Annotated in this window: 54 protein-coding genes and 1 tRNA gene (1 of these 55 running past the window's edge); 37 read left to right on the forward strand and 18 right to left on the reverse strand. The window is 71.4% G+C overall.

Annotated features, from left to right (window positions below; all coding sequences use genetic code 11):
* Window positions 1–546: 546 nt before the first annotated feature.
* On the reverse strand, window positions 547–1,458 hold the full coding sequence (locus ACFYPG_RS13235; protein ID WP_355005939.1) for an A/G-specific adenine glycosylase: 912 nt from the start codon (window positions 1,456–1,458) through the stop codon (window positions 547–549).
* A gap of 96 nt (window positions 1,459–1,554) precedes the next feature.
* On the opposite strand from ACFYPG_RS13235, the gene ACFYPG_RS13240 reads away from it, so the two are divergent.
* From ACFYPG_RS13240 to ACFYPG_RS13250, 3 genes are all read left to right on the forward strand, one after another.
* Window positions 1,555–2,067, forward strand: a complete 513-nt coding sequence (locus tag ACFYPG_RS13240) for an ACT domain-containing protein (protein WP_355005938.1) — start codon at window positions 1,555–1,557, stop codon at window positions 2,065–2,067.
* Window positions 2,064–2,636 (forward strand): peptide deformylase, encoded by a 573-nt coding sequence (locus ACFYPG_RS13245; protein WP_350857154.1) that lies wholly within the window; start codon window positions 2,064–2,066, stop codon window positions 2,634–2,636. The genes ACFYPG_RS13240 and ACFYPG_RS13245 overlap by 4 nt, the downstream gene beginning before the upstream one ends.
* Window positions 2,637–2,742: 106 nt before the next feature.
* Entirely contained in the window at window positions 2,743–3,459 is a 717-nt protein-coding gene (locus tag ACFYPG_RS13250; RefSeq protein ID WP_355005936.1) for a hypothetical protein, read from the forward strand.
* Window positions 3,460–3,465: 6 nt separating this feature from the next.
* Here ACFYPG_RS13250 and disA read toward each other — a convergent pair whose 3' ends face one another.
* From disA to ACFYPG_RS13270, 4 genes are all read right to left on the reverse strand, one after another.
* Window positions 3,466–4,650: a DNA integrity scanning diadenylate cyclase DisA gene (gene disA, locus ACFYPG_RS13255; RefSeq protein ID WP_030327921.1), complete on the reverse strand. Its 1,185-nt coding sequence runs from the start codon at window positions 4,648–4,650 to the stop codon at window positions 3,466–3,468.
* Window positions 4,651–4,781: 131 nt separating this feature from the next.
* Window positions 4,782–6,239, reverse strand: coding sequence for a DNA repair protein RadA (radA, locus tag ACFYPG_RS13260; protein WP_355005935.1), 1,458 nt, complete (start codon window positions 6,237–6,239; stop codon window positions 4,782–4,784).
* Window positions 6,240–6,323: 84 nt separating this feature from the next.
* The gene (locus ACFYPG_RS13265; protein WP_355005934.1) at window positions 6,324–7,103 is read right to left on the reverse strand and encodes a hypothetical protein; all 780 of its coding nucleotides are present in this window, start codon (window positions 7,101–7,103) and stop codon (window positions 6,324–6,326) included.
* A gap of 140 nt (window positions 7,104–7,243) precedes the next feature.
* On the reverse strand, window positions 7,244–8,083 hold the full coding sequence (locus ACFYPG_RS13270; protein ID WP_355005933.1) for a UbiA family prenyltransferase: 840 nt from the start codon (window positions 8,081–8,083) through the stop codon (window positions 7,244–7,246).
* Between the two features lie 46 nt (window positions 8,084–8,129).
* Between ACFYPG_RS13270 and ACFYPG_RS13275 the strand changes: the two genes are divergently transcribed.
* The 4 genes from ACFYPG_RS13275 (at window position 8,130) to ACFYPG_RS13290 (ending at window position 11,933) form a co-directional block, all read left to right on the forward strand.
* Window positions 8,130–8,903: a class I SAM-dependent methyltransferase gene (locus ACFYPG_RS13275; RefSeq protein ID WP_387352016.1), complete on the forward strand. Its 774-nt coding sequence runs from the start codon at window positions 8,130–8,132 to the stop codon at window positions 8,901–8,903.
* A gap of 40 nt (window positions 8,904–8,943) precedes the next feature.
* Window positions 8,944–10,110 carry an acyl-CoA dehydrogenase family protein gene (locus ACFYPG_RS13280; RefSeq protein ID WP_355005931.1) on the forward strand — a complete coding sequence of 389 codons (1,167 nt, stop codon included), beginning with the start codon at window positions 8,944–8,946 and terminating at the stop codon, window positions 10,108–10,110.
* A gap of 94 nt (window positions 10,111–10,204) precedes the next feature.
* Entirely contained in the window at window positions 10,205–11,254 is a 1,050-nt protein-coding gene (locus ACFYPG_RS13285; RefSeq protein WP_355005930.1) for a type III polyketide synthase, read from the forward strand.
* Between the two features lie 31 nt (window positions 11,255–11,285).
* Window positions 11,286–11,933, forward strand: coding sequence for a hypothetical protein (locus tag ACFYPG_RS13290; RefSeq protein WP_387352019.1), 648 nt, complete (start codon window positions 11,286–11,288; stop codon window positions 11,931–11,933).
* Between the two features lie 10 nt (window positions 11,934–11,943).
* Here the strand turns inward: ACFYPG_RS13290 and ACFYPG_RS13295 are convergent, their stop codons facing one another.
* Window positions 11,944–12,636 (reverse strand): hypothetical protein, encoded by a 693-nt coding sequence (locus ACFYPG_RS13295; RefSeq protein ID WP_355005928.1) that lies wholly within the window; start codon window positions 12,634–12,636, stop codon window positions 11,944–11,946.
* 328 nt (window positions 12,637–12,964) lie between these two features.
* Between ACFYPG_RS13295 and ACFYPG_RS13300 the strand changes: the two genes are divergently transcribed.
* Genes ACFYPG_RS13300 through ACFYPG_RS13315 form a run of 4 tightly spaced genes read left to right on the forward strand, consistent with a single transcriptional unit; the run spans window position 12,965 to window position 15,740 of the window.
* Window positions 12,965–13,450: a CarD family transcriptional regulator gene (locus ACFYPG_RS13300; RefSeq protein ID WP_203148040.1), complete on the forward strand. Its 486-nt coding sequence runs from the start codon at window positions 12,965–12,967 to the stop codon at window positions 13,448–13,450.
* Window positions 13,451–13,506: 56 nt separating this feature from the next.
* Window positions 13,507–14,202, forward strand: a complete 696-nt coding sequence (ispD, locus tag ACFYPG_RS13305) for a 2-C-methyl-D-erythritol 4-phosphate cytidylyltransferase (RefSeq protein WP_387352020.1) — start codon at window positions 13,507–13,509, stop codon at window positions 14,200–14,202.
* 13 nt (window positions 14,203–14,215) lie between these two features.
* Window positions 14,216–14,701 carry a 2-C-methyl-D-erythritol 2,4-cyclodiphosphate synthase gene (gene ispF, locus ACFYPG_RS13310; protein ID WP_387352690.1) on the forward strand — a complete coding sequence of 162 codons (486 nt, stop codon included), beginning with the start codon at window positions 14,216–14,218 and terminating at the stop codon, window positions 14,699–14,701.
* A gap of 10 nt (window positions 14,702–14,711) precedes the next feature.
* Window positions 14,712–15,740 carry a tetratricopeptide repeat protein gene (locus ACFYPG_RS13315; RefSeq protein WP_387352022.1) on the forward strand — a complete coding sequence of 343 codons (1,029 nt, stop codon included), beginning with the start codon at window positions 14,712–14,714 and terminating at the stop codon, window positions 15,738–15,740.
* A gap of 148 nt (window positions 15,741–15,888) precedes the next feature.
* Here the strand turns inward: ACFYPG_RS13315 and ACFYPG_RS13320 are convergent, their stop codons facing one another.
* Window positions 15,889–17,055 (reverse strand): cupin domain-containing protein, encoded by a 1,167-nt coding sequence (locus ACFYPG_RS13320; protein ID WP_355005925.1) that lies wholly within the window; start codon window positions 17,053–17,055, stop codon window positions 15,889–15,891.
* 94 nt (window positions 17,056–17,149) lie between these two features.
* Here ACFYPG_RS13320 and ACFYPG_RS13325 point away from each other — a divergent pair, with 94 nt between their 5' ends.
* The 6 genes from ACFYPG_RS13325 to ACFYPG_RS13350 all read left to right on the forward strand — a co-directional run bounded on the left by ACFYPG_RS13325 (window position 17,150) and on the right by ACFYPG_RS13350 (window position 22,098).
* Window positions 17,150–18,019 carry a hypothetical protein gene (locus ACFYPG_RS13325; RefSeq protein WP_387352024.1) on the forward strand — a complete coding sequence of 290 codons (870 nt, stop codon included), beginning with the start codon at window positions 17,150–17,152 and terminating at the stop codon, window positions 18,017–18,019.
* Window positions 18,016–19,212: a fumarylacetoacetase gene (gene fahA, locus ACFYPG_RS13330; protein WP_387352026.1), complete on the forward strand. Its 1,197-nt coding sequence runs from the start codon at window positions 18,016–18,018 to the stop codon at window positions 19,210–19,212. The genes ACFYPG_RS13325 and fahA overlap by 4 nt, the downstream gene beginning before the upstream one ends.
* Window positions 19,213–19,459: 247 nt before the next feature.
* On the forward strand, window positions 19,460–19,669 hold the full coding sequence (locus ACFYPG_RS13335; protein WP_130405275.1) for a DUF397 domain-containing protein: 210 nt from the start codon (window positions 19,460–19,462) through the stop codon (window positions 19,667–19,669).
* 144 nt (window positions 19,670–19,813) lie between these two features.
* On the forward strand, window positions 19,814–20,296 hold the full coding sequence (locus ACFYPG_RS13340; RefSeq protein WP_355005922.1) for an SRPBCC family protein: 483 nt from the start codon (window positions 19,814–19,816) through the stop codon (window positions 20,294–20,296).
* An 81-nt stretch (window positions 20,297–20,377) separates the two neighbouring features.
* Window positions 20,378–21,634, forward strand: a complete 1,257-nt coding sequence (locus ACFYPG_RS13345; protein WP_355005921.1) for a PQQ-binding-like beta-propeller repeat protein — start codon at window positions 20,378–20,380, stop codon at window positions 21,632–21,634.
* Window positions 21,635–21,735: 101 nt separating this feature from the next.
* A complete protein-coding gene (locus ACFYPG_RS13350) occupies window positions 21,736–22,098 on the forward strand; it encodes an LPXTG cell wall anchor domain-containing protein (protein WP_357231898.1) in 363 nt (120 codons plus the stop codon).
* A gap of 41 nt (window positions 22,099–22,139) precedes the next feature.
* Here ACFYPG_RS13350 and ACFYPG_RS13355 read toward each other — a convergent pair whose 3' ends face one another.
* The 5 genes from ACFYPG_RS13355 to hppD all read right to left on the reverse strand — a co-directional run bounded on the left by ACFYPG_RS13355 (window position 22,140) and on the right by hppD (window position 27,391).
* The gene (locus ACFYPG_RS13355) at window positions 22,140–23,075 is read right to left on the reverse strand and encodes a hypothetical protein (RefSeq protein WP_387352028.1); all 936 of its coding nucleotides are present in this window, start codon (window positions 23,073–23,075) and stop codon (window positions 22,140–22,142) included.
* Window positions 23,076–23,205: 130 nt separating this feature from the next.
* Window positions 23,206–23,760, reverse strand: coding sequence for a hypothetical protein (locus ACFYPG_RS13360; protein WP_355005918.1), 555 nt, complete (start codon window positions 23,758–23,760; stop codon window positions 23,206–23,208).
* 140 nt (window positions 23,761–23,900) lie between these two features.
* Window positions 23,901–25,004, reverse strand: coding sequence for a histidinol-phosphate transaminase (gene hisC, locus ACFYPG_RS13365; protein ID WP_355005917.1), 1,104 nt, complete (start codon window positions 25,002–25,004; stop codon window positions 23,901–23,903).
* Window positions 25,001–25,993 (reverse strand): RDD family protein, encoded by a 993-nt coding sequence (locus tag ACFYPG_RS13370; protein WP_387352030.1) that lies wholly within the window; start codon window positions 25,991–25,993, stop codon window positions 25,001–25,003. The genes hisC and ACFYPG_RS13370 overlap by 4 nt, the downstream gene beginning before the upstream one ends.
* Window positions 25,994–26,185: 192 nt before the next feature.
* Complete coding sequence (gene hppD, locus ACFYPG_RS13375; RefSeq protein ID WP_387352031.1) at window positions 26,186–27,391, reverse strand: 4-hydroxyphenylpyruvate dioxygenase; 1,206 nt, start codon at window positions 27,389–27,391, stop codon at window positions 26,186–26,188.
* 139 nt (window positions 27,392–27,530) lie between these two features.
* On the opposite strand from hppD, the gene ACFYPG_RS13380 reads away from it, so the two are divergent.
* The 5 genes from ACFYPG_RS13380 to ACFYPG_RS13400 all read left to right on the forward strand — a co-directional run bounded on the left by ACFYPG_RS13380 (window position 27,531) and on the right by ACFYPG_RS13400 (window position 36,031).
* The gene (locus ACFYPG_RS13380) at window positions 27,531–28,034 is read left to right on the forward strand and encodes an Lrp/AsnC family transcriptional regulator (protein WP_355005914.1); all 504 of its coding nucleotides are present in this window, start codon (window positions 27,531–27,533) and stop codon (window positions 28,032–28,034) included.
* A 72-nt stretch (window positions 28,035–28,106) separates the two neighbouring features.
* Window positions 28,107–29,552 carry a PQQ-binding-like beta-propeller repeat protein gene (locus tag ACFYPG_RS13385; RefSeq protein ID WP_387352033.1) on the forward strand — a complete coding sequence of 482 codons (1,446 nt, stop codon included), beginning with the start codon at window positions 28,107–28,109 and terminating at the stop codon, window positions 29,550–29,552.
* Window positions 29,553–29,677: 125 nt separating this feature from the next.
* Entirely contained in the window at window positions 29,678–31,345 is a 1,668-nt protein-coding gene (locus ACFYPG_RS13390; RefSeq protein WP_387352035.1) for a fumarate hydratase, read from the forward strand.
* A 259-nt stretch (window positions 31,346–31,604) separates the two neighbouring features.
* Window positions 31,605–34,586 carry a BTAD domain-containing putative transcriptional regulator gene (locus tag ACFYPG_RS13395; protein ID WP_387352037.1) on the forward strand — a complete coding sequence of 994 codons (2,982 nt, stop codon included), beginning with the start codon at window positions 31,605–31,607 and terminating at the stop codon, window positions 34,584–34,586.
* Window positions 34,587–34,621: 35 nt separating this feature from the next.
* Entirely contained in the window at window positions 34,622–36,031 is a 1,410-nt protein-coding gene (locus ACFYPG_RS13400; protein WP_357226466.1) for a class II fumarate hydratase, read from the forward strand.
* Window positions 36,032–36,046: 15 nt separating this feature from the next.
* Here the strand turns inward: ACFYPG_RS13400 and ACFYPG_RS13405 are convergent, their stop codons facing one another.
* Window positions 36,047–36,337 carry a hypothetical protein gene (locus tag ACFYPG_RS13405; protein ID WP_387352039.1) on the reverse strand — a complete coding sequence of 97 codons (291 nt, stop codon included), beginning with the start codon at window positions 36,335–36,337 and terminating at the stop codon, window positions 36,047–36,049.
* Between the two features lie 455 nt (window positions 36,338–36,792).
* Here ACFYPG_RS13405 and ACFYPG_RS13410 point away from each other — a divergent pair, with 455 nt between their 5' ends.
* The 3 genes from ACFYPG_RS13410 (at window position 36,793) to ACFYPG_RS13420 (ending at window position 38,475) form a co-directional block, all read left to right on the forward strand.
* Window positions 36,793–37,605: a Scr1 family TA system antitoxin-like transcriptional regulator gene (locus tag ACFYPG_RS13410; protein WP_387352040.1), complete on the forward strand. Its 813-nt coding sequence runs from the start codon at window positions 36,793–36,795 to the stop codon at window positions 37,603–37,605.
* Window positions 37,596–37,778, forward strand: coding sequence for a DUF397 domain-containing protein (locus tag ACFYPG_RS13415; protein ID WP_354940258.1), 183 nt, complete (start codon window positions 37,596–37,598; stop codon window positions 37,776–37,778). The genes ACFYPG_RS13410 and ACFYPG_RS13415 overlap by 10 nt, the downstream gene beginning before the upstream one ends.
* Before the next feature lie 97 nt (window positions 37,779–37,875).
* Window positions 37,876–38,475, forward strand: coding sequence for a GNAT family N-acetyltransferase (locus ACFYPG_RS13420; protein ID WP_387352041.1), 600 nt, complete (start codon window positions 37,876–37,878; stop codon window positions 38,473–38,475).
* Here ACFYPG_RS13420 and ACFYPG_RS13425 read toward each other — a convergent pair.
* Complete coding sequence (locus ACFYPG_RS13425) at window positions 38,442–38,987, reverse strand: CGNR zinc finger domain-containing protein (RefSeq protein ID WP_355005906.1); 546 nt, start codon at window positions 38,985–38,987, stop codon at window positions 38,442–38,444. The two genes, ACFYPG_RS13420 and ACFYPG_RS13425, sit on opposite strands and share 34 nt — an antisense overlap.
* An 86-nt stretch (window positions 38,988–39,073) precedes the next feature.
* Here ACFYPG_RS13425 and ACFYPG_RS13430 point away from each other — a divergent pair, with 86 nt between their 5' ends.
* The 3 genes from ACFYPG_RS13430 to ACFYPG_RS13440 all read left to right on the forward strand — a co-directional run bounded on the left by ACFYPG_RS13430 (window position 39,074) and on the right by ACFYPG_RS13440 (window position 42,721).
* On the forward strand, window positions 39,074–40,039 hold the full coding sequence (locus ACFYPG_RS13430; protein WP_387352043.1) for a DMT family transporter: 966 nt from the start codon (window positions 39,074–39,076) through the stop codon (window positions 40,037–40,039).
* Window positions 40,040–40,141: 102 nt separating this feature from the next.
* Window positions 40,142–40,837, forward strand: a complete 696-nt coding sequence (locus ACFYPG_RS13435; RefSeq protein WP_387352691.1) for an HAD family hydrolase — start codon at window positions 40,142–40,144, stop codon at window positions 40,835–40,837.
* Between the two features lie 189 nt (window positions 40,838–41,026).
* Window positions 41,027–42,721 carry a S8 family serine peptidase gene (locus tag ACFYPG_RS13440; RefSeq protein WP_355005903.1) on the forward strand — a complete coding sequence of 565 codons (1,695 nt, stop codon included), beginning with the start codon at window positions 41,027–41,029 and terminating at the stop codon, window positions 42,719–42,721.
* A gap of 200 nt (window positions 42,722–42,921) precedes the next feature.
* Here ACFYPG_RS13440 and ACFYPG_RS13445 read toward each other — a convergent pair whose 3' ends face one another.
* Window positions 42,922–43,527 (reverse strand): endonuclease domain-containing protein, encoded by a 606-nt coding sequence (locus ACFYPG_RS13445; protein WP_387352045.1) that lies wholly within the window; start codon window positions 43,525–43,527, stop codon window positions 42,922–42,924.
* Between the two features lie 942 nt (window positions 43,528–44,469).
* Window positions 44,470–45,213, reverse strand: coding sequence for an IclR family transcriptional regulator (locus ACFYPG_RS13450; protein ID WP_387352047.1), 744 nt, complete (start codon window positions 45,211–45,213; stop codon window positions 44,470–44,472).
* Window positions 45,214–45,276: 63 nt separating this feature from the next.
* On the opposite strand from ACFYPG_RS13450, the gene cysS reads away from it, so the two are divergent.
* Both cysS and rlmB read left to right on the forward strand, forming a co-directional pair.
* Window positions 45,277–46,692, forward strand: coding sequence for a cysteine--tRNA ligase (gene cysS, locus ACFYPG_RS13455; RefSeq protein WP_387352049.1), 1,416 nt, complete (start codon window positions 45,277–45,279; stop codon window positions 46,690–46,692).
* On the forward strand, window positions 46,692–47,825 hold the full coding sequence (gene rlmB / locus ACFYPG_RS13460) for a 23S rRNA (guanosine(2251)-2'-O)-methyltransferase RlmB (protein WP_387352051.1): 1,134 nt from the start codon (window positions 46,692–46,694) through the stop codon (window positions 47,823–47,825). Before cysS ends, rlmB begins: the two co-directional genes overlap by 1 nt.
* A 146-nt stretch (window positions 47,826–47,971) precedes the next feature.
* Here the strand turns inward: rlmB and ACFYPG_RS13465 are convergent, their stop codons facing one another.
* Window positions 47,972–49,063: an ABC transporter ATP-binding protein gene (locus ACFYPG_RS13465; RefSeq protein WP_387352053.1), complete on the reverse strand. Its 1,092-nt coding sequence runs from the start codon at window positions 49,061–49,063 to the stop codon at window positions 47,972–47,974.
* 336 nt (window positions 49,064–49,399) lie between these two features.
* Here ACFYPG_RS13465 and ACFYPG_RS13470 point away from each other — a divergent pair.
* The 4 genes from ACFYPG_RS13470 (at window position 49,400) to ACFYPG_RS13485 (ending at window position 51,424) form a co-directional block, all read left to right on the forward strand.
* A tRNA-Thr gene (locus tag ACFYPG_RS13470) sits at window positions 49,400–49,476 on the forward strand.
* Between the two features lie 360 nt (window positions 49,477–49,836).
* On the forward strand, window positions 49,837–50,238 hold the full coding sequence (locus tag ACFYPG_RS13475) for an AraC family transcriptional regulator (protein ID WP_355005898.1): 402 nt from the start codon (window positions 49,837–49,839) through the stop codon (window positions 50,236–50,238).
* 35 nt (window positions 50,239–50,273) lie between these two features.
* Window positions 50,274–50,693: a VOC family protein gene (locus ACFYPG_RS13480; RefSeq protein ID WP_088952055.1), complete on the forward strand. Its 420-nt coding sequence runs from the start codon at window positions 50,274–50,276 to the stop codon at window positions 50,691–50,693.
* A gap of 86 nt (window positions 50,694–50,779) precedes the next feature.
* Window positions 50,780–51,424 carry a histidine phosphatase family protein gene (locus ACFYPG_RS13485; RefSeq protein WP_355005897.1) on the forward strand — a complete coding sequence of 215 codons (645 nt, stop codon included), beginning with the start codon at window positions 50,780–50,782 and terminating at the stop codon, window positions 51,422–51,424.
* Here ACFYPG_RS13485 and ACFYPG_RS13490 read toward each other — a convergent pair.
* Window positions 51,421–51,960: a hypothetical protein gene (locus ACFYPG_RS13490; protein WP_387352056.1), complete on the reverse strand. Its 540-nt coding sequence runs from the start codon at window positions 51,958–51,960 to the stop codon at window positions 51,421–51,423. The two genes, ACFYPG_RS13485 and ACFYPG_RS13490, sit on opposite strands and share 4 nt — an antisense overlap.
* Window positions 51,961–52,127: 167 nt before the next feature.
* Between ACFYPG_RS13490 and ACFYPG_RS13495 the strand changes: the two genes are divergently transcribed.
* From ACFYPG_RS13495 to ACFYPG_RS13505, 3 genes are all read left to right on the forward strand, one after another.
* Window positions 52,128–54,515: a M4 family metallopeptidase gene (locus tag ACFYPG_RS13495; RefSeq protein WP_355005895.1), complete on the forward strand. Its 2,388-nt coding sequence runs from the start codon at window positions 52,128–52,130 to the stop codon at window positions 54,513–54,515.
* A gap of 140 nt (window positions 54,516–54,655) precedes the next feature.
* A complete protein-coding gene (locus tag ACFYPG_RS13500) occupies window positions 54,656–55,423 on the forward strand; it encodes an enoyl-CoA hydratase/isomerase family protein (RefSeq protein WP_387352058.1) in 768 nt (255 codons plus the stop codon).
* 129 nt (window positions 55,424–55,552) lie between these two features.
* On the forward strand, window positions 55,553–55,907 hold the 5' portion of the coding sequence (locus ACFYPG_RS13505; RefSeq protein WP_387352060.1) for a hypothetical protein. The gene runs 161 nt beyond the window's last position; only the first 355 of its 516 coding nucleotides appear in the window; it begins with the start codon at window positions 55,553–55,555; the stop codon falls past the right edge of the window.

Here is a 55,907-nt window from a genome sequence, read left to right on the forward strand (position 1 = left end):
TGCCCCCGCACACCGCCCCGCCGCCGTCCCGCTCGTGCCCTCCCGGCCCGCCTCCGCGTCGCACCTGCCCTGCCGGCCAGCCGCCGTGCCCGCCGTGCCGCCGTGCCGTGCCGCCGTGCCCGACACACCCTGCTGCCCGCATGCGGGCCTCTCAGGCTGCCGCGCCCGGCAAGATCCTCACAACATCAGGGAAGGTGCTGCCTCGCGGCGTTCGGAGGCAGCACCTTCCCTGATGTTGTGGTGCGTAATGGTGCGCTCGCCGGCGGCCTCGCTTCCAGTGAAGGCGTCGGCTCCCAAGATCGCGCAGCAACCTGGATGTAGTGGCATCCGGCACGCCCGACACCACTACATCCAGGATCGAGCACGATCTTGAGGTGAAGGCGCGGATCGTGGCCTTTGCCTGCCGCGTAGGGCGAGCTGGCGTGCGGGCCGAGTGGGCGTGCGGGTCGAGTGGGCGTGCGGGTCGAGTGGGCGTGCGGGTCGAGCGGGCGTGCGGCCGGCCGCGCGGCCCATGGGTTGGCGCGCAGGATGCGCCGGGTGGGCGGGTCAGGTGGTCAGGTCTGCTGTTGGCAGGGTCGGGCCGTCACCGGCCAGGCGGAAGGAGTCGCTGCCAACGGGTTCGACCAGCCCGTCCTGCACCAGCCCGGCGAGGGCGCGGGCGCGTTGCACGTCGTCGGTCCAGACCTGGTCCAACCGCTGGTGTGGGACCGGTCCGGTGCTGTCCCGGAGCACTCCGAGCAACAGACCGCGGACCTGTCGGTCGGTGCCCGCGTACCGCTGGGGTCGACGGGTCGGCCCGGCCGGCGCCTCCTGGCCGGACGCCCGCCAGGCGCAGACCGACTCGACGGGGCAGGCGGTGCAGCGCGGTGACCGGGCCGTGCAGATCACCGCGCCCAGTTCCATGAACGCGGCGCTGGCCAGTGCCGCTGCGGCCGGTTCGGTCGGAAGCAGTTCTTCGGTGGCGACCAGGTCCGCTGGCCGGGTGACGGGCCCGGCGTCGGGTTCGCCGGCCACCGCCCGGCACACCACCCGTCGTACGTTGGTGTCGACGACCGGGTGCCGCTGCCCGTATGCGAAGGCGGCCACCGCCCGCGCGGTGTACGTGCCGACGCCGGGCAGGGCGAGCAGTTGCTCCAGCCGGTCCGGCACCTGGCCGCCGTGCCGGTCGACGATCGCGACCGCGCATTCGCGTAGCCGCACCGCCCGACGGGGGTAGCCGAGGCGCCCCCACATCCGGATCGCCTCGGCCGGGGTGTCCGCCGCCAACGCGGCCGGGTCGGGCCAGCGGGCCAGCCAGGCCTGCCAGGCCGGCACCACCCGGACCACCGGAGTCTGCTGGAGCATGACCTCGCTGACCAGGATGGCCCACGGGGTGACGCCGGGCTCGCGCCACGGCAGGTCACGGGCGTGCTGCTGGAACCACCGGCTGACCAGTGTGGCGAAGTCGGGTTGAGTCATGGCGTCGTCGATGATGTCACGCCCGGCGTTCCCGTTGGGTGGGCGGCTCGGGCGGGGTGCCACGTCCTCGTTCGGCGGGCGGGGGAGAATGCGCGGATGAACGAGCTCGCGATCACCGTCATCGGTCGGGACCGGCCGGGCATCGTGGCCGACGTCGCGGAGGTGCTGGCCCGACTGGGGGCGAACCTCACCGACAGCACGATGACGCGGCTGCGGGGGCATTTCGCGATGACCCTCATCTGCACCGGCCCGGCCGCCGCCGAGGTCGAGGCCGCACTGGCGTCGCTGGCCGCCGAGGGCCAGCTGCTGGCGACGGTACGCGCGGTAACCCCGGACGGTGATGTTCCTCCGGTGGGTGAGCCGTACGTGATGGCGGTGCACGGTTCGGACCGGATGGGGATCGTCGCGGCGATGACGCGGGTGCTGGTGGACGCCGGGGGGAATGTCACCGACCTGAGTACCCGGTTGACCGGTGCGCTCTACGTGGTCCTGGCGGAGGTCGAGTTGCCGGCCGGTGTGGCGGAGACTCTGCTCGACCGGCTGCACCGGACGGCTGCCGAGCTGGGCGTGGAGGTCACCCTCCGCCCGGCGGACCCGGACCTGTTGTGACCGGCGAGGAGCGTGGGCCGGAGGTCGGCCTGGGGGACTGGACTCCGGAGTCACTGGACGTGCCGGGCGAGGTGCGGGCGGTGGTGTCCGCCCCGCATCCGGTGCTGAGTCGGGCCGCTGACGAGGTCGACCCCACGGCAAAGGAGACTGTCCAACTCGCGGCCGACCTGATCGCCACGATGAAGGTCTCGCCGGGTTGCGTGGGGCTGGCCGCGCCGCAGGTCGGGGTGGGCGCTCGGGTCTTTGCCGTTGACGTGACCGGGCACCCCAAGGCGGTGACGGTGCACGGCACCTTCGTGTTGTGCAACGCGCGCGTGGTCGAGGCGACGCGGTGGAAGCCGGGCCGGGAGGGCTGCATGTCGGTGCCGGACCTGACGGGCGATGTGAAGCGGGCCAGCCGGCTGGTGGTGGAGGGTGATCTGCCGGGCAGCGGCGAGCCGGTCCGGCTGGTGACCGACGGCTTCGAGGCTCGGGCGTTGCAGCACGAGATCGACCACTGTGCGGGGCTGCTCTTCCTGGACCGGGTGGCCGGTGCGCACGCGGTCTATCAGCGCAAGGTCTACCTGTGACCGGGTGGCGGACCGTCCTCAGTGGAGGGCTGCGCGGGCGCCTCGGAGTGGCTCCGGCGCGTCGCGCCGCACTGCCGGGTACGGCGCGGCTACGGTGGAGGGCATCATGCGTCTGACGGTCGGCCCCCTGGCACCCGCCGTGTACTGGCGGCGTCGCGCCGTCGTACTCGGAGCGGGGTTCCTGTTCCTGATTGTCCTGCTCTACTCCTGTACCGGTTCGGGTCGTTCCGGCGACAAGGATCCGAAGGCGGGAGGTTCGCCGTCGGCGACGTCCGCCGCGACGTCAGGCCCCGCCGGGCCGGTGCTGACACCGCAGACCGGCGCTCCGGCGTCGTCCGCGTCCGCTGATTCGGGTGCGACGAGTCCGAGCCCGGGGATCACCAGCAACACACCGCCGCTGGGCGCGGCGGCCGGTTCGGAGGACGACGGCACCTGCACCGACGGCGAGATCAGCGTGGTCTCGTCGGCGAGCCCGACCTCGGTGCAGCGGGGCGCGGTGGTCGAGCTGCAACTGAGGATCAAGAACACGTCGGACCGGACGTGCAGTCGCAACGTCGGCGCCGACCTTCAGGAGATCTTCATCAAGTCCGGGGCCGAAAAGGTCTGGTCGTCGGACACCTGCGGCAAGGTCGAGGGCTCGGACGTGCAGACCTTCACACCGAATTTCGAGCGCTCCTACCAGGTGCCCTGGAACGGGCGGGACACCAGCCGTTGTGACGGCGCGCTGGCCGGAGGACCGTTCGCGCCGGTCGGGTCGTACCAGGTGTTCGCCCGGGTCGGCACGAAGCTCAGCGACCCGGTGAAGCTCACCGTCACCGGCTGAGCCGGATCAGACGTAACGTTCCAGGATGGATGCCTCGGCGAGCCGGGACAGCCCCTCACGGACGCCGCGGGCCCGGGCGTCGCCGACCCCCTCGACGGCTTGCAGGTCTTCCACCGTCGCGCCGAGCAGACGCTGGAGGCTGCCGAAGTGCAGCACCAGGCGATCGACCACTGCCACCGGCAGCCGGGGCACCTTGGCCAGCAGTCGGAAGCCGCGCGGGCTGACCGCGGCGTCGAGCGCGTCGGACGCGGCCGGGTAGCCGATGGCCTTGGCCACCGAGACCAGGTCGATCAGCTCGGTGGCACCGAGCAGGTCCAGCTCGACGAGAGCTTCGTCCAGGGTGCGCGACTTGCGGCCGACGGGGAGGTAGTCCCGGATGACCAGCGTCCGGTCGGCGTCAACGCCGGCCATCAGCTCGTCGAGTTGAAGGGCGAGCAGGCGGCCATCGGTGCCCAGCTCCACCACGTAGCCGGCGATCTCGTCGGCGATCCGGCGAACCATCTCCAGCCGCTGCACCACCGCCACCGCGTCGCGCACGGTGACCAGATCCTCGATCTCCAGGGCGGAGAGCGTGCCGGAGACCTCGTCCAGCCGGAGCTTGTAGCGCTCCAGGGTGGCGAGCGCCTGGTTGGCGCGGGAGAGGATTGCCGCCGAGTCGTCGAGCACGTGCCGTTGGCCGTTGACGTAGAGGCTGATGATCCGCATGGACTGGCTGACCGAGATGACCGGGTAGCCGGTCTGGCGGGCCACCCGCTCGGCGGTGCGGTGCCGGGTGCCGGACTCTTCGGTCGGGATGGACGGGTCAGGCATCAGGTGCACTGCCGCCCGGACGATCCTCGTGCCGTCGCTGGAGAGCACGACAGCGCCGTCCATCTTGCACAGCTCGCGCACGCGGGTCGCGGAGAACTCCACGTCCAGCGGGAAGCCGCCGGTGCAGAGGCCCTCGACCACCTTGTCGTAGCCCAGCACGATGAGCGCGCCCGTGCGACCCCGCAGGATGCGCTCCAAACCGTCACGCAGCGCGGTGCCCGGGGCCATCAGGGCGAGATTGGCCCGTAGCGGATCTCCGGCGCTCCCGGCGGCCCCCGCAGTCACGCTCACGCTGATCGGGCGGGCGGGCGAGCCCACGGCGCCGGTGCGGGCCTGGGGCGGCGCGCCAGCTGGCTTGGTGGTATCGCGGTCGATCGGCACGGGCACAGTCTACGGACTGCCGTGCGGTGGGTGCTGTCGTGGTTACTGTGATGTGTCACGATGCCGCCCTTTCCAACGTTTCCCGCTTGCGACGTGCTGTCCGGTTTCGCCGCCCTCGTCGGCACGGTGGGTCACTCGGCGGACGCGCGAGCCGCATGGTGCAGCGCCGAACGGACGTCGGTGACCTCGGTCACCCGCATCTGCTCGGGGCCGGCGCCGGTGCTGGCCGGGCCGCAGCCGGGCGGCACCAGAGCCACCTTGAACCCCAGCCGGGCGGCCTCGGCCAGCCGGCGCGGCACCGCCCCGACCCGGCGCACCTCGCCGGTCAGCCCCACCTCACCGATCGCCACCAGGTGCGGCGCGATCGCCAGGTTGAGCCCGCCGGAGGCGACCGCCAGAGCCACCGCCAGGTCGGCGGCGGGCTCCACCACCCGGATCCCGCCCACAGTGGCGGCGAAGACCTCCCGGTCGTGCAGGGTCAGCCGCTCGGTGCGCCGTTGCAGCACCGCGAGCACCATCGCCAGTCGCGCCGAGTCGAGACCGGAGACGGTGCGCCGGGGAGAGCCCGCCACGGTCGCGCCGATCAACGCCTGCACCTCGGTGACCAGGGCCCGCCGCCCCTCCATGGCCACCGTCACGCAGGTGCCCGGGACCGGTTCGGCGTAGCGGGTCAGGAACAGCCCGGACGGGTCGGCCAGGCTGCTGATGCCGCCCTCGTGCATCTCGAAGCAGCCGACCTCGTCGGCCGCGCCGAACCTGTTCTTCACGCCGCGCACCAGGCGCAGCGACGAGTGCTTGTCGCCCTCGAAGTGCAGCACCACATCGACCAGGTGCTCCAGCACCCGCGGCCCGGCCACCTGGCCGTCCTTGGTGACGTGCCCGACCAGCACGGTGGCGATGCCCCGCTCCTTGGCGACCGAGACCAGCGCGGCGGTGACCGCGCGGACCTGGGTCACCCCACCGGGCACACCCTCGGTGCCGGTGGTCGAGATGGTCTGCACCGAGTCGAGCACCAACAGGCCCGGCTTGACCGCGTCGAGGTGACCGAGCACCGAGCCGAGGTCGCTCTCCGCGGCGAGGTAGAGCCGCTCGTGCAGGGTGCCCATCCGCTCGGCGCGCAGGCGCACCTGACTGACCGACTCTTCGCCGCTGACCACCAGCGAGGGGCTGCCGGCGCCGACCGCCCACTGCTGCGCCACATCGAGAAGGAGGGTCGACTTGCCCACGCCGGGCTCGCCGGCGAGCAGCACCACGGCACCCGGGACCAGGCCGCCGCCGAGCACCCGGTCGAGCTCGCTAACCCCGGTGGGCACCGCGCGGGCCGGAGCGGCGCTGATGGTGGCGATCGGTCGGGCCGGCTCGGACGGCATCCGGGAGCTGACCACCCGACCGGAGACCGTCGGGCCCGTCACCGTGTGCTCGACCACGGCCCCCCACTCGCCGCACTCCGGGCAGCGCCCCACCCACTTGGGCGGCTGGTGCCCGCAGGCGTCGCACTGGTAGGCCGGGCGCGGCTCGCGGGCGGCGGACCGACCACGGGGGGCACCGGCCGTGCCGCCACGCGGAGTTGTCGATCGGGAGGTGGTCACATCAGGACGCTAGCCCTCGCGTACGACGAAAACACCCCGGCGTGGTGGTCACCACGCCGGGGCGTTCGTCGATGTGCGGGTCGGTCACTCGTGGGTCGTGCCGCCCTCGTTGCCCTCGTAGCCACCCTCGCGCTCGATGATCGGCGACGGAGGGGCCGCCGGGGTGAGCGGCACCGCGACCGGCGCCTGCCCGGTGACCGTGTTGCCGTTGCCGAAGTCGAAGGTCACGACGACGTTCTGGCCGGAGCGCAGCGCCTCGGTCAGGCCGATCAGCCGGAGCTGCGTGGTGGCCTCGGAGTTGAACTGGATGTAGCTCAACGGCGCCAGCTCGATCCGGGCCGGCTGACCCGGGGCGGCGGGGCTGGCCGAACCGGACGCCCGCGCCGACTCCGGGGCGGACGGGGTGGCCGAGGACGATCCGGTCTCGGAGGGCGTCGCCGACGGGCTCGGCGAACCGGACGTCGAGTTCGACGGGCTGGCCGAACCGGACGGCGACGGGCTCATGGAGGCGGACTCCGCGGCGGACGGCGACGGGCTCGCCGAGCCGCCGCTGATCACCAACTCGCGGGCGCTCTCCGTGGTGACGGTGACCGTCACGGTTTCCTTGGAGTCGTTGTAGATCACGGCGCCGAGCCCCGCGTCCTGCCCGGCCTTGTAACCCTCGGTGCCCGGGTAGTCCACGAGCAGGCCCCGCACGGAGAAGGAACCGTTGTTTGTCGTGAGGTTGACGCCCTGGACCGACGGCTCCTTCAACGCGGTCTCGGCGATCTGACCGGTGCCGCATCCCGAAGCCAGCAGGCTGGCCGCCGCAATCCCGGACAGCAACAGGGCCGCCCGCCGGGATCCCCTGATCGAGCGCGTCACGTCGGTCCTCCTCGTCACAATCCCCACCCGGGCCGTACGCCGGGCACGGTGGCCATACCCGCGCAGACCGCGCTCCAGGGTAGTTGGGACTGATCGAGGCCCGCACGCGGACCCGGCAATGCCACCTGCCCGGGTGGCGTTCACACCACCCGACCGCTCGCCACCAGCAGAACCACGTCGATGAGGGCCACCAGCATCACCGCCCGGAAGGCCGCCACCGGCCGTCGGCCGGCCCGGATCGCCGAGCGTCCGGCGTACCAGCTCAGTGGCGGCACCACGGCGGCCGTGCCGACCGCCGCCCAGCCGATCGCCGACGGCGGCCCGGGTGGTCCGAGGACCAGTGTCGCGGTCGCCGCGAGGAGGAGACCCGCCGCGGCCACCCGGCTGCCGGCGGCACCGAGCCGGTGGGGCAGGCCGCGCACGCCGGTGAGGGCGTCGTCGGCAAGGTCGGGCAGCACGTTGGCGAAGTGGGCGCCTGCGCCCAGGCAGGCCGCCGCCGTCACCAGCCAGACCGGCGGGGACGGCTGGCCGGGCAGCGCCAGCACCACGAAGGCGGGCAGCGCGCCGAACGACACGGCGTAGGGCAGCACCGAGAACGCGGTCGCCTTGAGCGGCCAGTCGTAGAGCAGGGCGGAGACCAGGGCGAGCGTCAGCCAGAAGGCCGCCACCGGGTTCGTGGTCAGCGCCAGCAGTGGGCAGGCCACCGCGGCCACCGCGGCGGCCCAGGCCGTGACGCGCCGACCGACCGCGCCACTGGCGACCGGTTTGTCGGTACGCCCCACAGTGGCGTCCCGCTCGGCGTCCAGCGCGTCGTTGGTCCAGCCGACGGCGAGCTGGCTGGCCAGCACGGCGAGCACCACCGAGACGATTCCGGTCGGCCGGTGGCCCACTCCCCAGGCCAGCAGACCGGCCACCGTGGTCACCGCTGCGGCCGGTTCCGGATGGCTCGCTCTGACCAGCCCTAACACCCTCGACGACATAAGGGAAGTCTGGTCGTTACCGAGCAGTCGTGCCACGCTCGGTTCCATGCGAGACGTGGCTGCGGCCGGGGCGTCCACCGGTCCGAGGGTGCTGCCGCGAAACGATCCGCGTCAGTACGACGATCTGGCCGGTGAGTGGTGGCGGCCGGATGGTGCGTTCGCGATGCTGCACTGGCTGGCTGAGGCCCGTGCCGCGCTGGTGCCGCCGGCCACCCGTCCGGACGCGTTGCTCATCGACCTGGGTTGCGGCGCCGGCCTGCTCGCGCCGCACCTGGCGGGCAAGGGCTACCGCCACGTCGGGGTGGATCTGACCCGCTCGGCGCTCGTCCAGGCGTCCGAGCACGGGGTGCGGGTGGTCCAGGGTGACGCCACGGCGGTGCCGCTGCCTGACGGCTGCGCCGACGTGGTCTCGGCCGGTGAGTTGCTGGAGCACGTGCCGGCCTGGCCGCGCGCGGTGGCCGAGGCGTGTCGGCTGCTGCGCCCTGGCGGAGTGCTGGTGCTGGACACCCTCAACGACACGGCGCTGGCCCGGCTCGTCGCGGTCCGGATCGCCGAGCGCCTGCCGACGGTGCCCCGTGGCATCCACGATCCACAGTTGTTCGTGGACGCTCGGGCGCTGGTGGCCGAGTGCGCCCGACACGGTGTCGACCTCAGTCTGCGGGGCATCCGTCCGCAGGTCGGCGGCATGCTCGCCTGGCTGCTACGCCGCGCTCGCGCGAGCCGAACGGCCGGTGCCGTGCCCGTCGGCCGCGCGCCGCGCATCGTGCCGACCCGCTCCACCGCCGTGCTGTACCAGGGCCGGGGGGTCCGCAAAGGATAGTCAGGCCGTGGCGGGGTATGGAACGCCGAGGAGGATCGAGATGACGGTGCACGCGCTTGAGGCAGCACGCCGGTTGGCGCCGCGGTTCGCCGCGCGGGCGGCCGAGCACGACCGGGACGGTTCCTTCCCCGTGGACGACTTCGCCGACCTGCGCGAGGCCGGCCTGTTCGGGCTGATGGTGCCCCGGGCGCTCGGCGGTCTGGGTGCCACCTTCGCCGAGTACGCAGCGGTGGCCACCGAGCTTGCCCGGGGCAACGGTGCGACGGCCCTGGTGTTCAACATGCACGCTTCGGTGACCGGCGCGCTGGGCGCTGTCACCGAGGAGTTGGCCGAGGCGCTGGGCGTACCCGACGAGGCGCTGGCCGCCCGCGACCGGCTGCTCAGCGCGGCGGCGCAGGGCTCCTGGTACGCGGTCGCGATGAGCGAGCGGGGCGCGGGTGCCCGGCTGTCCCAGCTCACCACTGCGTACGAGCCGACCGACGGGGGCTGGCACCTCAAGGGCAGCAAGACCTTCTGCTCCGGGTCCGGGCACGCGGACGGCTACCTGGTGGCGGCGCGCAGTGCGGCCGACCAGTCGGTGGTGTCGCAGTTCCTGGTGCCGGCCGGCGACGGGCTGACCGTGGAGCCGACCTGGGATTCACTCGGCATGCGCGCCACCTCCTCCCACGACCTGCACCTGGACGTCACGGTGCCCGCCGACCGGCTGCTCGGCGGGGTGGAGGGGCTTGCGCTGGTGGTCGCGCAGCTGATGCCGCACTGGTTGGTGGCCAGCTACGCGGCCGTCTACGTCGGGGTCGCCCGCGCGGCGATCGACGCGGCGGCCGAGCACCTGAACGCCCGCAACCTGGCCGGTCTGCCGGCGGTGCGGGCCAGGCTGGGTCGGGCGGACGCGGCGACGGCCGCCGCGCAACTGGTGGTTGCCGAGGCGGCCCGCCGTGTGGACGAGGCGCCCGGTGACGAGGAGACCAACCGTTGGGTGTGGCGGGCGAAGCTGCTCGCCGGCACCACGGCCGCCGAGGTGGCGGCGTCGGTGCTGGAGGCGGCGGGCACCTCGGCCACCCGCCGTGGTCATCCCCTGGAGCGGCTCTACCGCGACGCCCGTTGTGGCTCGCTGCACCCGGCCACGTCTGATGTCTGCGCCGACTGGCTCGGCATCGCCGCGCTGGGCGGCGACCCGGATCGTGACGGATCGGCACCACGTTGGTGAGCCCGCGCCACCGGGCTCGCACGAAGGAACGACCAGCCGACGTGGCTGGTGGGACGGCCAGGGGGAGGACAGCATCTGACGAGAGGTGGGGATCGTGTCCGTACCAGTGATCGCGGGGCTCGGGACAGCGCAGCCGCCGTCCGCTTCGCAGGACGAGTTGTGGGAGGGCTTCTTCTCCCGGCACTTCACCGGCACCACCAGGTCGTTGGCCCAGCGGATCTTCGCCAACTCGGGGGTGACCCGGCGTCAGGCCGCGGTCAACCCGCTGCTGGAGGACGTTTCCGACTGGCCGACCGAGCGCCGGATGCGCCGCTACCAGGTGGAGGCGCTGCCGTTGGGCAAGGAGGCGGTGGGTCGGGCGTTGACCGCTGCCGGGCTGAGCGCCGGCGACATCGGGCTGTTCATCGTCTGCTCCTGCACCGGGTACGCCACCCCGGGGCTGGACATCCTGCTCGCCCGGGACCTGGGCATGGCCGCGGAAACCCAGCGGATGGTCATCGGCCACATGGGCTGTTACGCGGCGTTGCCGGGGCTGGGCGCGGCGAGTGACTTCGTCACCGCTCGGGGGCGACCGGCGCTGCTGCTGTGCGCGGAGCTGACCAGCCTGCACATCCAGCCGTCCAGCGCCCGGGTGGACACCCAGCAGATCGTCTCCCACGCGCTCTTCTCGGATGCGGCGGTCGCTGCCGTGGTCACGCCGGGCGGCCCGGGGTACGCGTTGCGCGAGGTCACCGCCGTCACCGACACCTCGACGGCTGACCACATGACCTGGGACGTCACCGACGCTGGCTTCCGGATGGGGTTGTCGCCGAAGGTGCCGCAGGTGCTGTCGAGGCACGTCCGGGGGCTGGTCGACGATCTGCTGGCCCGGCACGGCCTCACCAGCTCCGAGGTGGACGGTTGGGCCGTGCACCCGGGCGGGCCGAGGATCCTCAACGTCGTGGAACGGGAGTTGGCGCTGCCACCGCAGGGGTTGGCGGCGTCCCGCGCGACGCTCGACGAGCACGGCAACTGCTCGTCGCCGACCGTCCTGCTGATCCTGGACCGGTTGGGTCGGGCGACACCGGCGGCTCGGCGCATCGTCATGTTGGCCTTCGGCCCCGGCCTCACCCTGTACGCCGCCCTGCTCGATCGACAGGGCTGAACCTCGTCGGGCCGGCCGGTACGCTCGGTGGGTGAATGTGACGGCGGACGACCGGCTGCGCTCGGTGGTGCTGTTCGGTGCTGCGGCGGCCGCCCTGGTCGTGGGCGGCTGGTGGTGGCACTCGGCCGCGCCCTCGTCGACGCCCGGTGCGGCTGTTCCTCCCACCGTGGCGCCGAGCGCCGAGCGGAGCGTCAGCACCCCACTGGAACGTCTCATCGCGGCTGAGGAGCCCGAAGCGCGGATCACGGCTCGGATGGACCCCGACACCGGCGAGGTCATCCGGGTGGAGAGCAGTCCGCGGGCGGTGATCGACCTGGACACGGGCTCGATCGTCGACATCGAGGGCGACCCCGCGCTGCTCTTTCCCTCGGGTGACCTGCCCTCGTTCAACGAGACCATCTGGCGGGAGGAGCGGGAGCTCGCTCCCGGTCAGGGGCTGACCCGGCAGGCCAGCGACAGCGGCGCCCGCTATCTGCTGCAGTACCGGTGCACCCGGCCCGGCGCGCTGGTGTTGACGAGCACCGGGGCCGACGTTGTCGGCCAGTTGCGCATCGACTGCGACGGCGCGATCGCCAACGCCGAGGTGCTGCCCGGAAGTGGGCCGTTCCGGTTGTCGCTGTCGGCCGGCGACCGGCCCATCGACATCCAGGCGCAACTCGTCGCCCTGCCCTCTCGTTAGCAGGGCTGGCTCAGGCGGCCAGGGCGCTCAGGTCGCTCCGGTAGGAGTCGCTGGTGCCCACCTCGGGCAGCACCCGGGTAACGATGCCGGCCCGGTCGACGAGCAGGGCGGTCGCGGCGCCGGAGCGGGCCGGCTGACCAAGGAACGAGCGCAGGCCCCCGGCGGGGTCGGCCAGGGCGCGAGCCTGCCGCCCGATGGTGGGCCCGGCTGGCACCGTCCGCCCTCCGCTGACGGTAATTACGGAGACGCCGGCGGGCGCGGCCGCCAGGGCGTCGGTGACCCGGTCCGGGCAGGGGCAGCCGTCCAGCAGGATGATCATGGCGGGTAGCAGGCCGCGCAGTGGCACGGGCTTGTCGTCCGCACCGACCAGGTCCAGTGCGGGCAGCGCCCGGCCGGCGAGGGTCGCGGGTGGCGAGTAGGGGGCCGGAGTCGGCCGGTCGGCTTCGCGGTTGGTGCGTGGCCAGGTGACCGCCAGTAGGCCAGCCAGCGTGGTGAGGACCGCCACCAACAGGACCGCCAGCGGTAGGCCCAGGGCCCGGTGACCGCCCGGGAGGCCGTCGGCCCGGCGCAGCTCACGGCGGATCTGTGCGGCCTCGGCGGCCAGCGCGGAGGCGTCGTCGGGAACCACCACGCGGCCCCATTCGGGCGGTAGGCCGGGCAGGCCGTCGGCTGGCCCGTGACCCTCTGCGTCCGGCTTGCCCATCGGACCCCCTGGAAGCGTCTCGAGAGCTGAGTGCGGCTCGGTCTCCAGGGTCCCGCACCAGGGGCTCCTCGCGCTACATCTGGGCGCGGTCCTGCTGGCCGGGCTACCATGGGAGGAGCGCATAGCCCTTGATCTCGACGTTCTGTTCACCCGCACCGGGCAGTCATTTGCTCGTTACGGAGCGTGTTCGAACCATCGGTTTGACCGCCTGTCAAGCTGAAGCAAGACCTCTCACAGGGCCCCTGAGCTGCGCCAATGGTCAGGACATCGGAGAGACATCAGTGCCTGACCGTGTTACCCTAGACACAGCGAAAGGGGTTTCGAACCTATGGTTTTCAGTGTCGGCGAGACCGTTGTTTACCCCCACCACGGGGCCGCACTCATCGAGGCAATCGAGACTCGGGTCATCAAGGGCGAACCTAAGAAATACCTCGTCCTGAGGGTCGCGCAGGGTGACCTGACGGTCCGGGTGCCGGCCGAGAACGCCGAGATCGTGGGTGTGCGCGAGGTGGTCGGCGAAGAAGGCCTGGGTAAGGTCTTCGACGTTCTGCGGGCTCCGCACACCGAGGAGCCGACCAACTGGTCGCGGCGTTACAAGGCCAATCTGGAAAAGCTGGCTTCCGGCAACCCGCTGAAGGTCGCCGAGGTCGTGCGTGACCTGTGGCGCCGGGAGCGGGAGCGGGGCCTCTCTGCGGGCGAGAAGCGGATGCTCGCCAAGGCCCGTGACATTCTCGTCGGCGAGGTCGCGCTGGCCGAGAAGAGCACCAAGGACGAGGCGGAGACGCTGCTCGACAAGGTCCTCACCGAGGCCTAGTCCGCACAGCATCGTCGTACCCACTTCGTAGTGAAGAAACCACCGAGGACCGCGACGTGACCGCGCAGCTCAATCCGCGCGGTGACGTCGCGGTCCTCGTGCCTGCGGCGGGTGCCGGCGTACGGCTCGGCCCCGGCCGACCCAAGGCGCTGCGCCTGCTCGCCGGTGAACCGCTGCTGGTGCACGCCGTGCGTCGACTGGCCGCCGCGCCGTCGGTGCACACCATCGTGGTGGCCGCGCCGGCCGCCGAGGTGCAGGCCGTCCGCGAGCTGTTGGCCCCGGTCGCCCCGGTGACCGTGGTGCCCGGTGGTGCCGAACGGCAGGCGTCGGTGGCCGCCGCGCTGGCCGCGGTGCCCCCCGGTCCGACGATCGTCCTGGTGCACGATGCCGCCCGGGCGCTCACCCCGCCTGAGCTGGTCGAATCCGTCGCGGCGGCGGTACGAGGCGGGCGCGACGCGGTGATCCCGGTCCTGCCGGTCGTCGACACGATCAAGGAAGTCGGTGCCGACGAGGTGGTGCTCGGCACCGTCGACCGTTCCGCACTGCGCGCGGTGCAGACCCCGCAGGGTTTCCGTCGGGTCGTGCTCAGCGCCGCCCACGCCGCTGCCGGTGACTCCCTCACCGACGACGCCGGGCTGGTCGAGAAGCAGGGCGTCGCGGTGAGCTGCGTGCCCGGCTCGGAGTACGCACTGAAAATCACCCGGCCGTTCGATCTGGCTCTGGCCGAGCATCTGCTTGCCGCGGCCGGTTGACGCGTACCCTCTGATCATGATCGTTCCCCGGGTGGCCATCGGCACCGACGTGCACGCGTTCGAGCCGGGCCGACCGTGCTGGGTGGCCGGGCTGTTCTGGCCCGATCAGGACGGCCTCGCCGGGCACTCCGACGCCGACGTGGCAGCGCACGCCGCCTGCAACGCCCTGCTCTCCGCCGCCGGTCTCGGTGATCTCGGTTCCGCCTTCGGGGTGGGCCAGCCGGAGTGGGCCGGCGCGTCCGGGGTGGCTCTGCTGACCGAGACGGCCCGTCGGGTGCGTGCCGCCGGCCTGGAGATCGGCAACGTGTCCGTGCAGGTCATCGGCAACCGTCCCAAGATCGGCCGGCGTCGCGAGGAGGCCCAGGAGGTGCTCTCCGCCGCGGTCGGCGCCCCGGTCACCATCTCGGCGGCGACCACCGACGGGCTCGGCTTCGCCGGCCGTGAGGAAGGGTTGGCCGGGGTCGCGGTGGCCCTGGTGTACGACGCGCCGGCCACCTAAGCTCGCCGCGATGTCCAGCGACCCTGCCCCCGACCAGTCCGCCGCCGACGGCTACGTCCAGCGGGCCCAACTCCTCGCCGAACTCGGCCGCTACGACGAGGCGGCCGGGGAGCTGGCCTACGGGTTGGCCCTCCAGCCGGATGACGTCGACGCGCTCACCATGCTGGCCCGGGTGCACCTGGCCGCCGGCCGCCCGACCGAGGCGCTCACCGCCGCCGACACGGCCGTGGCAGCCGCACCGGAGGCCCTGCCACCGCTGGTCGCCAGGGGCATGGCCCTGTCCGACCTGGAGCGCTACAGCGAGTCGGCGGCCACCGCCGACCGGATCCTCACCCTCGGCCCGGCCGACGCGTACGCCCAGCGGAGTGCGGCGGCGATCCTGGCCGGCGCCCGCAACGGTCAGCCGGCGCTGAACGCGGCCTGGCGCGGTGTCGAGTTGGCTCCGCAGGAGCCGCAGGCGCACCTGGTGCTCAGCCTGGTCGCCGCCCGCCTGGACCTGTTCGACCTGGCCGAGCGGGCCTACCGGGAGGCGCTGCGGCTCGACCCGCGGATCGGCGAGGCCGGCCACGACGTGGGTGTCATGCGGCTGGAGCAGCGCCGCTGGTCGGAGGCGTTGGAGCACGTCGCCGAGGCGGTGACGGTCAGCCCGAGGCGGATCGACTCGCCACGAACCCTCGCGTACGGGCTGCACCGCCTGGTCCTCTACGGCGCGGGCTGGTCGCTGGTGGCGGCGGTGCTGGTCGCGTTCGCGGCGTCGGCGAACGACGGCTTCTCCCGCGTCCTGGCGGTGCTCGCCGCGCTCACCGGCGGGATCATCGTGTGGCAGCTCGCGGCCCGGCTGCCCGGGCTGACCCGGAGCGTCCTGCCCGCCCTGCTGCACTCGGACCGGGCGATGGCCCTGGCCGTCTACGCCGTGGCCGCCGCGCCGCTGCTGCTGCTGGTGTACGCCATGGTCGGCTCCCCGTGGCCCCTGGTGCTGGCGATCGCCACCACAGCGGTAGCCGAGTTCGCCGTGTTCACCCGAACCGCCATCCGGTAACCCGGCCAACCCGCGCTCGGCGTGACCCGCACAGATCACCAGCGTCGCGTAGCTCGACCAGGTCAGGGTTTCGCCGGAGCCCGACCCGCGTCGGGATCAAGCCTGACCGCCCAGAGCGGGTCGGGCTCCGGCGAAACCCCAAGGGCGACTACACAGAACGCGCCCAGGTCCAGGCGTACCCCTCGTCTTCGCAGGAGCTGGCGGCGTCGCAGAGATCCAGCGGGCGGAAGGTGTCGACCATGACGGCCAGCTCGTCGAAGTAGTCCGCGCCGATGGAGCGCTCGGCGGCACCCGGCTGGGGGCCGTGGGTGAAGCCGGACGGGTGCAACGAGATCGAGCCCTGCTCGATGCCGGAGCCGCGCCGCGCCTCGTAGTTGCCCCCGGTGTAGAAGAGCATCTCGTCGGAGTCGACGTTGTGGTGGTTGTACGGCACCGGGATCGACTGCGGGTGATAGTCGACCTTGCGGGGCACGAACGAGCAGATGACGAAGTTGGGCCCCTGGAAGGTCTGGTGCACCGGCGGGGGCTGGTGGATGCGGCCGGTGATCGGCTCGAAGTCGTGGATGGAGAACGCCCACGGGTAGAGATGCCCGTCCCAGCCGACCACGTCGAACGGGTGGTTGGCGTAGACGTAACGGGTCCAGCCGCGCCGGTGTCGGACCAGCACCTCGACCTCCTCGCCGTCGACGAGCAGCGGGGCGTCGGGGCCGCGAACGTCTCGCTCGCAGTACGGCGAGTGCTCCAGGAACTGGCCGCGTACGGAGAGGTAGCGCTTGGGCGGGCCGATGTGCCCGGACGCTTCGACGGCGAGCAGCCGGACGGGTTGGTCGCCGGTGGGCACCAGCCGGTGGATGGTCGAGGTGGGGATGACGACGTAGTCGCCGGCGACCGCGTCCAGCACGCCGAACGGGGACTCGACCCGCAGGGTGCCCGACTCGACGTAGAGGCAGTGGTCGCCGGTGGCGTCGCGGAACAGCGGTGAGGGTCGGTCGGCGAGGACGTAACCGATCCGTACGTCGTCGTTGGCCAGCAGGTACTGCCGGCCGAGGATGGGGTCGGAACCGCCGGTGTCCAGTTTGTGGGTGCGCAGGTGGCGGGGCTTGAGCGGCAGGTTCGGCGCCCGGGTGAAGGTGGGCGCTGTGAACTCGTCGGCGGCCAGGATCGCGGTGGGCGCGTACCGGTGGTAGAGCAGGGACGAGTCGGAGGAGAAGCCCTCCTGGCCCATCAGCTCCTCGGCGTAGAGGCTGCCGTCGGGCTGCCGGAACTGGGTGTGGCGCTTGCGCGGCACCTCGCCGACGCTGCGGTAGTACGGCATCTCGCCTCCCGATATTTCCCGTTCACCGGCCGAAGGCGTCCGATAATCGGACGCTGTTGTCCGTTCCTCGTAGCGTCCCGTACATTCTTGTTCCGTGTCAACGCAGGTGCCAGCACTCCTCCACGGCCTGGTGGACGACGCCGCCGTCTTCCCACCGGGCAGCGCCGCGCTGCACGACGCCCTGGTCGCCCACCGCCAACACCGCGCCGCCTGGTACGCCGACCTGGTCGGCCCACTGCTGATCCCCGCCTCGGACGTGGCCGCCGGTGAGCTGACCGGGCTCGTCGACCCGGGCGAGGGCCTGGTGGTCGGCGTGATCGGCGACACCGGGATCGGGAACCTGCCGTTCGCGCTGTCGTTCCTCGCCCCCGACGGCGTCACGGCGCGCCAGGTCGAGGTGGCGGTTGCCAAGCGCGGCGAGGACCCACTGCCCGGCATCGCCGAGTTGCTGCGGCTGACCGACGCGCTGCCGGGCGTGGAAACCGTCTACGCCGAACTGCCGCTGACCTTCGGACTGATGGGCGCCCTGGACGCGCTCGTCGCCGCGCGGGCCGACGGGGTGCCGGTCGCGGCCAAGTTCCGCACCGGCGGCCTGGCCGCCGAACTCTTCCCCACCCCCACCGAACTGGCCACCGTGATCTGCGCCTGCCGGGACCGGGGCCTGCCGTTCAAGCTCACCGCCGGGCTGCACCAGGCGATCCGACACCTCGACCCGGAGACCGGGTTCACCCACCACGGCTACGCCAACGTGCTGGCCGCGACCCTGGCCGCCGCCGAGGGTGACGGTGTGCGTACGGTCGCCGAGCTGCTCACCGTTGTCGACCCGCGCCCCCTGGTGGAGCGCACGACGGCACGGCTGGACGGGCCTCGCCCCCTGTGGGTGGGCTTCGGCTCGTGCAGCATCCTGGAACCACTGACCGATCTGATCCGGCTTGGGCTGGTGAACGGGGGCTACGACGCATGACCTGGGTGACCGGCGCCGACGGTTCGCCGTACGGGGTGACGAACCTGCCGTACGGGGTGTTCCGGCAGGACGGGGGTCCTTCGCGGATCGGCGTACGGATCGGGTCGTGGGTCCTCGACCTGGCGGCGGCGGAGGCCGCCGAGCTGGTGCTGGCCGCCGGCACGCTGTGCCGGCCCGTGCTCAACGACTTCATGGCCCTGGGTCGTCCGCAGTGGACGGCGGTACGGCAGCGGATCACCGAGCTGCTGACCGACCCGGCGCACCGGGACGCGGTGGAGCCGCTGCTGGTGCCCCTCGACGACGTGGAGCTGCTGCTCCCCATCGAGGTGGCCGACTACGTCGACTTCTACTCCTCGGAACACCACGCGTCGAACGTCGGGCAGATCTTCCGCCCCGGCCAGCCGCCGCTGCTGCCCAACTGGAAACACTTGCCGATCGGCTACCACGGGCGGGCCGGCACTGTGGTCGTCTCCGGCACGCCGGTGACCCGGCCGACCGGGCAGCGGGCCTCCGCCGAGGGCCCGGTCACCGGCCCATCGGTACGCCTCGACATCGAAGCCGAGGTGGGATTCGTGGTGGGCGTACCGAGCGCGTTGGGCGATCGGGTTTCCGTCGACGACTTCGCCGAGCACGTCTTCGGTGTGGTGCTGGTCAACGACTGGTCGGCCCGGGACATCCAGGCCTGGGAGTATCAGCCGCTCGGCCCGTTCCTCGGCAAGTCGTTCGCCACCTCGATCTCGGCCTGGGTGACGCCGCTGGACGCCCTCGGCAACGCCAACGTGGCGGCCCCCGACCAGGACCCGCCGGTGGTGGACTACCTGCGGGACGTGCCGCACCTGGGCCTGGACCTGCGCCTGTCGGTCGAGTGGAACGGCGACCAGGTCAGCGAGCCTCCGTTCGCCACCATGTACTGGACCCCCGCCCAGCAGTTGGCGCACCTCACCGTCAACGGGGCTTCGCTGCGCACCGGTGACCTGTACGCCTCCGGGACCGTCTCCGGCCCGGAACGGGGACAGATCGGGTCCTTCCTGGAACTGACCTGGGGCGGGGCCGAGCCGGTCACCGTGGGCGGCGAGAGCCGTACCTTCCTCGACGACGGCGACACGGTGACCATCACCGCCACGGCGCCCGGCCCGGACGGCACCACAATCGCCCTCGGCGAGGTGTCCGGCACGGTTCGTCCGGCCCGTTGAAGCCGCCGCCGCGGTACAGCCCAGCAGCGGCTTTCCTCTGCTGAGTCGGATTACTGCGACCCCTCCGGAGCGCTCTGACCATCTGGTCTTCGAGTCGTCTCGTTCACGGGACTCTTGATCGCACAGCGGGTGCGATCAAGAGCCCTCGTTGCGCCGTTGGTCACGCGGATCAAGTGGTCCCACACGGGCCGGGCCCAATGCCCGTCCACAGCGGTGGGGCAATCCGACGCACACGGAGGTAACGACGATGCACGATCTTGCGGGCGCGGTCTGGCGTACCAGTAGCCGTTCCAACGACCAGGGGCTCTGCGTGGAAGTGGCGGACAACCTGGTCGACGTCCATGGTCTGGTCGGGGTCCGCGACTCCAAGGACCAGACCGGTCCCACACTCGCGGTCAGCCCGCCGGGGTGGACAGCGTTCATCGGCGCGATTCGGGCCGGTCGCTTCGAGCGCTGACCGGCGCTTCGGCGCCGGTCGACGACGACCGGTGCCGAAGCGACCGCCCAATCGGACAGCGTGGCCCCCGGACGGTGGAAATTCCGCTCCGGGGGCCCCGTCCGGCCCTCACTCCGCGTACCGTCGGGGACACGGGAGGGTGGCATGTCGACGGTGGCGATTACCGGGATCATCGAGGCGCACGCCGTCGACGTCTGGCGTCTGCTGACCGACCTGCCCGGCCGCGCGGCCCGGTTGACCGCAGCCGGCCCGATCGAGGTGCTCACCCCGGGTTCGTTCGGGCCGGGCACCTCCTGGCGCGAGGAACGGGTCCAGCCGGGCGGCGCCACGCTGACCGAGGAGTTCCTGGTGGTCGAGGCGCTCGCACCGCAGCGACTGGTCCTCTGCTCCTCCGGCACCGGCGCCGACTACCGCATCACCTGGAGCCTGCGGCCGGTCCGCCGCCGCCGTCGGGGTTGCACAGCGGTCACAGTGACCCACGAGGCGGTGCCGACCGCTCCGTACGGTCGGGTGGTGGCGCTGCTGCTCGGCGGGCTGGCCGCGCGGGCGGTCGAGGCGGCGCTCTGGCGTGATCTCGCCGACCTCGCCGTCGCGGCCGGTGCCGCCGGCTCCGTCGAAGCCGCCTGAGCGCCAGGCGGTCGGCCCTCGCCGTGACCTGTTCGGAGTCCGGCCCGCTCCGCTGGGTAGGGTGCCGGGCGGAGGTGCGGCATGAGGTTCCCGAGAGGCCGGCGACGGCTCGCGATCGCGGTCGCGGCGCTGCTCGCGACGGCAGCCGTCGCGGTCATCGTCCACCGGGTCCTCGCACCGGCAGAGGTGAGCACTGTGGCGCGGGCCGACTATCCGGCCCCGGCCCGACCGGCCGCCGGAGTGATCGGTCGGTTGCCGGTCGCCCCGTTGATCGTCGACGGGAGACTGCGGGTGTACGCCGCGCACCGTCAGGTCTACGCCGACCGGCCGGTCGACGGCCGGTACCGGACCAGCCCGTACTGGTCGTACCGGCGCTGGCCGGCGGAGCTGACCGGGGTGGTTGCCAGCGGTCGTACCGTGGTCAGCCGTTGGTCCGACGGGCAGCTCGTCGCACTCGACGCCCGGACCGGCGGGGTGCTCTGGCGAGCCGACGGCCCGGAGCCTGTCGAGAGCACGGCGCCGGTACGTCGTACCTGGGCGGCGACCGTCTGGGATGCGCCCGGGCTCCAGCTCACCGACCTTCCCGACGGGCGGATCGTGCTGGTGGTGACCGGGGATGCCCAGGCGCGTGGGGTCGAGCTGAGCGGCGGTCGGGAGCTGTGGCGGGTCGAGTTGCCCGGCAGGTGCCGCAGCGATGTCGGCACCAGCGCCACCGGGCTGCTGATCGGTCTGGACACCTGCGCCGGGGCGGCCACTGTCGAGTTCCGTGACGCTGCCACGGGCGAGGTACGGGAGCGTTGGCGACCGCCGGGCGGCCCGGACGGGTTTGTGGTGACGCCACTCGGCTGTCGTACCGGGGGCTCGGACTGTCTGGGGTTGCGGACCGCCGGGCCGGGTGACGAGGGCGGCCAGGGCTGGTTGTTGACTGCCGGGTCGCCGGTAGCCGCTCCCGCGCTGGATCCGGCTGGCGTCGCGCTGGTGGGTGAGCAGTCCGTCGCCGTGCTCGACGGGGTCGTTGTGGGTCGATCGGCGCGTACGGGCACCGAGCTGTGGCGCTCCGCGGGCCTGGACGGGGCTCGGGTGCTGGCGGGGCAGCCTGGCCGGGTGCACCTGCTGACCGAGGCGAACGATCTGGTGACGCTGGATCCGGTGACCGGTAGGCAGTTGTCCCGATTCGCGCTCAATGTTGGGTCGGACGGGACCGGCTGGGCACCCGGGGCGGTGACTGCCGAGGACGGCTTCGTCGCGATCGAGCGGCTCCGAAGGCCGGTCGACCCCACCGGCGATGATCGGCGCTACTTCTACACCGGCGAGACGGTGATCCTGGCCGCCACCTGATCGTGGCGTCTTCCGGCTCGGAACACCGAACCATTCCATTCCCTTTGTCGTGAAAGGGTACGTTTTTCACGGTTCAGGTTTCCGGTGGAAGGGGTCGGCGCATGGCCAGGACAGCAGCCAACTACCTCGTGGGCGGGGCGCTCGCCGCCACCGCGAGCCTGGCGTTGGCGGTGTCGCCGGTGCTGGCCGCCGGCCCCGCCTCGGCGCAGGGGTTCGGCGTCGTCCGGGCCGAGCCGTCGGCGGACACGGGCGTCACCTTCGAGATCCTGCCGGCGTCGCCGACACCGCCTCCGACTCAGCCGCCGCCCACGTCCACACCGACGGCACCGCCCCAGCCCACACCGAGTCACGGCGGTGAGTTGCCGGTCACCGGGTCGGGTGGGTCGGCGCTGCTCCTCGCCGTCCTGGGCGCGGCCCTGATCGTCGCCGGTTGGTTCGCCGCCCGCCGCAACAGGCTGAGCTGACCGGTCGGCCGGAGGCGGTGGTCGGGCTGGCCCGTTCGCGATCACCGACCAACCGGTGTGCGCGCCCTCGGGCGGCTGGTGGGAGGCCAAGGCCGACCCGACTGGCGGGACCGGCGGGACCGGCGGGCCAGCATGGCGAGGCCGACGACCAGCAGCAGCCCCACTGTTGTCGCCACCACGGTCCACCCGGAAAACATCCGGGAGACGACACCGCCCCGTTTCCCGACCTGACCAGCGTCGGGGAACGTGACCTGCGCGGCGATGCTCCGCTTCACCAGGCCGCTCTCCAGGTTCACCTCCGCCTTCCAGGGGCCGTTCGGCAACGTGTTCGGGAGTCGGGCGATAACGTGCCCGGAGGCGCCCGGCGCCAGCGTGACGCCCTGCCCGACCGGAAACGGGCCGGCCCGACTGCCGGCCGGACCGTCGCTAAGGATGACCGCGCCGGTCAGGTCGATGGCACGGCCTCCGGTGTTGCTGACCTGGACGGTCACCGACGGTTCGCCCTCGGGGCTGCGGGCCGGGCGTACCTCGCCGATCGAGAAGTCGGAGGCGGGTTCGCCACCGGGCCCGATGTCGAGGTACATCCGGACTCCGACCCGGTGGACCTGCGTGATCTCGCCGCCGGCCCGGGGGGTTGAGGCGGTGGATGCCCAGACCACCGCGTACCGCTCGCCCTGGGAGGCGGTCGGTGGCACGGTGATTGTCGCTCGGACCCGGGTCTCTTCCCACGGTTCCAGCTCGACTGAGCGCTCGTCGAGGGTGACCCAGGAGGTCAGCTCGTTCTCGGCGCGACCCTCGCCGAAACGGAACGCCGCATCCTTCAGGGTCGCGGCCGCCGGATACACGTCGACCCGACGGGTCTGGTCGGTGCGATTGACGATCAGCAGTTGCCGCTTGATTGTGGTGCCCGGCGGTAGGTGGTCGACGATGTAGCGCAGCGCCCGGGGGTCGCCGCGGCGTTCGGTCGGGGCTTCCAACAACCGGATCCCGATGGTGCCGTCGTCGGATCCCGCTTCCGGTTCGACCGCGCCGGCCCGGGTCGACAGACCCGGACCGGCGAGGCAGAACAGGGCGAGGGCGACAGCGATGGTCGACCGCCCCCGGCGGCTATGCCACCGAATGTGTCACCGTGCCGGTGTAGACGCCCGCGATGCTGTCCAGCGGGACGTTGACGTCCAGGGTCGGGTTCCAGCTGGCGGTGTTGCCCCCGGTACCGCCACTGTGGGTGAACGCGGTGAGCGGGGTGACGCTGGACAGCGGCTGGGCGTCGCCGGCGGTGGCCTGCCCCGGCGTGAAGGTGCCCGTGCCGGTGGTGGCCGTTGCCGGGCCGGACCAGTAGTCGATCTCCTCAGGGAGGACCGTCTCGGGCGGTGAGCCGCCGCCGGTCTGGAAGACGCTCGCGGTCACCGAGGCGACCCAGGAGGCATCGGCGGCACCTCGCGAGTCGGTGACCGTCACGACGCCGAGCTGGCCGGTGATGACGCCACCGGGGGCACCGTTGCCGAGGTCGGCGGTGGCCGGCGCGACGATGTCGAGGGTGCCGGCGAGCACCTCGAAGGTGGTGTCGGTGGTGTCGGTGGGCGCGGCGGCAGCCGGCGCGGCGAGGAAGCCCACCATCGCCGCTGCGGCCGCCCCGGCCAGACAGATCTTGGCAGTACGCACTGTTCGTTACCCCGTTTTCTCGAAGTGAGCCGGCGTGACTCCTCGGCACGGCCGGCTACTTCGGAAGATAGGGGCAAGTGACGCATTAAGCGGACAAATCACCCACCTGTCACCAGTTGGTCACAGGAGATCGTCGGTGGTCAGGCCAGCGCGGCCTCGGCCGCAGCCAGGAACGCGTCGTTCTCGGCCGGGGTGCCGATGGTGACCCGGACCCCGTCCCCGGCGAACGGCCGCACGATCACCCCGCGCGCCTCGCACGCCTTGCCGAACGCCACGGCCCGCTCGCCCAGCGGCAGCCAGACGAAGTTGGCCTGGCTCGTCGGCACCTCGGGCACGAACTTGCGCAGCGCCTCGGTGACCCGGTCCCGATCGGCGACGACCAGGGCGCAGCGGCGCTCCATCTCCGCCACCTGGGTCAGCGCGGCGAGCGCCCCGGCCTGAGCTGCCGTGCTGCTGGAGAACGGGGTCGCCACCTTGCGGATGGCGGCGGCCACCACCGGCTGGGCAACGAGCCACCCCATCCGCAGCCCGGCGAGCCCCCACGCCTTCGACAGCGTGCGCAGCACCGCCACGTTCGGCCGGTCCAGGTAGTCGAGACCGTCCGGCACCTCCGCGTCGGTGACGAACTCCCGGTACGCCTCGTCGATGACCACCAGCACGTCGTCCGGCACCGCGTCGAGGAACCGGTCCAGTTCGGCGCGGCGTACCGCCGTACCGGTGGGGTTGTTCGGGTTGCAGACGAAGATCACCCGGGTCCGGTCGGTCACCGCCGCCGCCATCGCCGCCAGGTCGTGCCCGTGCCCGGCGTCGTTGGGCACCCGCACGCTGGTCGCGCCGCTGGTCGCCACGATGATCGGGTACGCCTCGAAGGACCGCCACGAGTAGAGCACCTCGTCGCCGGGCAGGCAGGTGGCACGCACCAGGTGCTCGGCCAGCGCCACCGAACCGCAGCCGGTGGCGATCCGGTCGGCGTCCACCCCGTACCGCTGGGCCAGCGCGTCGCGCAGCGCGACCACGCCCATGTCCGGGTAGCGGTGCGAGGTGGTGATGGCCTCGGTGACCGCCTCCACGACGCCGGGCAGCGGGCCGTACGGCACCTCGTTGCTGGCCAGTTTGATGGCCTCCGGCAGGCCCAACTCGCGGGCCAGGTCGGCGGGGCTGCGCCCCGGCACGTAGCTGGGCAGCGCGTCCAGGTCGACGCGGGTCAGCCGCAGCGCCGGCTGGTGACGTCCGGAGTCGGTCATGGGGTGTCTCCCGAGGGCTGGTTGCGGTCGTTCGAGGGGGCGGTGTCGGTGTGTTGGGGGACTTCGACGACCACCGTCTGTGCGCGCTTGTCGTGCAGCGCCTGGCGCAGGGGGTGGTCGAAGAGGGGGGAGAGGGCGTCGACCAGTTGCAGCACCAGGCCGAGCCCGGCGCAGTACCAGAGCAGTGTCGGCAGGCCCATCGTGCTCCAGCGGCTCAGCGCCCGGCGGACGCCCAGCGGCTGGTCGGCGGCCATCGGCACCGCCCGGATCCGCATCACCCGCTTGCCGACTGTCTGCCCGCCGGAGGCCATCGTCGGCACCTCGTACGCCAGCCAGAGCGCGGTGGCGATCAGCAGGATCGCCACCAGCAGAGAATTCGCCTGCTCACTGGGGAGCGGCAGGCCGTCGGCGGAGGTGTCTCCGCGCGACGCGCGCCGGAAAACCTCCTGCCAGTACGGCGCCCACTCCTGCGCCCAGCGCCAGACGAACCAGCCGTTGACAACCACGTTCAGTGCGAGGACGAGACCGAAGTCGATCAGCCGGGCGACCAACCTACGGCCGTAGCCGGCCAACCTGAAGCCGTGCGGTCGCGGCTCCGGCGGACGTCCGGGCCAGCCGGGGTGACCGGCCGGGGGCGCCCAGCCGGGAGGGGCACCCGGTGGTGCCCAGCCCGACGGACCGCCCTGCGGGCCCCAGCCGGGAGGGCCGGCCTGTGGTCCCCAGCCCGGGCCGTGCCCCGGTTGCGGGCCGTACTCAGGGGGTGGGCCCTGCTGGGGCGACCAGCCCGGAGCGCCGGTCGCCGACTCGGGGGTCGTCGACGCCGCTGGCGCGGCCGGGGTGACCGGCGCTGGCGGCGGCTCGGCGGGCGGCGGACCGTCCGGCGGAGTCGCGTCGACGGGAATGGGCGCACCGAGCCAACCCTCGCCGTCCCAGTAACGCCGGGTCTCGGTGTCGGCGGGGTCGACGTACCAGCCGGGTTGCACACTCACGCCGTCGCTCCGCTTCGCTCGCTCACTGGGACACCTTAACGACGGCTGTTCCCTCGAACTCGGCATGGCGGTACTGCGGGGCGTACCCCTGGGGGTTTGGTCCGGGCTGCGGCGCGAAGCCGCCGGCGGTGGGTCGGGGCCCACCGGCCGGCGGCGTCGGGTACGACGGAGGTTGCGTCACGCTCGCAAGTGTTACAGGTTGCCGCGGGCTTCCTGCTCCCGCTCGATCGCCTGGAAGAGCGCCTTGAAGTTGCCCTTGCCGAAGCCCAGCGAGCCGTGCCGCTCGATCAGCTCGAAGAAGACAGTGGGACGGTCCTGCACCGGCTTGGTGAAGATCTGGAGCAGGTAGCCGTCCTCGTCCCGGTCGACCAGGATCTTGCGGGCCTTCAGCTCCTCGATCGGCACCCGCACGTTGCCGATCCGCTCACGCAGCTCGGGGTCGTCGTAGTACGAGTCCGGGGTGTCCAGGAACTCCAGGCCGGCAGCGCGCATCGCGTCGACGCTGGCAAGGATGTCGTTGGTGGCGACGGCGATGTGCTGCGCGCCCGGGCCCTGGTAGAACTCCAGGTACTCGTCGATCTGGGACTTCTTGCGGGCGATCGCCGGCTCGTTCAGCGGGAACTTCACCTTGCGGGTGCCGTTCGCCACGACCTTGCTCATCAGCGCCGAGTAGTCGGTGGCGATGTCGTCGCCGACGAACTCCGCCATGTTGGAGAAGCCCATCACCCGCTTGTAGAACTCGACCCACTCGTCCATCCGGCCCAGCTCCACGTTGCCGACCACGTGGTCGACGGCCTGGAAGAAGCGCTTCGGCTGGATGCCGGCGTCGATCATCGGCTGCCGGTCCACGATCGGACCCCGGGCCACGAAGCCGGGCAGGAACGGGCCGGTGTAGCGGGACCGGTCGACCAGCGTGTGCCGGGTGTCGCCGTACGCGGCGATGGCGGCCATCCGGACGGTGCCGTGCTCGTCGGTCACGTCGTGCGGCTCGACGACGCTGGTGGCGCCCTGCGCGATGGCGTGCGCGTACGCGGCGTCCACGTTCGGGACCTCCAGCGCGATGTCGCTGATCCCGTCGCTGTGCCGGGCCACGTGCTCGGCGCCCTCGGCGTCCGGGCGCACCGCGCCGGTCAGCACGAAGCGGGCCGAGCCGCTGGTCAGCACGTACTGGGCGTGGTCCCGGTAGCCCTGCTCGGGGCCGCGGTACGCCACGCAGGTCATGCCGAAGGCGGTGGAGTAGTAGTGGGCGGCCTGCTTGGCGTTGCCGACCAGGAAGTGCACGTGGTCGAGGCCCCGGACCGGGAACGGGTCGTGGCTGATGTCGTGGTCGACAGCGCCGACGAGCCGGTCGACGTCGACGTCCTCGGTCGACTTGGGTCGGTCGATCGCCTGGGTCATGGTGGGCTCCCTCGCGTACCGGCCGGCCTTGTGGGCCGCCGTGGTCGGTTCTTGAGGCGAGGATCGCTGCCCCGGCATCGAGTGGGCAACTGTTGGCAGAAATGCTGGTCAGGTTGCGCATTCGGTATGGTCGTCACTCATGAATGGTGAGCAGAATGTACAGCTCGACGCTCTCGACGTGCGCTTGATCGAACTGCTCGCCGAGGAGCCGCGGATCGGGGTGCTGGAGTGCTCCCGGCGGCTCGGGGTGGCCCGGGGCACCGTGCAGGCGAGGCTGGACAAGCTCGTCGAGCGGCAGGTCATCAAGGGGTTCGGCCCCGAGATCGCGCCGGCCGCGATCGGGTTCGGGGTGACCAGCTTCGTCACCCTGGAGATCACTCAGCGGCACGGTCACGACCCGGTCACCGCTCACCTCGCCGCCATCCCCGAGGTGCTGGAGGCACACACCATCACCGGCTCCAGCGACCTGCTCTGCCGGATCGTGGCCCGGTCCAACACCGACCTGCAACGGGTCATCGACCAGATCGTCTCGTCCGCCGGCATCACCCGCGCCTCGACGATCATCGCGCTGGCCGAGCAGATCCCCTACCGCACGCTTCCGCTGGTGCGCAGCGCTGTTCGGCTGGACGGAAGGGCGCTGTAACACCTCCGAGCGCAGAAAGCGCGGCGACACGGCGGCGCGGGCGTACGGAAGATCCGTGATCGTGGCTACGGTGTGCGGGTGGCGAAGGGGAGCGTGCGCGGTGGGCTGCTGCTTGGCCTCGCCGTGGTCGTCGCGCTCGCCGCGACCGGCGTGTGGAACCCGTTCCCCGGCCTGTGGGACTGGGTGGACCGCAGCGAACCCATCTCCGAGCCCGACGTGGTCTGGCAGCAGCGGGTCGGCGGCACTCCGCGCAGCGTGACCATCGCCGGCGACGCCGTTGTGGTCGAGCAGCGCACCCGGGTCGAGGCCCGCAGCCTGGCCACCGGTGCCCAGCTCTGGGAGCGCAAGGCGGACTGGGCGGCGGTCGCGGGTGGTGACCGGGATCCGGTCGTGGCCGTGGGCAAGCTCCTGGTCAAGGGGTACGAGCTGCTCGACCCGACGACCGGGGTGACCCGGCGGCGTGACGATGACGCGGTGGCCGTCTGGACGTACCGCAACCTGCTCCTCGACGCCAGCTGCACGGACGCCACCGACTGCACCCTGAGCGCCTGGGACCCGCGTGGCACGACGCCGCTCTGGACGGCCTTCCTGCCCGGGGTGCACAGCGGCCTGCTGGCCGACAATCCGGGTCTGCGCGGCACCCGCCGGCTCACCGCCACCCGGATCGACGACGGCGTGGCCGGGGCGGAAGCCGCGCCACCGCTGCTGGGCTTCCCGGTCGACGGTCGGGTCCACGTGGTCGACACCGCCACCGGCCGGGTGCTGCAGAACGTCGAGCCCGGCCGGGAGGAGCGGCTCTCCGTGGTGGGCGGCCGGCTGTTGCGCATCTCCGCCCGATCCCAGGACGGCACCTGCTACTTCGCCATCTCCGCCCGGGACTCGGCGACCGGGCAGGAGGCCTGGCAGCGGGCCGGCATCAACCTGCGCACCGCCGACTCCGCCGGCTGCGTGCAACGCGAGGACCCGCAGGGTGCGCGCAACGTGCTGATCGGCGTCGCCCCGGACGGCCGCGAGACCGTCATCGACGGGTACGACGGCCGGCTGCTCTGGGTCGGTGAGCCGGGCACCAAGCTGATCGCGGTGGACGACCGTTCGGCGGTGTTCCGGGCCGCCGACAAACGCTCCGTCATCGCCCGTGAGCTGGGCACCGAGAAGGTGCTCTGGACGCGGCAGGCCAGCGGCAAGGCCGGGGCCGCGCTCACCCCGTACGCGGCGGTGGTGGCCGACGAGAAGCCGTCCCGGCTGGCGGCACTGGACCCGCGCACCGGCCGGGAGTTGGCCGTTCTGCGTACCTCGGCGAACGCCCTCGCCGTCGGGTCGCAGGGCATGATCATCGGCGAGGGGCGGGAGATCGGGTACGTCCGCTTCGGCGCGTCCGGAAACTCGCCCGCCCGACCTCCCGACGACGGTGGGAATCCCGGGCCGGGCGGCCCCGGCCCCGGCGGGCCGGACAACGACGACGACTGCGGGCCGAAGCGGGAACTCTGCCCCGACCCGGGTGGCGGCAAGGACGGCTGAGCGGGCCGTCCGCCTCATGATCCGGATGGCGGTCGGGCTCGGCGCGCCCGGTGGATGAGAGCGGCGTCCCAGGACCCGCCCGGCGGGTGGGAGTGATCGACCGGTCTGCCCTAGGCTTGCCGCTCATGAGCAGTGCCGCCGCATTCTCGTACGCCCCTCTGCTGCCGACCGGTCCCGACCAGACGGACTATCGCCTGGTCACCGACGAGGGCGTGGACGTCGTACACGGCCCGGGAGGCCGTCGGTTCCTCACTGTGGAACCGGCAGCGCTCACCGCGCTGACCGCCGAGGCGATGCACGACATCGCGCACTTCCTGCGCCCCGCGCACCTGGCGCAGCTCCGGGCGATCATCGACGACCCGGCCGCCTCGCCGAACGACAGGTTCGTCGCGCTGGACCTGCTGCGCAACGCCAACATCGCCGCCGGCGGTGTGCTGCCCATGTGCCAGGACACCGGCACCGCCATCGTGATGGGCAAACGTGGTCGGCACGTGCTGACCGACGGTGCCGACGCGGAGGCCATCTCCCGGGGCGTCTACCAGGCGTACACCAAGCTCAATCTGCGCTACTCCCAGCTCGCCCCGCTGACCATGTGGGACGAGCGGAACACCGGCAGCAACCTGCCCGCCCAGGTGGACCTGTACGCCGAGGACCCGGACGGGCACCCCGACGCGTACAAGTTCCTGTTCATGGCCAAGGGCGGTGGCTCGGCCAACAAGTCGTACCTCTACCAGGAGACGAAGGCGCTGCTCAATCCGACGCGGATGATGCAGTTCCTGGAGGAGAAGCTGCGGCTGATCGGCACCGCGGCCTGCCCGCCGTACCACCTGGCCGTCGTCATCGGCGGCACCTCCGCCGAGTACGCGCTGAAGACCGCGAAGTACGCCAGCGCCAAGTATCTCGACGCGCTGCCTACCGCCGGCTCGATGAGCGCGCACGGCTTCCGCGACCTGGAGCTGGAGGCGGAGGTGCTGGAGCTGACCCGCAACTTCGGCATCGGCGCGCAGTTCGGTGGGCGGTACTTCTGCCACGACGTACGGGTGGTCCGGTTGCCCCGGCACGGTGCGTCCTGCCCGGTGGCGATCGCCGTCTCCTGCTCGGCGGACCGCCAGGCCGTCGCCAAGATCACCCCGTCGGGTGTGTGGCTGGAGCGGCTCGAAACCGACCCGGCGCGGTTCCTGCCCGACGTGACCGACGATGCGCTCGACGCCGAGCTGGTCGTCCGGGTCGACCTGAACCGGCCGATGGACGAGATCCGCGCGGAGCTGTCGAAGTACCCGGTGAAGACGCGCCTCTCGCTCTCCGGGCCGCTCGTGGTCGCCCGGGACATCGCCCACGCCAAGATCGCCGAGCGGTTGGACGCCGGGGAGCCGATGCCGCAGTACCTGCGTGACCACGCGGTCTACTACGCCGGCCCGGCGAAGACCCCCGAGGGGTACGCGTCCGGATCGTTCGGCCCGACCACCGCCGGCCGGATGGACGCCTACGTGGAGAAGTTCCAGGCCGCCGGCGGCTCCCAGGTGATGCTGGCCAAGGGCAACCGGTCGGGTCAGGTGACCCGCTCCTGCCAGCAGCACGGTGGCTTCTACCTCGGCTCGATCGGCGGCCCCGCAGCCCGCCTCGCCCAGGACTGCATCAAGCACGTCGAGGTCCTCGAATACGCGGAGCTGGGCATGGAAGCGGTCTGGAAGATCGAGGTGGAGGACTTCCCCGCCTTCATCGTGGTCGACGACAAGGGCAACGACTTCTTCGCCGAGGTCACCAAGCCGGTGCTCACCGTCGGCCGCCGCTGACCCGACAGGTACGCGAAAGGGCGCCGGGCGAACTCGCCCGGCGCCCGTCCTGTCGCCCGTGCTCTGCCGACATCGGTACGCCCGCCCCGCTGGGGTGGGACGGGCGCACCGCCCCCGTCGGATGCCGTCACCGACAACCCGGAGTGAGTCTGCTGCGCACCGCTGTCGATCCACTCTCAGATCACTATCGCCTGACCGAGGCGATCTGTTACCACCGGACTACTCTGCTGGAAGTTGCACCATTGAAGCGGGAGAGTAGATGCGGTTCGGGATCCTGGGGCCCCTGCGGGTGGGCGGTGGCGAGTCCACTGTCACCGCAGGACGCGATCGGATCTTGCTCGCCATGCTGCTGCTGCGGGCCGGCCGGCTCGTACCGGTCGACGAGCTGATCGACGCGGTCTGGGAGGAGCGCCCGCCGGCCACCGCCCGGGCCCAGTTGCAGACCTGCGTGTCGCGGTTGCGTCGCCGCTTCACCGAACTGGGACTCGCCCCGGAGACCATCATCACCGATCCGGTCGGGTACGGCGTCCGCACCGGCTCGAACGACCTGGACGCCGAGGTCTTCACCCGTACCGTCGAAGCGGCCCGCGCCGCCGTCGCCGCCGGACGGCTGGCCGAGGCGAGTGAGCGGTTCCGCGCCGCGCTGGCACTGTGGCGCGGGCCGGCGCTCGGCGGCATCCCGAGCCGCAGTGTGCGCCGCCGGGCCCAGACACTCGACGAGCAGCGCCTCACCGCGCTGGAGGAGTGCGTCGACGTCGAGCTGCGCCTCGGGCAGGCCGCGGAGCTGATCGAGGAGCTGACCGACAGCGTCGACCAGCATCCACTGCGGGAGCGTCTGCGCGGCCAACTGATGCTCGCCCTGTCCTCGGTCGGCCGGCAGGCCGATGCGCTCGCCGCCTACCGGGAGGGTCGACGGTTCTACGCCGACGAGCTGGGCATCGAACCGGGCGCCGCGTTGCAGGAGCTGCACCAACGCGTACTCGCCGGCGACCTGGCCCTGGCCGGTCGGCCGGCCCCACCCGTCGGCCCGGTTCGTTCGCTGCCCCGGGCGATCGGGGATTTCATCGGTCGGCAGGAGACGGTGGCCCGTCTGGTCAAGGAAATTGAGGAGGACGGCACCCGCATCCAGGTGGTCGACGGAATGCCGGGAAGCGGCAAGACCACGCTCGCCGTGCACGTCGCTACCGCGCTCGCCGACAGGTATCCCGACGCCCAGCTCTTCATCGACCTGCACGGGCACAGCGAACGCCGACCGTTGACACCGGCCACGGCCGTGGCGGCCCTCCTGCGCCAACTCGGGGTGCCAGCGGAGCGGGTGCCGGAGAACCTGGACGACCGGTTGGCGCTCTGGCGGATCGAGCTGGCCGGCCGCCGCGCGTTGGTGGTGCTGGACAACGCGGCCAGCGCCGAACAGGTGGCACCGCTGCTGCCCAACGGCTCGCAGAGCCTGGTCCTCATCACCAGTCGTCGCCGGCTGATCGGGCTCGATGAGGGCCGGCCGTCGTCGTTGCCGGTTCTCGACGCCGACGAGGCGATCGAGCTGCTCGGCCGGGTGGCCGGAATGGAGAGGATCGCCGCCGAGCCGGAGGCGGCGGCCGAGGTGGCGCGTCGCTGCGGGCACCTGCCGCTCGCCATCCGGCTGGCCGGCGCGCGGCTGGCGCACCGGCCGCGCTGGCGGGTCGCCGACCTCGCCGAGCGACTGGTCGCCGGGGCGGGCCCGCTGGCCGAGCTGACCGCCGGGCAGCGCTCGGTGGGGCAGGCGTTCGCCCTGTCGTACGCGCAGGTCTCACCGTCGGCGCAGCGGCTGTTTCCGCTGCTCGGCCTGTACCCGACCGGACGCTTCGACAGTCGGGTGGCCGCAGCCCTCGTCGACCTGCCCCTGGCCGAAACCCAGGACCAGCTGGACGAGTTGGTCGACGCGCATCTGGTGGAGGAGGTGCAGCCGGGTCGGTACCGGTTGCACGATCTGCTCCGCGAGTACGCGCGGCTGCTGCTTGCCGGCCCGGAGCGGCAGACCGAGCGCCGCGCCGCCGTGGAGCGGCTGTTGGATCACCACCTGTCGGTCATGTTGGCGATCGCCCGGACGATCGAGGCCGCGGGCAGTCGTCGCAACCTCCCCGAGCGCACGCCCGGCCGACCCGACCTGTTGGCTGTCCCGGTGGCCGAGGGGCGGGCGTGGTTCGAGGAGAGCCACGTTGCGCTCACCGCCCTGGTTCGGAAGGCCGAGGAGGAGGACTTCCCGGTTCAGTGCTGGCAGCTGGCCCGGGCCTGCTGGCGGCTCAACTTCGAGGGTGGGCACCTCGACGAGCTGATCGAGACCCACACGATCGGGCTTCGGGTCGCCGAGCGGCTGGGCGACGAGGCGGCCGCCGCCACCATGCTGAACTATCTCTCGTCGGCGTACTTCCGGCTGGCCCGCTTTCCGGAGGCGATCAGCGCGATGGAGGTGGCGCTCACGGTGCGCCGTCGGCTCGGACTACACGCCGACACGCTCAGCACGCTGTGGAACCTGGGCGTCTCCTACGCCGCGAACGGTGACCACCGGCTGGGCAAGGCGAAGTTCGACGAGGCTTTTGGCATGGTTCGGAGCCCGGCCGACATTCACGCAGCGACCAATCTGTTGAACAACATGTCCTACGCGTTGATCGCCTGGGGTCGCTACGAGGAGTCGCTGCGCCTGGCCCGGCTGCACGTCCTGCTGGCCAGGCAGGCGGGGGACCACCGGCAGATCGAGAACGCGGTGGGGCACCTCGCCATGATTCGGCATCGAATGGGTGACCTGGGCCCCGCCCGCCGTCTGCTGCGGACCGCGTTGTACCTCAAACGCCAGGCCGGCAATCGATTCGGCGAGGGGGAGGTGCTCAACGAGATCGGCGTGATGGAGCGTGTCGCCGGACAGCCGGATCGTGCCGCCGCCCTGCACCGGGACGCGCTGGTGGCGATGGTGGATGCCGGCGACCGCATCGGTCAGTGCGCCTCCCGTAACCTGCTGGCCCGGGCGATCATGGAGCAGGGCGACGCCGCCAGCGCGCTCGACCTGCACCGCCGGGTGCTCGCCGACGCCAGCCGGCTCGGTGCCCGCTACGAGAAGGCACGGGCGTTGGAGGGCATCGCCCGCTGTGTAAGGGCCACGGATCCGTCGGCGGCCCGCACGCACCTGGAGCAGGCGCTGGCGTTGTTCCGGGAGGTCGAGTCACCGGACCGGCACGAGGTGGAACGGCTGCTCACCGAGTTGGGCTGACGGATCATCTGCGAGTCGGCCACGGGCGCGGCAGGATGGTACGCGTGACGACTCCAGAGGCGACCGGTTACCGCATCGAACGCGACTCGATGGGCGAGGTGGAGGTGCCCGCCGAGGCGCTGTGGCGGGCGCAGACCCAGCGTGCGGTGCAGAACTTCCCCATCTCCGGCCGGGGCCTCGAACCGGCCCAGATCAAGGCCCTCGCCCAGATCAAGGGCGCGGCGGCCGAGGTCAACGGTGAGCTGGGCGTGATCGACGCCAACGTGGCCGCCGCGATCGCCGCCGCCGCCGCGCACGTGGCCGACGGTGGTTACGACGACCAGTTCCCGGTGGACGTGTTCCAGACCGGCTCGGGGACCTCGTCGAACATGAACACCAACGAGGTGATCGCGACCCTGGCCACCCGGGAGCTGGGCTCACCGGTGCACCCCAACGACCACGTCAACGCCTCCCAGTCGAGCAACGACGTCTTCCCGTCCTCGATCCACCTGGCGGCCACCCAGTTCATCGTCGAGGATCTCCTGCCGTCGCTGGCCCACCTCGCGTCGGCGTTGGAGGCAAAGGCCGCCGAGTTCGAGACGGTGGTCAAGGCCGGGCGTACCCACCTGATGGACGCCACCCCGGTCACCCTCGGCCAGGAGTTCGGCGGGTACGCCGCCCAGGTCCGCTACGGGATCGAACGGCTGGAGGGCGCACTGCCCCGGCTGGCCGAGCTGCCGTTGGGCGGCACCGCCGTGGGGACCGGGATCAACACCCCGCTCGGCTTCGCCGCCGCCGTGATCGACAAGCTGCGCGAGTCGACCGGGTTGCCGCTGAGCGAGGCGCGCAACCACTTCGAGGCGCAGGGCGCGCGAGACGCGCTGGTTGAAACCTCGGGGCAGCTGCGGACCGTGGCGATCGGCCTCTACAAGATCGCCAACGACATCCGCTGGATGGGCTCCGGTCCCCGCGCCGGTCTGCGCGAGCTGCGCATCCCGGACCTCCAGCCCGGCTCGTCGATCATGCCGGGCAAGGTCAACCCCGTGGTCGCCGAGGCGATGCGACAGGTATGCGCCCAGGTCGTCGGCAACGACGCGACGGTCGGCTTCGCCGGCTCACAGGGCGACTTCGAGCTGAACGTGATGCTCCCGGTGATGGGCCGCAACCTGCTGGAGTCGATCCGGCTGCTCTCCGCGGTGAGCCGGCTCTTCGCCGACCGGCTGGTGGTCGGCCTGGTCGCGGACGCCGAGGTCTGCCTGGCGTACGCCGAGGGCTCACCGTCGATCGTCACCCCACTCAACCGCTACCTGGGGTACGACGAGGCCGCGTCGATCGCCAAGGAGGCGTTGGCCAAGCAGGCATCGATCCGCGAGGTGGTCATCTCCCGGGGCCACGTCGACTCCGGCAAGCTCACCGAGACCCAACTGGACGAGACGTTGGACCTGCTCCGGATGACCCACCCCTGACCCGTCCTGGCCTGCTCAGTGCAGGTGTCGCGGTCTCGCCCAGCCGAGGAAGCGGGTGAAAAGTGCCGCAGGGTCGGGGCCGTCGTGCGGGTTGAGTAGGTACAGGTCGTGAGCCGCCTCGTGCAGCACCGTGCACAGGTAGATGCTGAGCCCGATCCGGTCGTGCGCGTACTCCTGCCGCAGCGCAAGTCGGGCGATGGGGCACGGCCAGGGCGCGGCGCAGACCCGGCAGAGCCAGAGTGGGCGCAGCGGCAGGTGCGGCCGGCAGGAGCGTGTGGTGAGCCCGCCCAGGGTGCTCCGGGGCATGGTGGGGTCCTCCTCTGGAGCTGAATCGTTCGTGGCATCAACCCCGCTCGCGCCGGCCCCGCCGACGGTGCCGCGCTGCTCCGACTGCGCTGACCGCTCTGCGCCGACTGCGCTGACCACTCTGCGCTGCGTTGCTCGTGTCGAGATCGCGCTCGATCCTGGATGTAGTGGCCTTCGCGCGCCAGGAGACCACTGTTTCCAGGATCGAGCGCGATCTTGGTGGAGCGGTCGGCTTCGGTGGGGTTGGGACCGCCCGGCACGGGGGAGCGGGCGGTCCCGTGCGGCGCCGGCAGATCCCGGGGGACGGGGAGCGGTGCCGCACTTCACAGTCTGGTGATCAGGCGACTACGGTCGGAAGGGTTTGGCCGCGTCGTCATAGTCGCCCTGTTCTGGGTGGCACCACCGCTGGCGGCCGGCTGGAAATGGTCGTCGGCGGGGTGGAGGGCGGGCACGGCATGGCCGATGGACAGATGACGGCGGCGGCGTTCCTGATCGCGGAGCTGCGACGGGCGCGGGTCCGGCGCGGCTGGAGTCAGGATGAGCTGGCCAAGGCGGTCAACTACTCGGCGTCGATGGTCAGCGCTGTCGAGCTGGGCCAGCAGGTGCCCACCGCCAAGTACCTGGAACTCGTCGACCGGGCCCTCGACACCGGCGGCCTCTTCGGCCGGATGTCCACCGAACTGGTCAGCCTGGACAAGGCTCAGGCCTGGCTGCGCGGTTGGCGTGCGATCCTCGCGGAGGCGCGGGCGCTGCGATGGTTCGACCCGCTGCACGTCCCTGGACTGCTGCAAACCGAAGACTATGCTCGCGCGATCTTCGAGTCGGACCGACTGCTCGATGCCGATGAGGTCGAGCGTCGGCTGACGGACCGAATGGACAGCCAGCGGATCCTCTACGGGGATCGCCCGCCGCATGTGGTCGCGGTGCTTGACGAGTCGGTGCTGAGGCGACGCGTCGGCGGTCGGAAGGTCATGTGCGAGCAGTCTCTGCACCTGGCCCGCTTGGCGACCGAGCATCCGCGGGTTCAGCTCCATGTGGTGCCCCGCTCGGCCGAGGAGTATCCCGGCCTGAACGGGCCATTCATCCTTGCCACCGTGGACGACCATAGCGATCTTGCCTACCTTGGTGGCCAGATTGGCGGCCAGGAACTCGATCTACCTGCGGATCTGTTGCGTCTACAACGGACCTGGGAAGCTACCCTCGGGCAGGCGCTGCCACCGCAGGAGTCGATCGAGTTGCTGAGGGAAGTGGCAGAGTCGTGGAGTTGACCCGAGCCCGGTGGCGTAAGAGCAGCCGGAGTGGTTCCAACGACCAGTGTGTCGAGGTGGCTACGAATCTTGGGGAGGTGGTCGGGGTGCGGGACAGTAAGGACTCGGACGGACCCGTGCTCGTTGTCGACGCGTACTCCTGGCGGCTCTTCGTGGTCGCGCCCCCGCGCTGACCCGACCGCCTCGCCCGCGACGGCGGTCGGGTTCTCCGCGCAACTGGCCCTGGTAAACAGGTCGACGGGATCTTGAGCGGGACGGATGATCCGGGCTATGGGTGACGATGGCGTGGGTGTGCCGGCGGGGACCGAGCGGCTGCGGTTGCGGCGGCTGACCATTGCCGACGTGGGCGCGCTGGTCGAGTTGGACAGCGACCCCGAGGTGATGCGTTTTCTGACCGGTGGCGTCGCGACCCCGCCGGCGACCGTCCGGGACGAGCAGTTGCCGAGGCTGCTGGCTCAGTACGACAGGCATCCCGGGCTGGGCCGGTGGGCAGCGCACGATCGGGCGTCCGGCGAGTTCCTGGGTTGGTTCGCGTTGGACCCGTCGGCGGACGGCACCGAGGCCGAGTTGGGCTATCGGCTGCGCCGCCCGACGTGGGGGCGGGGGCTGGCCACCGAGGGGGCACGGGCGCTGGTCCGGTACGCCTTCGACACCGTCGGGGTGCGCCGGGTCTGGGCCGAGACGATGACTGTGAACGAACGCTCCCGGCGGGTGATGGTGAAGGCCGGGTTGCACTACGTGCGGACCTTCCACCTCCAGTGGGATCACCCGATTCCGGGCACCGAGCAGGGCGAGGTGGAGTACGAGGTGCGGGCCGAGGAGTGGGCGACCATCGGTCAGGAGCGGCCGGCGGCCCGGCGGGCGCGGTAGGCGGTCACCGCGGCGCGGTTGCCGCAGCCGGCCTCGCAGAACCGCCGGGAGCGGTTGCGGGACAGGTCGACGACGACGTTGTCGCAGTCCGGGTATTCGCAGATCCGCAATCGGCTCAGCTCGCCGCTACGGACCAGGTCGGCCATCGCCATGGCGGCCTCGACCGCGATCCGGGTCGCCAGCGGCGCGTCGCGGGGAACGGCGTGCAGGTGGTACGGCTCGTCGTCGTGCTCGATGAGCTGCGGCAGCGCCTTGTGTTCCAGCAGCAGGCCGTTGACCACAGCGACGATCTCGGGTGGTTCGGCGTGCCAGATGCGGCGCAGTTGGGGCCGCAACTCCCGTACGGCGCGCAGCTCGGCCTCGGTGTGCTCGTGCCGGCCACTGTAGGAGTGGCGGACGAAGAACGCGTCCAGCGCCGCGATGTCGGGCAGCAACTCACCGTCCCGACCTGCGGTGTTGACCAGCGCCGCCGCGGCGATCAGCGAACATTCGGTGTCATGAGCGAATAGCAACTTGACTCCTGTCACGGCTCCCGCCTAGCGTCATCAGTACAAGGATAGTTTGCTCATGACACGGTGCCCATTGCGAGGAGCGCGACATGCACTCACGATCTGCTGCCGGCATCGGACTGGCGCTGCTCGCCGCAGTCACCTTCGCCACCTCCGGCACCTTCGCGCGGTCGCTCATCGAGGCCGGCTGGTCAGCCGAGTCCGCTGTGATCGCCCGCGTCGGCGTGGCCGCCCTGGTGCTGGCAATCCCCGCCCTGCTGTCGCTACGGGGCAAGTGGGACGTGCTGCGAAGCAACGCCGCGACCATCGGGCTGTTCGGGCTCCTCGGGGTGGCGGTGGCCCAGGTGTGCTTCTTCAACGCCGTGCGCTACCTGCCGGTCGGTGTCGCTCTGTTGTTGGAATACCTGGGCATCATCCTCGTGGTGGTCTGGATGTGGCTGCGGCACGGGCAGCCGCCCCGCCGGCTCACCATCGCCGGGTCGGTGGCCGCGCTGGCCGGACTGGCGTTCGTGCTCGACCTCGCCGGCACCTCCGAATTTCACCCGGTGGGCGTGCTCTGGGGGCTGGGCGCGGCATTCGGCCTGGCCGGATACTTCGTGCTCGCCGGCCGCGTCGACCCCCGGCTGCCCTCGGTCGCCATGGCCAGCGGTGGGATGGCAGTCGGTGCCGCCGTGCTGTTGCTCATCGGGCTGACCGGCCTGCTGCCGCTGCACGCCACCTTCGGTGAGGTCACCTTCGCCGGGCAGCCCACCAGCTGGCTGGTGCCCATCGCCGGGCTGTCGCTGGTGGCGGCCGTCATCGCGTACCTCGCCGGCATCGCCGGCACCCGGATCCTCGGGCCCCGCCTGTCGTCGTTCGTCGGGCTGACCGAGGTGCTCTTCGCTGTGCTGATCGCGTGGTTGTTCCTGAACGAGCTGCCCACCGGCTGGCAGTTGTTCGGCGGTGCGCTGATCGTCGCCGGCGTCGCCCTGGTACGCCTCGACGAACTGCGGGGGTCGCCCGCGCCGCCCGGGCCGGTCACGCCCGAGCCCGAGCTGGCGCTTGACGGTCGGTGACCTCGGCGGGCCGCTGGCTGTCGCTGCCGGTGCCGGTGCCGGTGCCGGTGCCGGTGGCTTGCGCTGCCGCTGGCTTGCGCTGACGGTGAGAGGGTGGGTGTCGTGCTGACCACTGTGGTGTTCGACGCTGACGAAACGCTTCTGGACCTGCGTCCGGCTGTCACGGGTGGGCTGGTGGCGGTCCTCGACGAGATGCGACGACGGACATCGGCGGCGGCCGGGGTGACGCTCGCCGAACTGGAGTCGGACTGGGGCGCGGTCTTCGGCGAGCTGAAGGCCGCCCCGGTGGCGGAGATTCGGCGCGCCGCACTGGCCCGGTCGCTGGCCCGTGCCGCGCTGGTCCACCATCTGGACGAGATCACGGACCTCTTCTTCGCCCAGCGCTTCGCCCTCACCCGACCGTTTTCGGACGTACCAGCGACGCTGGCCACGCTGCGGGGCCGGTACACGCTGGGCTTCGCCACCAACGGCAACAGCCGCGCCGAACGGTGCGGACTCAGCGGCGAGTTCGCCTTCGAGCTGTACGCGCACGAGAACGGCCTGCCCAAAAAGCCGGCCCCGGAGTTCTACGCCGCTGTGGTCGCGGCGGCCGGGGTGCCAGCCGGCCAGATCGTGTACGTCGGCGACTCCTGGGAGCACGACGTGGTGGCGCCTCGCCGGGCCGGCCTGCGGTCGGTGTGGCTGAACCGACTCGGCCTGCCTCGCCCGCCCGGCTGCCCACCCGACGCCGAAGTATCCGGCATGGCCGAGCTGCCGGCCGCGCTCGCGAAACTGGGTGTCGACGCGGTAGGCGTGTAGGTCGAGCCGGCGGGCGCAAGTGTCTGTGCGGCCTGTGTCTGTGCGGCCTGCGTCTGTACGGGCTGTCTGTGTGGCCGGGGTGCGGCCCGAACTGGCGTGATTCACGGCTATAACGGGCGTTCATCTGGCGCGATGCGGATCGGTGTTGTGTGATGGCTGGCACGTCCCTCAACGAGAGGATCCGATGTGGTGAGCAAGCGCTTCACCGCCCGTACGGTCGCGACCGCGGCTGTGCTGGCACTTACGGCTACGGGGTTGGGTGTGCCGGCCAACGCCGCGCCGAGCGATTCCCGGACCTTCACTGTCGTCGCCGAGGATGGCGTCGCCATCGACACGGCCGTCGCCGCGATCCGGGCGGCTGGCGGCACTGTGGTGTCCCGATCCGATGAGGTCGGCATGTTCCAGGTCAGCAGCGACCGGGCCGACTTCGCGGCCAGGGCGACCGCCGCGCCGACGTTGATCGGTGCCGCCGAGCAGAAGGCCATCGGCCGCAAGCCGAAGCTGGACCGGGTCGAGCAGGAGCACCTGCTGGCCGCTGCCGGTGCTCGTGCCGGTGCTGCCGGTGCTGCCAAGAAGGGCGCAAAGCTCGATCCGCTCGACGACAAGCTCTGGGGCCTGGAGATGATCCGGGCCGACAAGGCCCGCAAGATCGAGCCGGGCGACCGTCGGGTGACCGTCGGCGTACTGGACACCGGCGTCGACGCCAGCAACCCGGACATCGCGCCGAACTTCAACTGGTCGCTGTCGCGCAACTTCGCGCCCGACCTGACCGACGTGGACGGCCCCTGCGAGGTGCCGAGCTGCCTCGACCCGGTCGGCACCGACGACGGCGGGCACGGCACCCACGTGGCCGGCACCATCGGCGCCGCGGCCAACGGCTTCGGACTCTCCGGCGTCGCCCCGAACGTCTCGCTGGTCGAGCTCAAGGGTGGCCAGGACTCCGGCTACTTCTTCCTCGACCCGGTCGTCAACGCTCTGGTCTACGCCGGCCGCTCCGGGATCGACGTGGTCAACATGTCGTTCTATGTCGACCCGTGGCTCTACAACTGCACCGCCAACCCGGCCGATTCCCCCGAGGACCAGGCCGAGCAGCGGGCCATCATCAAGGCGATGAAGCGGGCGCTCGTCTTCGCGCACAACAAGGGCGTGACCCTCGTCGGTGCGCTCGGCAACAACAACGAGGACCTGGGTGCACCGCGCACCGATGTCTCGAGCCCCGACTACGGCGCCGACCCGTACCCCCGACCGATCGACAACGAGAGCTGCTGGGACCTCCCCACCGAGGGCCCGCACGTGATCGGTGTGTCGTCGGTCGGCCCGTCCGGCAAGAAGTCGGACTTCTCCAACTACGGCACCGAGCAGATCTCGGTCGCCGCGCCGGGAGGCTGGTTCCGGGACGGCTTCGGAACCGACACCTTCCGTACTGACGCCAACATGATCCTCTCCTCGTACCCGAAGCACGTGCTTCAGGAGGAAGAATCGGTCGACGCCGACGGCAACATCGTCCCCGGCTTCGAGAATTCGGTCTTCAAGCAGTGCAAGGCCAACGGTGAGTGCGGCTACTACACGTACCTCCAGGGCACCTCGATGGCGTCCCCGCACGCCGCCGGTGTCGCCGCGCTGATCGTCAGCCGGTACGGCAAGGCGCAGGGTCGGAATGGGTTCGGGATGTCGCCGGACCAGGTCGAGCAGCACCTCTACCGCACGGCCGCCGAGCACGCGTGCCCGGAGCCGCGCCTCCAGCAGTACCGCAACGAGGGCCGGGACGAGACCTACGACGCGTACTGCGCCGGTGGGGTCAACTTCAACGGCTTCTACGGCTACGGGATCGTCGACGCCTACGCGGCGGTGAAGACCCCGCTCAAGCCGAACGCCCGCCCGTAGCGCACATCGCACTGCGGTGGCCCAACCGCCACCGTGCCCCGGGGCCCGGTCGACACGTCGTCGACCGGGCCTCGGGTCGTCCATGCCTGCGGTCACCGACCGTCGCCCGACGAGCGGCCATGATCGACTCGGTTTCCTGGAAGGTGCGGTGTTGGTGCCTGGAGGATGGCGCGGTTTCCAGGAACCCGAGTTGATCCCGATCATCTGGACGATCCCAGTCGCCAGCCGCGGCTGACCAGCGCTTCGCGTACCTCTCGAAGCACCGCTGGGAACTCACCGTGCAGCCGTCGGCTGGTCACGTGCAGGACCAGCCAACCTGCGCCGACCAGTTGATTCAGCCGCTGGCGATCGCGGTGCAGTTGCTCCACGCCGGAGTGCCACTCTCCGTCGTACTCCACCGCCACCCGGTATTGCGGCCAGGCCAGATCGGGATGCAGAACAACGCCGGTGGGCAGGCGCACCGGATGTTGAACCGCCGGGCGCGGTAGCCCGCCCAACACCAACCGGACGCGCAGCTGGGATTCCGGCGGAGACTCGGCTCCACCGTCGGCCAGGTCAAACACCCAGCGCGCTCGCCGGCCACCAGGGCGGTCAGCGTTGCGGGCCGCCATGGTGCTGAGCGTGTCGCGGTCGGCAAGCCCCTGACCGAGCAGCGAGTCGACGATGGCGACCGCCCGGATCGGGTCGAGCCAGACAGCCGTCTCCCAGGCGGCCCGCCCGGGATCGGACCGGGGGATGGGGAGGTCTCGCTCCCTGGTCCTGGGCGGACTGGCCGCCGCCCATTCATCGCCCGGGCCGGCCACCACCAGCCCCCCTGCTCCGACGGACACGGCGGCCGGGCGGGACAGCTGCCGTGCTGGGCGTGGTGACCTTCCGCCGGCAGGTGGGCGGCCCACTCCCGTAGGTCGCGCTGCATCACGTGGACGTCCCGCGCTCGGCGGTCGTCCGGCGACCGGCATTCGTCCTGCGTCTGGTGGTCGTCCTGCGTCTGGCTGGTTCCCTGGGGTCGGCGGACAGCTCGCTTCTGGCTGTCGTCCTGCGTCTGGTGGTCGTCTTGTGCCTGCCGGTCGTCGCGTGGTTGACGCAGTCGGCTCAGCGGTCTCGTTCGCCGTCAGTGGAGTGATGGCGTTGACGTGCACGCGGAGGCCGCGCTGTGAGCCGACCCGTAACGATCGGGGTACGAGGACGTGGACGTCGTCGGTGAAGCTCGCGGCGTGTTGGACGCCGTGCAGGTAGGCGGCCGACGGGCCGCCGACCACCACGCCGGGCGGTAGCCGGAGGAGGGCGGCGCGACACGCGAGGGCGTGGTCCCGATCCAACCGCGCATCGGCGTAGATGTCGTGGCGCAACCGCACCCAGGCAGAGTTGCGCAACTGATGTTCGGTGAGCAGGCCGCCTCGGACAGCGTCGGAGCCGCGGAAGACCTGCCAGGTCAGGGCATCGGGGCGATGCGGACGTGGGGGCATGCCACGCAGCCTGCCGACCACCGACTGGCCTCCGAAACCCCTGTGGACAACCCGGCCCGCGGGTGCCGCCGGCCCTGTGGACAACCACGAATCCGCCAGCCAATCGTGCTATGGCACCGGCCAGTGCGGCCGACCAATCAGGCATTCGGGCCGCCCACGGGCGGTGATCCACTCGCGTTCCTGAAAGTCGGGCGGTCGCTGGCTCTGGGACACCGCGACTTCCGTGAACCCGAGTTGATCAAGCCGGGGCGGGGCGCGCGGCGAGCGCGCGGCGGTCAGAGGTCAGCTGAGGGCGGTGGCGATCGCGCGGGCGGCGGCCAGCACCTCGGGGCCGATGGAGTCGACGTCCAGCGGGGCGAGCGCGACCACGCCGACGCTGGCCTCCAGGCCGGGTACGCCGAGCACCGGTGCGGCCACCCCGTACGCCCCGGCCTGCAACTCTCCGCTGCTACTGAGCGGCTCGGCCGACCCGGCGCGACCGGCAAGGATCGCCCGTCCGGCCGCCCCCCGCTCCAGTGGGTGTCGTGCCCCGGCCCGGTACGCGACGTGGAACGACGTCCAGCTCGGCTCGACCACGGCCAGGGCGACGCCCTCGCCACCTTCGACGACGGTCAGGTGTGCGGTCGCGCCGGCCTGCTCGGCGAGGCGGCGTAGCGCGGGCAGCGCACCCTCGGCGAGCAGCGGCTGGGCCCGTCGGGCCAGATGCAGCAACCCGGCACCGAGGCGCAGCCGACCGTCTCCGTCGCGACGCAGCATGCCGTGCCCGGTCAGCGCAGTGACCAGTCGGTAGACGGCGGCCCGGCCAATGCCGAGCCGATTCGCGGCCTCGGTGACGGTCAGACCGCCGGAGACGTCGGCGACCAGGTGCAGCAGCCGCAACCCCCGGTCCAGCGTCTGCGACGTCTCCCCACCCCGCCCCGCAACCGCGTCGGCCGGCCCGGTAGCCCGGTGGAGGGCCGGGTCGGCGGGGGTGGCGGGGTTGGCTGGCGGGTCACCGGAGCCACCGGAGCGTGCGGTCGCATCCACGCCTGGCAGCGTACGACCCGGCACCGGCGGACCCGGACAGGCACGGACAGCTACCCTTGTACGGTGACGCTACGCCTGTATGACACCGCCACCCGATCGGTGCGGGACTTCGTCCCGCGGGAAGCCGGCAAGGTGGGGGTCTACCTGTGTGGTCTCACCCTTCAGGCTCCGCCGCACATCGGTCACCTTCGCTCCGGCGTCAACTATGACGTCCTGCGTCGTTGGCTGTTGGCCGCCGGCTACGAGGTCACCTTCATTCGCAACCTGACCGACATCGACGACAAGATCCTGGTCAAGGCCGGCGAGCAGGGTCGTCCGTTCTGGTCGATCGCGTACGCCAACGAGCTGCTGCTCGCCGAGTCGTACCGGTCGTTGAACGTGCTGGCGCCCACCTACGAGCCGCGCGCCACCGGGCACATCCCCGAGATGCACGAGCTGATCACGAAGTTGATCGCCGACGGGCATGCGTACCCGGCGAGTGACGGCTCCGGCGACGTCTACTTCGACGTGGCGTCCTGGCCGGCGTACGGGTCGCTGTCGGGTCAGTCTCCGGACGCCATGCAGTCCGCTGGGGACGCCCCGGATCGGGGCAAGCGGGATCCGCGCGACTTCGCGCTGTGGAAGGGTGCCAAACCGGACGAGCCGGCGGACGCCTACTGGCCTTCACCGTGGGGTCTGGGCCGTCCGGGCTGGCACATCGAGTGCTCGGCGATGTGCTGGCGCTATCTCGGCCCTGAGTTCGACATCCACGGCGGTGGCCTGGATCTGACGTTCCCGCACCACGAGAACGAGATCGCCCAGTCTCAGGCGGCCGGGTTGCCGTTCGCCCGCTACTGGGTGCACCACGGGCTGCTGAGCATCGGCGGGGCCAAGATGGGCAAGTCCGCCGGCAACGCGCTGGGCCTGGCGTACGTGGACTCGCTCGGGGTGCGGCCGGTGGAGCTGCGCTACTACTACGCCGCCGCGCACTACCGCTCGGTGATCGACTACTCGGAGGATTCGCTGCGCGACGCGGCCACCGCGTACCGGCGGATCGAGGGTTTCGTGCAGCGGGCCGCCGAGCGGGTGGGCGCCGGGCAGCTCGGTGAGCTGCCCGCCGGCTTCGCCGCGGCGATGGACGACGACCTCAACACGTCCGCCGCGCTGGCCGTGCTGCAACAGCACATTCGGGACGGCAACACCGCGCTGGGCGTCGGCGACGATGTGACCGTCCGCACCACGCTGGCCGTGGTGCGGGCAATGCTGGATATTCTCGGGATCGACCCCCTCGACCCGGCCTGGACCGGCGGCGGCCGATCGGACGATCTTCGTGCCGTGGTGGACTCCCTGATCGCGCTGGCCCTGGAGCAGCGTGCGCAGGCGCGGGGCCGCAAGGACTGGGCTGCCGCGGACGCCGTGCGTGACCAGCTCAAGCTGGCCGGCGTGGTGGTCGAGGACACCCCCCAGGGCCCCCGTTGGACTATTGGAGAGCAGGACTGATGGCCGGCAACTCGCAGCGCCGTGGCCGGCGACTGACGTCGAAGGCAGGCGCCCCCAAGGGCACCGGCGGCAAGAACAAGGATTCGTTGGCCGGGCGGGGTCGCACCCTGCCCGCGGACGAGCGGCCGTGGCACAAGGGCTACTCGGGCACCGAGAAGCTGCCCCAGCGCACCGCCTGGAAGCAGGACAAGGAGCGCCGCGCGGCGGCCGAGGAGGGGCGCGCCCCCAAGATCGGTCAGCCCGGCTCCAAGGACACCACCTGGGGCAGGGGCGGCGGTCGGGGCGTACCGGTGGGCCGGGGTGCTGCCACCGGCGGACGGGGCGGCAAGCCCAGCGGGCGGTCCGGCCCCCGGGTCGCGCCGGGGCGCAAGTCGAACCCGTCCAAGGACACCCCGGAGCTGCTGGTCGGGCGTAACCCGGTGCTGGAGGCGCTGCGCGCCAACGTGCCGGCGACGGCGCTCTACACGGCCCAGGGCATCGACATGGACGACCGGATCAACGAGATCATCCGGACCGCCGCCGACCGGGGCATCGCCAACCTGGAGATCAGCCGCGCCGAGTTGGACCGGATGACCGGCGGGGTGCTGCACCAGGGCGTCGGTTTGCAGGTGCCGCCCTTCGCGTACCAGCCGTTCGAGGACATGGTCGCCGCTGCCCTGGAGCAGCAGGCCCCGCTGCTGGTCGCGCTGGACGGTGTCACCGACCCGCGCAACCTGGGCGCCGTGATCCGTTCGGCTGCCGCGTTCGGCGCGCAGGGTGTCTTCGTACCCGAGCGTCGTGCCGCCGGGATCACCGCGACCGCCTGGCGGACCAGCGCCGGGGCGGCCGCGCGGGTGCCGGTCGCGCAGGTGACCAACCTGACCCGGTCGCTGAAGGCGTGCCGGGACGCCGGCTTCATGGTCGTCGGCCTGGACGCCGACGGCGACACCGACCTCTACAACCTGGAGGCCGCCGTCGGTCCGCTGGTGGTGGTGGTCGGTTCCGAGGGACGCGGTCTTTCCCGCCTGGTCGGGGAGACCTGCGACCTGACCGTCAGCATCCCGATGATCTCCGAGGTCGAGTCGCTCAACGCCAGTGTGGCGGCGGCGGTCGCCCTGGCCGAGGTCGCCCGCCGGCGCTCCGTCGAGCTGTAGCGCACGTCGAACGAAGGCCCCCTCCCGCCGACCGCGGGAGAGGGGCCTTCGTCGTCAGGTGCCCAGGCAGGCTGAAGAACCGTTTTCGGTACGACGACAGGGGCGGCCCGCCGAAGCGGACCGCCCCTGTCGGTAAAGGCGTTACGTCAGATCCGGCCACCGGTGGCGGCGTGGAAGAAGTGGCTGCGACCGACAACCGGCCTGACGAACACGGTGTCACCCATGTTCGGCATGTTGCGCCGGTCGGTGCGGACGACGAAGCGCTCCGAGTTGCCACCCAGCGCGGCGTGGCCGTAGACGTTGGCGTCCGAGCCGAGGTCCTCGACCAGCTCGACCACCACCGGCATGCCGCCCTCGGTCGGGCTGACCAGCTCGCAGTCCTCCGGGCGGAAGCCCACGGTGACGTTGCCGTCGCCACCCTCGGCGCGGGCCGCCTCGACCTGCTCCCGGGTCAGCGGGATGTGCAGCTCGGCGAACTCGGCACCCCGCTCGTTCAGCGGAACGGTCTTGATGTTCATGGCGGGGGAGCCCATGAAGCCGGCGACGAAGACGTTGGCCGGGGTGTCGTAGAGCGCCCGCGGGGTGTCCACCTGCTGGAGAACACCGTCGAGCAGCACCGCGACCCGGTGACCCATGGTCATGGCCTCGACCTGGTCGTGCGTGACGTAGACAGTGGTGACGCCCAGCTTGGCCTGCAGGGACGCGATCTGGGTACGGGTCTGCACGCGGAGCTTGGCGTCGAGGTTCGACAGCGGCTCGTCCATGAGGAAGACCTGCGGCTCGCGGACGATCGCCCGGCCCATCGCGACACGCTGACGCTGACCACCGGAGAGCGCCTTCGGCTTACGGCTGAGGTACTCCTCCAGCTGCAGCAGCGCGGCCGCCTCCTTGACCCGCCGGTCGATCTCCGACTTGGAGGTCTTGCGCAGTTTGAGGGCGAACGCCATGTTCTCGTACACCGTCATGTGCGGGTAGAGCGCGTAGTTCTGGAAGACCATCGCGATGTCGCGGGCCTTCGGGGGAAGGTGGGTGACGTCACGCTGGTCGATGTAGATCGAACCGGCGTCCACGTCCTCCAGGCCGGCGAGCATCCGCAGGCTGGTGGACTTACCGCAACCGGAGGGGCCGACCAGGACGAGGAACTCCCCGTCGCCGATCTCAAGGTCCAGCTCGTTGACGGCGGGACGCTCTTGGCCCGGGTAGACCCGGGATGCCTTGGAATAGGTGACAGTAGCCATGGTGAAGCGCTTCCTTTCACCGGCAGGAACGTGCCGGACGATCCGAGTGAAGGAGCAACCGGCACGTGTCCGTGCCGGTCATCGGACGGCGCTCGGTCGCGGGGGCGCCCGGTCGTCGTCCGTGTGTGAACCGTAAACGCGTTTCCCCCTGCTGCCAAGGCGGGGGTCGCCCAGCCCACCAGTCGGGCTACGCATTCCGGTCACTCGGGCACGGTCAGACATCAATCGACGCCATGGCAAACGAGTCTGCGTCGGGTTGTTGACGATTCCCGTGCTCGGGAGGCCTCGCGATCGGGATTACCGGAGATCAGTCGCTATGCTGACCTCGACGCGCGCGCCCCTGTAGCTCAGCTGGCCAGAGCACTCGCCTTGTAAGCGAGATGTCGCCGGTTCGATCCCGGCCGGGGGCTCCAATTACATCAGACCTTTCCGATCGGCGCTGCTGTGCCTCTGCCGGTTGCCCCGAGGGGCAACCGGACCTCGACCAAGTTCGCTATCGTGCCTCCGTCCCGCCATCAGGCGGCGTTCCACGGGGGAATCACAAGGACGCCACATCGTTCCTCCCCGTGGGTGCACCGAGCATCAAGATCACGGAAAGTCCTTGAAGATCAACGCGCCGGCACGCGCTGGTGAGGCCGCCGACTTCTACTACCGAAAGTGACAGCTCGGCCGTACCGGTCCGGTGTCGCTGCTGGCGCACGGTGTCCCACATCGGACGACACGGTGCCCGACGGTAACCTGGGGCCGAGCAGCGCGGAGCGGGGCGGGGACAGATGAGTCGGGCGGTGGAGGAGTCGAACCGGGCGATGCTGCGCGCCCGGGACGCGATGGACCGGGCGTACGCCGAGCCTCTGGACATCCCCGCGTTGGCCCGGATCGCGCACGTCTCGCAGGCGCACTTCATCCGTACCTTCCGGGCCACCTTCGGTGAGACCCCACACCGCTACCTGCAACGCCGCCGGGTGGAGCGGGCGATGTCGTTGCTGATGGAGACCGATCGGGACGTCACGGACATCTGTTACGCCGTCGGCTTTGGCAGCCTGGGCACGTTCAGCCGGACGTTCCGGCAGATCGTCGGGGAGTCGCCCTCGGATTTCCGGCGTCAGCGCGTCGCGCCGGCCAACGTGCCGTCGTGCTTCACCAAAGCCTGGACCCGACCAAGCAGTTTTGGATAAGCAGCAGGTCAGGGGCTACGTCTAGCGTCATGGGCATGACGATGAACGCGATCAGCCGCTCCCAGATCTACGTCCTCGACCAGGACGCCGCGCTTGACTTCTACGTCAACAAGCTCGGCATGGAGGTCAACACCGACCAGGACCTCGGCTTCATGCGGTGGCTCACTGTCAACCTGCCCGGCGACCCGGAGCGCGAGATCCTGTTGGAGAAGCCCGGCCCGCCCGCGCTGGACCCGGCCACCGCCGAGCAGGTCCGGGAGCTGCTCACCAAGGGTGCCCTCGGCGGGTACCTCTTCATGACCACTGACGACGCCCGCAAGACGCACGAGGATCTTGTGGCGAAGGGCGTCGAGATCACGGACGAGCCGACCGAGCGCCCGTACGGGATCGACTTCGGCATCCGGGACCCGTTCGGCAACCGGATCCGCATCGGCCAGATGTTCCCCCGGGCGTAGAGGGCGTGCGATCAGCCGGGCCGCGGCGTTAGGACCGGGAGGTACGGGGTCGAACTCGTACCTCCCGGTGTGTTGAGGTGGGGATCATGGTGACCCGACTGCTGTACCTGACCCGACACGCCGAGCAGGATCTCTCCGAGCCGAGTGGGCCGGACGCCGGCGAACCGGATACCGGCCTGTCGGAGCGCGGCCGGCGGCAGGCCACCCTGCTGGGCGAACGCCTGGGGGCCCGGCGGTTCGCCGCCGTCCACCACGGGCCGCTGCGCCGGGCCGCGCAGACCGCCGAGCTGGTCGCCAAGTCGCTGCCCGACGTTCCGGTGTACGAGACGGAGCTGGCCGGCGACCACCTCCCACACGACACGGACCCGGCTGGGCTGCCGCCCGCGTACGCCGAGTTCCTGACGCAGTTCTCGGCGGCCGAGCGGGCCGGCGGGCCGCGAGTGACGGCGGACGCGGTGCGACGGTTCGCCGGCCCGGTCGCCGAGGGTCCCGCCGGCGGCGAACCGGTCCGCGAGCTGGTCGTCACGCACAGTTTCCTGATCGCCTGGCTGGTGCGGCACGCCCTCGACGCGCCGGAGTGGCGCTGGCTGGGCTTGAACGCGCACAACGCGGGGCTGACCGTCATCCGGTACAGCGCGGCCGGCCCGCCGAATCTGATCGCCGTCAACGACGTGGCCCACCTACCGCCGGAGCTGCGGGGCACCGGCCTGCCCCCGGACTATCTGATTTAGGCCGCGGTGGTCCGTAGGAGCAGCTTGACCACCGCCTGGGTGGCAGGCGGTGGCGGCTCGTCGGTCGGGCAGTCGACGTACGCGGTGTCGTTGCTGGCCACGGTGAGGCGGTAGTTCATCACGTCCGCGCAGTTGGTCGCGGTGGTGGGTCGCTGCGCCTCGCTGGTGAGCCGGGGGTCGGCGGCCAGGCCCGCGAGGGTGGCCTGATCGGCAGGTGAGAGCCGGCCGTTGCGCCGGCTGCCGGCCCGGTCCGTCACGGTCCACCTACCGTCCGGCTCGACCGCGATGGAGTCACCGCGCCCGGCGAAGCCGCCGGAGATTCGCAACGTCACTCGGGGGGCCGCAGCGCTGGCCCCGGCGCTTGCCGTGGGGGCGGCGGTCGGGGGCGGAGCGCCGGTGGTCGGAGCGGACAGGTTCGTGCCGGGGCTGTTCGGCGGCTGGTCAGGGATGCTCCCGGCCCGGTCAGCGCTGGTGCAGCCGGTCAGGAGCGCGCCCAGTAGGGCGAACGTGACGCCGGCTGTCGAGGCGGGTCTCATGTCCGTCGGACGTGCTGGGGCAGGTACTGGTTCCCTCGTCAAGCCACTCATCCGAACGGTCAATGTAGATGTCTGACATCGGTTCAGACCTTCTCTTTTCTTCCACACATAGCTATATGTACATGCGTGACTACCTCCGTCACATCCTTCTCCTCTCAGGAGCGCACGTGAAAAGAGCTCTTGCCGCCGTCAGCGCAGTGCTGCTCACCAGCGGCCTGCTGACCTGCGTCATCACCCCGGCGCACGCGGCCCCGCCCACCTCTCCCGCGCCGGACGCCTCCGCCGCGGCCCGAGCGGCAACCGTCCTACGAGCGAACCCCGGCGCCGTCCAGGGTTCGAGCGCCGAGGCCTACCAGGTGCGCAGCACCAAGGTCGACCCCAGCGGCGCGGCCCACACCCGCTACACCAGGACCTACCAGGGCCTGCGGGTGTACGGCGGTGACTTCGTCATCCACACCGCGCCGAACGGCACGTACGCCGGCAGTTCGGTCGGGTTGGCCGCGCCGCTGACCCTCGCCACCTCGGCCAGGACCACCGCGGCGGCCGCGAAGAAGGCCGCCAGCGCCCGGTTCGCCGGTAAGGCCGAGGCGGTGGGCACGCCGGAACTGTTCGTGGACGCCAGTTCCGGGCAGGGTCGACTCGCCTGGGAGACCGTGGTCAGCGGGTGGCAGCCCGACGGGCAGACCCCGTCCCGGCTGCACGTGATCACCGACGCCACCACCGGCGCGACCGTCGGGTCGTACGACGAGATCGAGTCGGTGACCGGCAGCGGCCAGGGCATCTACACCGGCACGGTCAGCATCGACACGACGCTCTCCGGCAGCACGTACCAGATGATCGACCCGTTGCGCGGCAACGGCCGCACCTGTGACATGAACAACGGCACGTCGAGCTGTACCACCTTCACCGACGCCGACAACGCCTGGGGCACCGGAGCCACCTCCAGCCGGCAGTCCGCTGCGGTGGACGCGCACTTCGGCGCCGCCAAGACGTTCGACTACTTCAAGAACACGCACGGCCGTAACGGCATCTTCGGCAACGGCAGCGGCGTGCCGAGCCGGGTGCACTACGGCAACAACTACGTCAACGCCTTCTGGGACGGCGCCCAGATGACCTACGGTGACGGCTCGGGCAACTCCCGCCCCCTGGTCTCGCTGGACGTGGCTGGGCACGAGATGAGCCACGGTGTCACCGAGGCGCTGGCCGGCCTGGTCTACTCCGGCGAATCCGGCGGCCTCAACGAGGCCACCAGCGACATCTTCGGCAACATGGTGGAGTTCTACGCCGCCGCGCCGAGCGACCCGGGCGACTACCAGGTCGGTGAGAAGATCAACATCAACAACAACGGCACGCCGCTGCGCTACATGTACAACCCGTCGCTGGACGGCTCGTCCGACAGTTGCTGGTCCACCAGCACCAAGAACAAGGACGTGCACTACTCCTCCGGCGTGGCCAACCACTTCTTCTTCAACCTGGCCGAGGGCACCGGCGCCACCTCGTACGGCACCTCCCCGGTCTGCGGTTCCGCCCCCGCGGTGACCGGCATCGGCCGGGCCAAGGCCGAGAAAATCTGGTACCGGGCGCTTGACGTCTACTTCACCTCCAACACGTCGTACGTCAGCACCAGCAACCCGGCGAACACCGCCCGCGCCTACAGCCTGCGGGCGGCCACCGACCTGTACGGCAGCTGCTCCACCGAGTACAAGGCCGTGCAGGCAGCCTGGACCGCGGTGAACGTGGCCGGCAGCGACTCCGCCTGCTCGACCGGCAACGACTTCTCGGTGTCGCTCTCGCCGACCGCCGGTTCGGTCAACCCGGGCAGCTCCGCCGCCACCACCGTGTCGACCGCCACCACCAGTGGCTCGGCGCAGACGGTGACGTTCTCCGCGTCCGGCCTGCCCAGCGGGGCGAGCGCCGCGTTCAGCCCCGCCTCGGTGACCTCGGGCGGCTCGTCCACCCTCACCATCAGCACCTCGGCGAGCACCCCGGCCGGCACCTACTCGGTCACCGTCAACGGCGCGGGAGCTGTCACCCGCAGCGCCACCTACACGTTGACCGTGAACGGTACCGGTGGTGGCTGCACCGCGCCGGGGCAGAAGCTGGCCAACCCGGGCTTCGAATCCGGCGCGACCGGCTGGACGGCAAGCTCCGGCGTCATCACCAACTCCAGCAGCCAGGCAGCCCGCACCGGGTCGTACAAGGCATGGCTGAACGGGTACGGCAGCACCCGCACCGAGACGCTCGCCCAGTCGGTGAGCCTGCCGGCCGGCTGCGCGTCGTACGCCCTCAGCTTCTGGTTGCACATCGACTCCGCCGAGACCACCAGCAGCGTCGCCTACGACAAGCTCAACGTGCAGGTGCTCAACTCGAGCGGAACGGTTCTGGCCACCCTGGCGACCTACTCGAACCTGAACAAGGCCACCGGCTACAGCCAGAAGTCCTTCTCGCTGGCGTCGTACGCCGGTCAGACTGTCAGCCTGAAGTTCACGGGCGTGGAGGACTCCTCGCTCCAGACGTCGTTCGTGGTCGACGACACCGCGATCAACGTCTCCTGACCTGACGGCTCACGCGCGGGCCCGACGGCTACCCCTCACGGTGGTCGTCGGGCCCGCGTCGTTATGGTCGCGGCAGCGGGGCGACGACGCTGGCGGGCAGATCGGCGGCGCCGCACAGGTGACGCCGGGAAGGGGCCGATGTGTCGGACGCGGAGTTGACAGTCGAGGTGACCGGGCCGGTCGCCACCGTAGTCATCAGCAACCCGGCCCGGCGGAACGCCATGACCGCGGCCATGTGGCGTCAGCTCCCCGAACTGCTCGACCGGCTGGAGCCCGACCCGGCCGTACGGTCGTTGGTGCTCACCGGTGCCGGTGACGCCTTCTGCGCGGGCGCGGACCTCGGTGACCTGGCCGAGTTGCTGGACGCCGGTGACGCCAGCATCGCGGTGGCCGCCGAGGAACGGCTGGCCCGGTTCGGCAAGCCGACGATCGCTGCCATCCGGGGTGCCTGCGTCGGCGGTGGGGCCCAGCTCGCAGTCGCCTGCGACCTGCGGATCGCCGCCGACGACGCCCGTTTCGGCGTACCGCCGGCCCGGCTCGGGCTTGTCTATCCGGCGCCGACGACGCGCCGGCTGGCCCGGCTCGTCGGCCTGTCCGCCGCCAAGCACCTGCTGTTCACCGCCGAACTGGTCGACGCTGAGCGCGCCCTGCGGATCGGCCTGGTCGACGAACTGCTACCGGTCGACCGGCTCGCCGCGCGGGTGGACGAACTGACGACGACGATCGCCACGCGGTCCCCGCTGAGCATCGCCGCCGCCAAGGAGATCATCGACGATCGCGCCGAGCCCGCGCGGATCGCCTGGTGGCACCGGAAGGTGACGACGACCGGCGAGGCCCGGGAAGGGGTCGCGGCGGTGACCGAGCGGCGTACGCCCCGCTTCGCCTGGCGGCCCCCGACCGACGCCTGAGTCGGCAGGGTTCGGCCGCCGTCGTCGATGGGTAGATCCCCTCCACGCGGCGATCGGGGGACCACTATGGACGAGATGGCGACGAATCCGGACCGGAGCGGCCGGCGACTTCGTCTGATACTTGGGTTCGTGCTGCTGCCCGCAGTTGTCGGCGCGCTCGCGGTCGGTGTCGCGATGGGTGGCCAGAACACCGGCATCTTCGACGGTGACCCGCCGGGCTGGGCCAGCAACCTGGGACTCGTCCTGGTGATCCTCGGAGTCATCGTCGAGGTGGCCGCAGCCGTCTGGGTCGTACGCACCGGCCGTTACCGATCGGCACGACACTCGCCCCTGATCGGGCTCGGTTGGTCGCGCCGTCGTCGGCTGGTTCGGCAGGTTCGACGCGACGCACCGGAGGCCGATGAAGACCCGGGTCTGCTCGTGGAAACCGCCAGACAGTTCGTCAATCAACGGTACTTCGCGGTGCTGTGCGCCGGTTTGCTGA

Origin of the sequence: Micromonospora sp. NPDC005553, assembly GCF_042871765.1 — a bacterium.
GTDB lineage: Bacteria > Actinomycetota > Actinomycetes > Mycobacteriales > Micromonosporaceae > Micromonospora.

What these genes read in the sequence shown, in the direction of transcription:
- ACFYPG_RS13235 (WP_355005939.1), bottom strand. Translation starts at nt 1,458, where the DNA reads ATGACTCAACCCGACTTCGCCACACTGGTCAGCCGGTGGTTCCAGCAG.
- ACFYPG_RS13240 (WP_355005938.1), top strand. Translation starts at nt 1,555, where the DNA reads ATGAACGAGCTCGCGATCACCGTCATCGGTCGGGACCGGCCGGGCATC.
- ACFYPG_RS13250 (WP_355005936.1), top strand. Translation starts at nt 2,743, where the DNA reads ATGCGTCTGACGGTCGGCCCCCTGGCACCCGCCGTGTACTGGCGGCGT.
- ACFYPG_RS13270 (WP_355005933.1), bottom strand. Translation starts at nt 8,083, where the DNA reads ATGTCGTCGAGGGTGTTAGGGCTGGTCAGAGCGAGCCATCCGGAACCG.
- ACFYPG_RS13275 (WP_387352016.1), top strand. Translation starts at nt 8,130, where the DNA reads ATGCGAGACGTGGCTGCGGCCGGGGCGTCCACCGGTCCGAGGGTGCTG.
- ACFYPG_RS13280 (WP_355005931.1), top strand. Translation starts at nt 8,944, where the DNA reads ATGACGGTGCACGCGCTTGAGGCAGCACGCCGGTTGGCGCCGCGGTTC.
- ACFYPG_RS13295 (WP_355005928.1), bottom strand. Translation starts at nt 12,636, where the DNA reads ATGGGCAAGCCGGACGCAGAGGGTCACGGGCCAGCCGACGGCCTGCCC.
- ACFYPG_RS13300 (WP_203148040.1), top strand. Translation starts at nt 12,965, where the DNA reads ATGGTTTTCAGTGTCGGCGAGACCGTTGTTTACCCCCACCACGGGGCC.
- ACFYPG_RS13315 (WP_387352022.1), top strand. Translation starts at nt 14,712, where the DNA reads ATGTCCAGCGACCCTGCCCCCGACCAGTCCGCCGCCGACGGCTACGTC.
- ACFYPG_RS13320 (WP_355005925.1), bottom strand. Translation starts at nt 17,055, where the DNA reads ATGCCGTACTACCGCAGCGTCGGCGAGGTGCCGCGCAAGCGCCACACC.
- fahA (WP_387352026.1), top strand. Translation starts at nt 18,016, where the DNA reads ATGACCTGGGTGACCGGCGCCGACGGTTCGCCGTACGGGGTGACGAAC.
- ACFYPG_RS13335 (WP_130405275.1), top strand. Translation starts at nt 19,460, where the DNA reads ATGCACGATCTTGCGGGCGCGGTCTGGCGTACCAGTAGCCGTTCCAAC.
- ACFYPG_RS13340 (WP_355005922.1), top strand. Translation starts at nt 19,814, where the DNA reads ATGTCGACGGTGGCGATTACCGGGATCATCGAGGCGCACGCCGTCGAC.
- ACFYPG_RS13345 (WP_355005921.1), top strand. Translation starts at nt 20,378, where the DNA reads ATGAGGTTCCCGAGAGGCCGGCGACGGCTCGCGATCGCGGTCGCGGCG.
- ACFYPG_RS13350 (WP_357231898.1), top strand. Translation starts at nt 21,736, where the DNA reads ATGGCCAGGACAGCAGCCAACTACCTCGTGGGCGGGGCGCTCGCCGCC.
- hisC (WP_355005917.1), bottom strand. Translation starts at nt 25,004, where the DNA reads ATGACCGACTCCGGACGTCACCAGCCGGCGCTGCGGCTGACCCGCGTC.
- hppD (WP_387352031.1), bottom strand. Translation starts at nt 27,391, where the DNA reads ATGACCCAGGCGATCGACCGACCCAAGTCGACCGAGGACGTCGACGTC.
- ACFYPG_RS13380 (WP_355005914.1), top strand. Translation starts at nt 27,531, where the DNA reads ATGAATGGTGAGCAGAATGTACAGCTCGACGCTCTCGACGTGCGCTTG.
- ACFYPG_RS13390 (WP_387352035.1), top strand. Translation starts at nt 29,678, where the DNA reads ATGAGCAGTGCCGCCGCATTCTCGTACGCCCCTCTGCTGCCGACCGGT.
- ACFYPG_RS13395 (WP_387352037.1), top strand. Translation starts at nt 31,605, where the DNA reads ATGCGGTTCGGGATCCTGGGGCCCCTGCGGGTGGGCGGTGGCGAGTCC.
- ACFYPG_RS13400 (WP_357226466.1), top strand. Translation starts at nt 34,622, where the DNA reads ATGGTACGCGTGACGACTCCAGAGGCGACCGGTTACCGCATCGAACGC.
- ACFYPG_RS13405 (WP_387352039.1), bottom strand. Translation starts at nt 36,337, where the DNA reads ATGCCCCGGAGCACCCTGGGCGGGCTCACCACACGCTCCTGCCGGCCG.
- ACFYPG_RS13410 (WP_387352040.1), top strand. Translation starts at nt 36,793, where the DNA reads ATGGCCGATGGACAGATGACGGCGGCGGCGTTCCTGATCGCGGAGCTG.
- ACFYPG_RS13420 (WP_387352041.1), top strand. Translation starts at nt 37,876, where the DNA reads ATGGGTGACGATGGCGTGGGTGTGCCGGCGGGGACCGAGCGGCTGCGG.
- ACFYPG_RS13430 (WP_387352043.1), top strand. Translation starts at nt 39,074, where the DNA reads ATGCACTCACGATCTGCTGCCGGCATCGGACTGGCGCTGCTCGCCGCA.
- rlmB (WP_387352051.1), top strand. Translation starts at nt 46,692, where the DNA reads ATGGCCGGCAACTCGCAGCGCCGTGGCCGGCGACTGACGTCGAAGGCA.
- ACFYPG_RS13465 (WP_387352053.1), bottom strand. Translation starts at nt 49,063, where the DNA reads ATGGCTACTGTCACCTATTCCAAGGCATCCCGGGTCTACCCGGGCCAA.
- ACFYPG_RS13475 (WP_355005898.1), top strand. Translation starts at nt 49,837, where the DNA reads ATGAGTCGGGCGGTGGAGGAGTCGAACCGGGCGATGCTGCGCGCCCGG.
- ACFYPG_RS13480 (WP_088952055.1), top strand. Translation starts at nt 50,274, where the DNA reads ATGACGATGAACGCGATCAGCCGCTCCCAGATCTACGTCCTCGACCAG.
- ACFYPG_RS13485 (WP_355005897.1), top strand. Translation starts at nt 50,780, where the DNA reads ATGGTGACCCGACTGCTGTACCTGACCCGACACGCCGAGCAGGATCTC.
- ACFYPG_RS13490 (WP_387352056.1), bottom strand. Translation starts at nt 51,960, where the DNA reads ATGAGACCCGCCTCGACAGCCGGCGTCACGTTCGCCCTACTGGGCGCG.